Origin of the sequence: Novosphingopyxis sp. YJ-S2-01, from assembly GCF_016093175.1 — a bacterium.
Lineage (GTDB): Bacteria > Pseudomonadota > Alphaproteobacteria > Sphingomonadales > Sphingomonadaceae > Novosphingopyxis > Novosphingopyxis iocasae.
In genome coordinates, this window is record NZ_JAEDAI010000001.1 from 2863660 (window position 1) to 2918100 (window position 54441).

A 54441-nucleotide genomic window follows, 5' to 3' on the forward strand; every position below is an offset into this window, starting at 1 on the left:
TGCGGCTCCTCGCAATGACAGGGTGCGGAGGTTAGGCAGGCACCCCGAACAGATCGTGCTCGTCCGCCTCTTCGATTTCCACGTCGAGGATATCCCCCGGCTTCATCTCGCCCGAAACGTTGCGCAAATAGACATGTCCGTCGATTTCCGGCGCGTCGGCCTGGCTGCGGGCGGTGGCGCCGATATCGCCGTCTTCATCCGCCTCACCGACTTCGTCCACGATCACGGGCAGCGTGCGGCCGACCTTGGCCTGCAGCTTCGCGGCCGAGATCGCCGCGGTCTTTTCCATGATGCGGGCAAAGCGTTCTTCCTTCACCTCTTCCGGCACCGGATCGGGCAGCGCATTGGCTGCAGCGCCCTCCACCGGTTCGAAGCGGAACGCGCCGACGCGGTCCAGCTGCGCCTCGTCCAGCCAGTCGAGCAGATACTGGAAGTCTTCCTCCGTCTCGCCGGGGAAGCCGATCACGAAGCTGGAGCGGACCGCAATGTCCGGGCAAACCTCGCGCCAGGCCTTGAGGCGGCCGAGCACTTTTGCCTCGTTCGCGGGGCGCTTCATCCGCTTGAGCACGGACGGCGCGGCATGCTGGAACGGGATGTCGAGATAGGGCGTCAGATAACCCTCGGCCATCAGCGGGATGACTTGGTCGACATGGGGGTACGGGTAGACATAGTGCAGCCGCACCCATGGCGGCGCGCCGTCGATGGTGCGAAGCTGACCCAGTTCGCGCGCCAGATCGGTCATATGCGCGCGCACTTCGCGGCCCTTCCAGGCGCGGGGCTCGTGCCGGGTGTCGACGCCATAGGCCGACGTATCCTGGCTGATGACGAGCAGCTCCTTCGTGCCCGCCGCCACCAGCTTTTCCGCCTCGCGCAGCACCGCGTCGATTCGGCGGCTGGCTAGATCGCCGCGCAAGGACGGAATGATGCAGAAGCTGCAGCGGTGATTGCAGCCCTCCGAAATCTTCAGATAACTGTAGTGGCGCGGCGTCAGCTTGAGCCCGCCGATGGTGTCCAGGTTCGGGATCAGATCGACATACGCCCCGCGCGCAGGCGGCGCCGCTTCGTGCACCGCGCCGACCACATCCTCATATTGATGCGCCCCGGTGATGGCGAGCACGTCCGGAAAGCGCGCGCGAATAGCGTCGGCTTCATTGCCCATGCAGCCGGTCACGATCACGCGGCCATTGGCGTTCATCGCCTCGCCGATCGCCTCCAGACTTTCCTCCTTGGCGGAATCGAGGAAGCCGCAGGTGTTCACCAGCACCACGTCCGCGCCTTCATAGTCGGGCGCCATGTCGTAACCGTCTGCGCGCAGGCGCGTGAGGATGCGTTCGCTGTCCACCAGCGCCTTGGGACATCCCAGCGAGACCATGCCCACCTTGGGCGGCGTTTCGATTTTCGTTGCCATGATGCGGGCGCAGATAGGCGCGAACAGGTGAAATGTCACCGTTCTCCTGATAGAAGGTTCATCGCTTCTGCTTCCGCCGGAGCGATGCAGCTATCAAGGAACAGGGCCGCCGCCATGAACATTCTCATCATCCTGCTCGCCGCGCTGGCCGCGTTTCTGGTGGGCGGGCTGTGGTACGGGCCTGTCTTCGGCAAGGCGTGGATCCGGCTGATCGGCAAGGCGGCGGACGGTCTGCCGGCGGGAAACATGTTGAAGATCTACGGCCTCGCCTTCCTGTTTGCGCTGCTTCAGGCGACGATGCTCGCGCATATGTTCGATCGGCTGGGCGATCCACCCTTCCATATCGTAATGATGATTTCCTGCGGTCTGGCACTGGGCTTCGTGATCCCGGCGATCGGCACGAACTATCTGTTCCGGCGCGAACCGGGGAAGCTGTTCTTTATCGATGCCGGATACTGGCTCGCCTTCTACGCCGCGATGGGGCTTGTGTTCGCACTATTGGGGTGAAATCCTCGTCGACGGACCGCTAGCGGCGATCAGAGCGGCTCGTTTACATCCCCCTGGGACGCCTCGGCACGCTGCTTCTTTTGCTTCTCGACATGCTCGATCGACACCTTTTTAGCCGGATCAAAGAAGATCGAAAAGGCGATGCCGAAGGCCAGAGTTGCAGCTCCCATCCCGCTTTTCCGACTAGATTTGAAGCGCCGCAAGACCATCGGCATGGCAAACATGCACGCCACGAAAGCGATCAGCGCGATAAGCCAGTCCATGCCATCATGAGACAACAGTAATCACGGGATGTCAATTCTGCTGGACTTTGGTGTAATCAGGTCAGTGACTTTCGATAGCCCGTTAATGCGCTTTTATTTTTCTGCGCTTGTCCCGGTTCCGGCGACGATCTCCACAACCGTATCGCCCGCCTGCATGGACTGGGCTTCTTCCTGCCAGAAACCGAAAGGCTGTCCGTCCCGGTAGAGCCGCACGCCGACGCCGGTTTTCAGCGCCGTCATCGGCTGGCCATATTCCTCCGGCTGGATCGCGCGTTCGGCCAGCGCCACGCGGCCCGTTACGGAGGCGAGGTCCGAGATATAGTCGGCGATATGTTCGCCGTGGCAGCTTCCCGCCAACAGCAAACCGGCAAAGTTCACCGGGTTGATGACGTTGTTCGCGCCTGCCTGCCGCGCGAGCAGCTCGTTGTCCGATGCGCGCACGACCACGCTGATTGGCACGTCCGGTGCCAGATGGCGAACGGTCAGCACGATCAGGATCGAGGTATCGTCGCTGCCCGCCGATACAATGACCGAGGCCGCCGTGCTCACGCGCACGTCGGTCAATGTCTGGTCGCGCGTCGCGTCCGCGGAAAGGACGGTACAGCCCATGCTTTCCGCCGCGGCGGTTGCATCGGGACTCTTGTCGACCACCACGATCGACTTCGGATCCTGCCCGCGCTCCAGCAACTCCTTGGTCGCCTCCTGCCCGCTGACCCCGAAGCCCGCGACCACGATATGGCCGCTCAGATTACCCTGCAGAAGTTTCATACGCCATTTGTCCCAGGTACGCTTGAGCACGAAATTATAGGCCGTGCCGACGAAAATCAGCACCACGAAGACGCGGATCGGTGTCACGATCAATGCATCGAACAACCGCGCGCGCTCCGTGACGGGCGCGATATCGCCATAGCCGGTGGTGGTGATCGATATCATCGTGAAATAGACGACATCGAGGAAACTCACCTCGCCATCATAATTATCCTGAAGGCCGGTCCGGTCGAACCAGTGCACGGCCACGGCCAGTCCGATCAGGAAGAAAACGAACAGCACGCGCAGCATTGCATCCGCCCAGACGGGCAGAGAGCTCTTGCGCGTCAGCATCGCGGTGCGGCTGCGCTGGCGCGAACGGACGCTGCTTTCTCTTGATCCATCAACCATCAGCTGCTCGGCAACTTGCTGGCGGGATCGATGGGTTTGCGCTTCTGGCGGATCTCGAAATGCAATTGGGGCTCACTGACATAACCGGTCTGGCCAACGGTGCCGATCGGCTGGCCGGCGCCGACCTTTTCGCCGCGCACCACGTCCAGCCGGCCCAGATGACCGTAAGCGGTAATCCAGCCGCCGCCATGATCGATCAGCACAAGCCCGCCGAACACGCCGATTTCATCGCCTGAATAGGCCACCACACCGCTGCCTGCGGATAGCACCGGCGTACCCGCCTTGGCCGCGATATTGATGCCGTCATTGATGCGCCCATCCTTGTTCGAACCGAAGCTGGAGAGCAGCCGCCCGCGCACCGGCCAGGCAAAGCGTCCATTGAAAACGGCAGGCTGCGCGATCGCGGTGGCCACGGCCTGCTGCGGCTTGGCGACGGCGGCGGTAGCGCGCCGTCCTTCCGCCAGCGCAGGCTGGCTGCCGGTGACGATATCGTCGATCCCGATGCTGAAGGCAGCGGCGCGGCGCTCCAGAGCGCTGGCCTGATCGGAAGTAACAGCGGCGGGCGCTCCAGACGGGATGGGTGCGGCGGCGGTGCGGATAGGCTGCATCGCGGTAGCGCTGTCGGGCACCTGCAGCTTCTGCCCGATGCGCAAAATGTAAGGTTCCTCCAGCCCGTTCAGCGCAACCATATCCGCCCAGCGCACGCCATAGGCCTGCGCAATGGCAATGCCAGTCTCTCCAGCGGCAACGCTGTGATAGCGCCCGCCGGGAATGATGAGGCGCTGTCCCGGATAGATAGTGAACGGCGGCGGCAGATTGTTGGCGGCAGCAATCGCCTCCGATCCCGCGCCGGTGCGGTTGCCGATCCCGCGCAGCGTATCGCCCGCGCGCACGACATATTCGCCAGGCTTCACGGCGCTGTCCCGCTTCACCACCTGGCCGCCGTCCCATGTGGGACGCGGCGGGGCGACGAGCGCGCCGTCATTGGTTTCCAGAAGCGGACCGGGCTTGAAAGGGGTGGACGCCGGCGGTGCGGCAGCGCGGCGTGCGGGGGCCTGAACGGACGGAATGCAGGCGGACAGCATGGCAGCCGCCACTCCCGCGCCCATCGCTCCCCTTATCGCGCTCATTCCCCTCATCGACACAGCTTCTAGGCTTGATCGCGCCCTTTTGCCAATGGCCTAGAGACCCGAATAGGCGTCCGCGAGACGCCCGAGCGAGGCGTCGTGCGTCAGATCCAGCTGCAACGGCGTGATCGATACGAAACCATCGCCAATCGCCTCCAGATCGGTTTCCTTGCCTGGCGTATGCTCGACGCCCTGCAGGCCGAACCAGTAATAGTCATAGCCGCGCGGATCGGTGCCCTTGACGATGCTGGAGCGGCGATAATCGTGAAACCCCTGCCGGACGATGCGCACGCCCTGAACCGCATCGGCGGCGACCGGGGGGAAATTGACGTTGACCAATGTACGGCGCGCGAAGTCCATGTTCAGCAGCGGACGGATAACCTTGGCACCCCAGTTGCGCGCCGCGGCGAAGGGCACTTCATCGCCCATGCCTTCCTTGGAATAGACCTGGCTGAGCGCGATCGACCGGATACCGGCCAGCGCGCCCTCCACGGCGGCGGAGACGGTGCCTGAATAGGTAACGTCATCGCCAAGGTTGGCGCCGCGATTGACGCCCGACAGGATAAGGTCCGGGCGGCGATCCGCCCCCAGAACCTGGCTCAGCCCCATCATCACCGAGTCGGTGGGCGTACCGCTAACAGAGAAGCGCCGCTCACCATGTTTGCGCAGGCGCACCGGCCGCGTCAGCGTGAGCGAATGGCCCGCGCCGGACTGCTCCTCGGATGGGGCGACCACCCAGATGTCGTCCGAAAGCTCTGCCGCGATTTCCTCCAGCACCTTGAGGCCGGGGGCATGGATGCCGTCGTCATTGGTCAGAAGTATCCGCATGGACACGGCCTATGCCGCCCGGCGATTGGCCTGGCAAGGCAAGCTTCCGGCGCCGTTTTTGAAACCGCCCCGGCCCTGCGCCGTTGATACGGCAGAAGGAGAAACAAAAAATGCAAATACCCCATGATGCCGCCGTTCTGGTCTGCGACGGAGAAAAGCTGCTCTGGCTGCGTAACGAGGGCGATGCGGATTATCCCAACCTTGAGGTTGAGGGAAAGCGCAAGGAAGATAATCCGCCGGACCGCGAACTGACCGCCAATCGCCGTGGCCGCGTACAGGAAAGCGCCGGACATGGCCGCAGCGCCTATGAGGAAACGGACTTCCATCAGCTAGCCGAAGATCGCTTTGCCGCGGACGCTGCCGAAATGCTGAAGAGCCGGGCGCTCAAGAACGAATATGAGAAGCTGATCGTCGTCGCCCCGCCGCGCACTCTTGGAGAAATGCGCAAGCATTATCATGTCGAGGTGGAACAGCGCCTGATCGGCGAAGTGGACAAGGAATTGACCGGCCATCCGCTCGACGAGATCGAGAAGATCATCAAGGCGAGCTGAGTTCCAACCCGCTAGCTTGACTGCCGAACAAGAAAGGGCGGCCCTTCGAGGCCGCCCTTTTCATGTGCGTAACCGGTAGAAAAAGGATCAGGCGGCGCGCGCCTGTCCTCCCTTTTTCGCGAACTTGCGGCGAGCAAAGAGAGCCGCAGCGCCTGCGCCGAACAGAAGAACCATCGGCGGAGCGGGAACGTCGGTACCGCCCGTCGAACCACCGGTCGATCCACCCGTCGAGCTGGGATCGCCGGGGTCTTGCGGGTTACCGCTATTGTCACCCCAATCATCGGTGGAGCCGGACGAGGTGTTCTGCCCCTGGCCTTGACCCTGACCCTGACCTTGGCCCTGCCCTTGAGCCTGCCCCTGGCCCTGCTGCTGTCCTTGAGCCTGGCCTTGCTTCTGATCCTGGTCCTGATTTTGACCCTGATGCTGGCTTTGCTCGTTCTTGTTATTGTTCTCGTTTTCGTTGTTGTTGTAGTTGCCGTTTTTGTTTTCGTTATTGTTTTTGCTGCTATTATCGTTGTTGTTTTCGTTATTATTCTCGATCGAGCCTTCGTTCTTGTTGTCGATATCGATATTATTGCCGTTATCGACGTTATTCTCATTCTTGTTGCTGTTATCGACATCGACGTCGACCTTGGCACCGCCGGTCGAGCTGCTCGTCGAGCTGGTGCTGGAGAGCTCCACCTTCGTGCCGCCGGTGGAGCTGACGACGATACCGCCGCCACCACCGCCGCCGCCGCCAAAGAACCCGCCGAAGAAGCCTCCACCGCCGAAGCCGCCGCCGACGCCGCCCGATCCACCGACCGCAACGGGAATGCCGCCACCGCCGCCGATGAACTCGCCGCCGCCTTCAAACGCAGGGGGGAGCGGGGCGTAGGGGACCGGCACTGGCGGGAGCGGCTGCGCGCCCTGCGATGCGACCGTCACCACCGTGGGCGTGGCCGCACAGCTGGTGGTGGTCGTGGTCTTCGTCACCTTGGTGCGTTTTACCTTCCGCGCGGCGCCATGCTTAGAGATGGTGCGGCTGCGCTTCACCAGCTTGGTGGGATAGCTTTCCTTCGCCACCTGCTGCTCATGCTGCTCCTGCGCGGTTGCGGGGCTATCCGTGATCTGCATGGCTCCGCCGCCAATGATCGCACCCCCGCAGGTGCATGCACAAAGTTTCGCAAGGGCCATCCGTACCGACATGATATCTCTCTCTCGTTGCGCGGAGGGTAAGAGCGGTCGATCCACCCATTTCCGCCTCTCGATATGTCAGGCAAGCCAGAAGATTGGGTTAAGCTCAACGCGATTAACCGCAAATCCTAACGCTTTGCTGTCCCGAAACGAACAAATCGGGGGACGATCTGGTTTCTGTCCCGAACTGGCACTCGGTTGGGCTGAAATCTTCCATATCGCGCCCTGTGGCACGGCCCCGGCGTCGATAGCGTGGCGAATTGGCATCACCGCGCCTGTCGATCCCATTTTCGGCAATTCTCTATGCTTGTTTGCGCCCCACCCCCTGTCTATAGGCCCGGCGAAGAGGAACACCGGTGGTAGCTACCCCGGCCATTCGGGGGTCTGCTTCCGCGCGTCGGAGAGTCGAGATGGATCAAGCCTTTGATCGCGGTGAAGAAAATGGTGCGGCGCAGCCGCCGGCCATGGACGATGGCGAAAACGCCTATATCCCGTCGGACAGCGAAGAGTTCATGAACGAGCGCCAACTGCGCTATTTCGAAGAGCTTCTGCTGGACTGGAAACGCTCGATCCTGAACGAGGCGAGCGGCACACTCAACAATCTGCAGGAGGGCCCGATCCGCGAGGCGGACCAGAACGATCGCGCCTCCAGCGAGACCGACTGGGGCATCGAACTGCGCACCCGCGATCGCCAGCGCAAGCTGATCGGCAAGATCGACGCCGCGCTGCGCCGCATCAAGGACGGCGAATATGGCTATTGCGAAGTGACGGGCGATCCCATCTCGCTCGGCCGCCTGCGCGCCCGTCCCATCGCCACGATGACGGTGGAAGCGCAGGAGCGCCACGAACGCCGCGAAAAGATTTCTCGCGACGACTGAGCAAAGGTCGTGCCCTTGAGGACGTCTGCCGCAAAAATGTTGACGCCGGCGCGCGCGCGTTAACGCTTTGCTGAGGTTCACCGCGCTAATATCGCGTTCGTGAATTTACGACTGAGGCGAGCGAAGCGACGATGACCAAGCCGTTCCTGCCACCATATGAAAGCGAGACCGAGGGCCAGCTTCCGCGCGACAAGGATCGCGACAGCCTGTTTCTTCAGGCTGACGTGCGGATTCCCGGCAAGTGCAATGCCACCCGCGTGCGCATCCGCAATCTATCCGCCGGCGGCCTGATGGCCGAAGCACCGGTAGACGTGGAACGCGGTGATGTGGTGCATGTCGATCTGCGCAATGTGGGGGATGTTAGCGGCAAGGTTGCCTGGACGGCGGAGGGCCGATTCGGCGTCGCCTTCGACCATCCGATCGACCCAAAGCAGGTGCGCAAACCCGTAGGGTCCGCCGACACCCGCCCCAATTTCATCCGGAAGCTGGACATTATGGGCCGTCCGATCGGCCCTAAATCCTACTGACGAGCAAGCGGGCGCGGCTGCCCGCTCAGGTCTCAAGCCAATAGATATCGACCGGCACTTTCAGCTCTCCAAATAGCCGGCCGACCGGCACACTGGAAGACGCACCATCGGCGATCGCCTTTTCCAGCAATGCCTTTTCGTCGTCCCCTTCGATCGTGAAAAGCACGGTGCGCGATTCGCGGATCGCGGGGACCGTCAGCGTCACACGGTCCACCGCCGCATCCTCCGGCATCGGATCGGGGCGCACGCCCACGGCACGCCGCTCGCTCGGCCCGGCAACCGCCTCATCCATGTCCGGCCCCGGATAGATCGAGGCCGTGCTTCCGTTCGCCCCGACGCTGAGCCAGACGAGATCCGGCGGCCAATGCAGATCTTTCAGACGCGCATCCGCCGCACTGCCGGCCAGCTTGTAATCCTCCGCCTCACTGGTGATCGGCAGCACCCGCGCGCCCAGCGGCAGGAAAGTGCGCGCGATATTCGCGATGTTGGACCGCGGATCGTCCACCGGCACCAGCCGGTCGTCCGTCGGCACGATCGTCACATTCTTCCAGCGGATGTCGCGTTCGGCGAGTTTCTCGAACAGCGGCACCAGTGCGGCATGGCCCGGAAACGCGACCAGGGCCTGGCCGCGCGCCTCCAGCGCGCTTTCGATGATGAAGCCGATGTCACCGGCGACGGCATCGGCCAGTTCGTCCTTATCCTCGAACTCCCACCATTCGACTTCGGTCATCGCGATATCGCTTTCCTGTATTTCCATCGCACCGACATAGGCGCGCCGGGCGCTGCGATCAAACGGCGCGTTCGCCTTGCGCTCAATCGTCGAAGCTGAAGTCCGGCAGCGAGTTAAAGGCGTTCTTCAACGCATCGCCCCAGCCGGTCGAAACCTGCGCGAAATAAGGATCGTGCGGACCGAAGCGCTTCTTGTGGAGCACGCTTTTGCTCTGCGGGTCCACCACCATGAGATCGATTGGCGGATCGACGCCGGCATTGGCACGAATGGTCGAGTCGAACGAGACGAGAAGCAGCTTCACCGCCTCTTCAAAACTCATCTTGGGATCATAGGCGCGCACCAGGATCGGGCGGCCATATTTGGTTTCACCGGACTGGAAGAAGGGATTGTCCTGCCCCGCCTCGATGAAATTGCCTTCGGGATAGATGTAGAAAAGCGTGGGATCGCCATCGCCCACCTGCCCGCCGACAATCAGCGTGCCGTTGAAGGTGCCTGGCTTGCCGCCCGTTTCTTTCACCTGCTTGCGGATCACCTCGCGCAGGGTATCGCCGATGATGGTCGCGACCTGAAACATGGACGGCGCGCCCATGATCGTGGGCGTGCGATCGGCCGGAGCCTTCGAACGCTCATCGATCAGGCTGATGACGGCCTGCGTCGTGGCAAGATTGCCCGCGCTTAGCACCACGATCACCCGGTCACCGGGCACTTCCCAGCAGGTCAGTTTCTTCACGGTGGAAATATCGTCCACGCCCGCATTGGTACGGGTGTCGGACATGAAAACGAGGCCCCGGTCGAGTTTGAGGCCCACGCAATAGGTCATAAATTTCAAATCCCTAGGAAGGGCCGGACGTCGAACCCTGGCTTTGCTGTTGCTGCTGACCCTGCGTCTGAACCCTCAGGTCGACGTGTAGCTCTTCCTGCGCGGAGCCATAGCGCATCCCCGATATCGGAGCGGCCCCGCGATAGTCCAGCCCTGTTGCAACGCGGACATAGCGTTCATCCGGCGAGATGACATTGGAGATATCGAAACCGATCCAGCCGACGCCGTCCACATAGGCTTCCGCCCAAGCATGCGTGGCGTCTTGATCGATCACGTCATCGATCTTGAGATAGCCGGACACATAGCGTGCCGGATAGCCGAGTTCGCGCGCGGCGGCGATGAAGACATGCGCATGGTCCTGACACACCCCCTGCTTGTTCCGGATCGCATCCTCGGCGGATGTTTCGACATCGGATGTGCCGACCTGATAATCGACCCGGTCGCGGATCAGCGCAGACAGCGCATGCAGCCGGGAAATATCGGCATCGTCCGATTTCAGGTCTGCCAGAATGCCGCGAACGCCCTCGCCCACCTGGGTCAGCGATGTCTGGCGGCGGAACAGCCAGAGCGGCGCGTAACCACCATGACCGCCGATGATGCCATCGGTTTGCGGTGTCTCCACCTCGCCGCGACAAATGATCGAAAGTTCGGTCGCCCCCGGTTCGATCCGAATGAGGTCGACCGCGTTGTTGTGCTCGTCGTCAAAGGTCAGTTCCTTGGTGCCTCCGGACACCTCGATCGACCAATCGATGATACGCTGGCCGGCGCGGGCCTTCGGCGTGAGGCGGACCTGTTGCAGGCCGTAAGGGACACCGGCGTCATAGCCATAGGTGGTCCGGTGAAAGATGGTGAGACGCATAGGGGTCAATCCAGAAAACGATAATCTTGTTCGATCGCGGCGGCGACGCCGGCATTCTCATCCAGGAAGTTGCCGAGAAACTCGTGCAATCCTTCTTCAAAGACCGATTGAATCGTGCTGTTGTTCAGCTTTGCCGCGATCGTGCGGGCACGGATGCAGCTATCCATTTCCTCGCCATGCTCACCCGCGATGAAATCGGAACATTTGGCAATGGTGTCGTAACAAAAGGCGAGGCTACGGGGCAGTTGCCGGTTGAAGATCAGGAAATCCGTGATCGATCGAGCGCTCATGTCGCTGCCGACTGCCCAGCGATAGGCGCTGTGCGCAGAGCAGGAGCGCAGGATTGTCTCCCACTGAACATTGTCCATGCTGGAGCCCACGCCGATGCTGGACGGCAGCAACACGAAATATTTCACGTCGATAATGCGCGCGGTGCTGTCTGCCCGCTCGATGAAGGTACCGAGCCTGGCAAAGTGAAAGCCTTCATTGCGAAGCTGCGTCCCTAAGATCGCGCCGCGGACCAGCGCGCTGTAGCGGCGGATCATGTCGATCATGTCGGGCAGATCGCGATCGGCCACCGGCTCGGCCAGCGCGCGCTTCATCTCCATCCAGCATTCGTTGACCGATTCCCACACCTCGCGGGTCAGCGCGGTGCGCACCAGCCGGGCGTTGTCGCGCGCGGCCTTGACGACATTGAGCACGCTGGACGGATTGTCGCGGTCTCGCAGCAACCAGTCGATCACGTCGGACTGGTGGAATTCCTCGAACTTCGCGGCAAAAGCATCGCGGCTGGCAGCGGTAGTGAGAATGGAGGCCCACTCATCATTGGCGGAGGAATTGCGCGTCATCGCAATGCGCAGACCTGCTTCCAACAGCCGCGCATAGTTTTCGCTGCGCTCCATATATCGGGCCATCCAGTAGAGGCCCCCTGCGGTCTTTCCTAGCATCGCTTATTCCTCCAGCACCCAAGTGTCCTTGGTGCCGCCTCCCTGACTGGAATTGACCACCAACGATCCCTCGGTCATCGCCACGCGGGTCAGTCCGCCGGGCGTGATGTCGATGCCTGCCGGCGATACCAGCGCAAAGGGACGCAAATCGACATGGCGCGGGGCAAGTCCGCTGTCGGCGAAAATCGGAACTGTGGAGAGCGCCAGCGTGGGCTGTGCGATATAGCCGTTTGGCTTCGCCTCCAGCTTCTTCCGAAATTCCTCTACCTCATCCTTGGTGGCGGCGGGGCCGACCAGCATGCCGTAGCCGCCCGATCCGTGCACTTCCTTCACGACGAGTTCTGCAAGGTTATCGAGCACATATTGCAGGCTTTCCGGATCGGAACAGCGCCATGTCTCGACGTTCTTCAGGATTGGTGCCTCGCCCGTATAGAAGCGCACGATATCCGGCATATAACTGTAGATCGCCTTGTCGTCGGCGATACCGGTGCCCGGCGCATTGGCGATCGTGATGCCGCCCGACCGATAGACATCGAGGATGCCCGGCACGCCCAGAAGCGATTCCGGATTGAAGTTCAGCGGATCAAGGAAATCGTCGTCGATCCGGCGATAAAGGACGTCCACCGGCTCATATCCGCGCGTCGTGCGCATGGCGATCTTGCCGTTCGTAACCCGCAGATCATGGCCTTCGACCAGTTCCACGCCCATCTGATCGGCCAGAAAGCTGTGTTCGAAATAGGCGCTGTTGTGAATGCCGGGCGTCAACACCGCGACGGTCGGCTTGCCCTCGCAACGCGGCGGCGCGCAGGCTGCCAGCGATCGACGCAGCGCCTGTGGGTAGTCGGAGACGCGCTGAACCGGAATTTTCGCGAACAGCTCCGGAAACATCTGAAGCATGGATTCGCGGTTTTCCAGCATATAGCTGACGCCCGAGGGCGTTCGCGCATTGTCTTCAAGCACGAAGAAGTCGTCATCTCCGGTCCGTACGATGTCCGTGCCGACGATGTGCGTATAGATATCGCCCGGCGGCGAAACGCCGATCATCTTGGCGAGATAGGCCTCATTATTGGCAACCAATTGCCACGGCACCTTGCCGGCGCGCAGGATTTCCTGACGGTGATAGATGTCATGGAGGAAAGCGTTGAGGGCACGCACGCGCTGTTCGATCCCGCGTGAGAGCTTGCGCCATTCGCGGGCGGACAGAATGCGGGGAATGATATCAAATGGGATCAGCCGCTCTTCGGCTTCCTCGCGTCCGTAAACATTAAAGGTGATGCCCGTTCGCCGGAAGAAATTCTCGGCCTGTTCGGATTTCCGCAAAAGACGCTCTGCATCTTCGGAATCGAACCAGCGGCGATAGTCGCCATAGGGCTCACGCGTGGCGTCGCCATCTCCCAGCATTTCGTCGAACAGTGGCTTTCCCCTTTTTTGGGAGGCATTCGTTTCGCCTCCGTCTTGAAACTATACGCGCGAAGCGGCCTGTCAGTTCCGCCCCCGCGCTTGCCTTGCCGCTTGGGCCGTGGGAAAGCGCGCGGCATGAGCGACAAATTCGAACGGCACAAACAACCCTGGACGGCGGACGAACTGCAGACGCTGCACCGGCTGGCGGGCAAGGGCATGGGGCTGAAGGCGATTGCCAAGGCCATGAGCCGCAGCGAGGAATCGACCAAGGCGCGCGCCAAGCAGGACAAGATCAAAATCGCCAAGAAGCGCTGACGGGCGTGGAGTGTTTCGATGCCATTGTGCTGGGCGCGGGCGCGGCGGGACTGATGGCCGCCGCCGTGGCGGGCCAGCGGGGCAAGCGCGTGCTACTGATCGACCATGCAGACCGGCCGGGCAAAAAAATCCTGATTTCCGGCGGCGGCCGCTGCAATTTCACCAATTTGGGGACCGCGCCCGATCGCTATCTTTCGGCCAATCGCCACTTCGCCAAGTCCGCCCTCGCCCGTTACACCGCGCGCGATTTTTTGGATTTGGTCGAGGCCTATGGCATCGCCTGGCACGAGAAGACCTTGGGTCAGCTGTTCTGCGACGGATCGGCCAAGCAGATCGTCGACATGCTGCTGGAGGAATGCGCGAAAGGCGGCGTGGAACTGGCCCTGGGCGAGGGGCCGCAGGACGTTTCCCATGCCGACGGCGCCTTCTCGCTGCGGGTCGGTGACCGCAAATTGAGCGCACCCGCGCTGGTGATCGCCACCGGTGGACCATCGATTCCGAAAATGGGCGCGACCGGCTTTGCCTATGACCTCGCCCGCCGCTTCGGTCTCAAGATCGTGGAGCCGCGCCCGGCCCTGGTTCCGCTGACGCTGGGCGGAGAGGATGTGCTGTTCCGCGCGCTCTCCGGTGTCGCCGCGCCGGTAGAGGCACGCGCGAACAAAGCGGCGTTCAGGGAGGCGGCGCTGTTTACGCATCGCGGCCTGTCCGGCCCCGCGATCTTGCAGGTATCCAGCTACTGGCGGCCGGGCGATGCAGTCACGATCGATTTGCTGCCGGACCATTCACCGGACTGGCTGATCACGGCCAAGCGCGAAACGCCCCGCGCGACCGTCAAAGGCGTGCTTGGCGGCGCACTTCCCGCCCGGCTCGCCGAAACGCTAGCCGAACGGCTCGATCTGCCTGGAGAGCTGGCCAATCTGCCCGACCGCAAGTTGGAATCCGCCGCGCGGCAGCTGGCCGCCTGGACTTTCGTTCCCAATGGCAGCGAAGGCTTCGCCAAGGCGGAAGTGACCGCGGGGGGCATCGCCACCACGGGGCTTTCCTCCCAAACAATGGAGGCGAAATCGGTGCGCGGCCTTTATGCGATCGGCGAGGCCGTGGATGTGACCGGCTGGCTCGGCGGCTATAATTTCCAATGGGCCTGGGCCAGCGGCTGGGCGGCAGGTGTCGCGATCGGGGAGCGGTAAGGCCTAATTCAAAACCTTAAGTCCTGAGCCTGTCGAAGCACCGTCTGCGAAATCAAATCCGTAAGTCCTGAGCCCGTCGAAGGACGTCCATCACACAAGCGCCGCGCATAAACGAGATGCGCCCTTCGACAAGCTCAGGGCTACGGACCTTGGGGCTACCGGAATGCGCCGCAGACTTCCCCCGCCCGCCCCACTTTGCTAACCGCGCGGTCATGCTGAATCTCAACGCCATAACGGTCCGTCTCGGTGGGCGGCTGATCCTCGACGGTGCCAAAGCCGCGCTGCCTCCCGGATCGCGCGTCGGGCTCGTCGGACGTAACGGCGCGGGGAAAACCACGCTCGTTCGTGTTGTGGCCGGATCGCTGGAGCCGGACAGCGGCGGCGCGGAAATGCCTAAAGGCACGCGCCTCGGCTATATCGCGCAGGAAGCGCCAGGCGGGCAGACCACACCGTTCGAGGAAGTGCTGGCCGCGGATATCGAACGTGCCGCACTGATGGCGGAGAGCGAGGGCGAGCTCGACGCCGAACGCCTGGCCGAAGTCCATGAGCGGTTGATCGCCATCGATGCACATTCCGCGCCCTCGCGCGCCGCGCGCATTCTGGCCGGTCTAGGCTTCGACGAAGACGCGCAGCACCGCCCGCTCGACAGCTTTTCGGGCGGTTGGCGCATGCGCGTCGCGCTCGCCGCGCTTCTGTTTTCCGCGCCCGATGTACTGCTGCTCGACGAACCGTCCAACCATCTCGATCTGGAAGCGGTGCTATGGCTGGAGGACTTCCTCCTCTCCTATCCGGGTACGATCCTGCTGGTCAGCCATGAGCGCGACTTCCTGAACAATGTCGTCGACCATATCTTGCATCTGGAGCGCGGCGGCCTGACGCTGTACCCTGGCGGCTATGACGCGTTCGAGCGGCAGCGGGCCGAGCGGCAGGCGCAGCTGGCGTCGGCCAAGGCCAAGCAGGAAGCGCAGGCCGACCGGCTGAAGGACTATATCGCCCGCAACAGCGCGCGCGCTTCCACCGCCAAGCAGGCGCAGTCGCGCGCCAAGGCGCTGGCGCGGATGCAGCCGATTGCCGAGTTGGTCGACGATCCCTCGCTCAGCTTCGACTTCCCCGATCCGGGCGAACTCCGGCCACCGCTGATCACGCTCGATCAGGCCGCGGTCGGTTATAATGGCGAGCCGGTGTTGCAGCGATTGAACCTGCGGATGGATCCGGACGATCGCATCGCCCTGCTGGGCCGCAACGGCAACGGCAAGACCACGCTCGCCCGGCTGCTCGCTGCGCAGCTCGCCCCGCTGGATGGCGAGATGAACGCCAGCGGCAAGATGCGCGTCGGCTATTTCACGCAATATCAGGTGGAGGAGCTGGACCGCGACGAAACGCCGCTCACCCATATGACGCGGCTGATGAAGGGCGAGACGCCGTCCAAGGTGCGCGCGCAGCTCGGCCGCTTCGGCTTCGGTCCGGATAAGGCGACGACGCTGGTCGGGAAGTTGTCGGGCGGTGAGCGCGCACGGCTGGCGCTGGCGCTGATCACCCGCGACGCACCGCACCTCCTGATCCTCGACGAGCCGACCAACCATCTCGACGTCGATGCGCGCGAGGCGCTGATCCAGGCGCTTACCGCCTTTTCAGGCGCGGTGCTGATCGTCAGCCATGATCGGCACATGCTGGAGATGACCGCCGACCGGCTGGTGCTGGTCGATGACGGCACCGCGCGGGAATATGACGGCTCGATCGACGATTACATCGCCTTCGTGCTGGCCAAGGAGCCGGCCTCCGAGGGCAAGAAATCGTCCGAGCCCAAGCTCAGTAAGAAGGAAGCGCGCCAGGCCGCCGCACAACTGCGCGAGCAGAACAAGGGCCTGCGCGATGCGGCGAAGAAGGCGGAAGCGCAGCTCGCCAAGCTCACCGCCGAGCGCAGCGCGATCGACCGCGCCATGTTCGATCCTGCGAGCGCGGAGGGTAAGCTGGCAGACCTTACCATGACCGAACTGATGAAACTTCGGGCCGGCGTGGAGGAAAGGATTGAGGAGGCCGAAACCGTCTGGCTGGAGGCTAGCGAGAAGCTGGAGACCATCCTCGCCTGATCCGCATCTCATTGTCTTAAAGGAATTTTAGGTCTGCAAAGGCTAAGCCGTGCCAGTGGGATTCGCTCAGGCAGGGAGTCCATCATGATAACGGTCAGCACCGATCCGAGCCGCAAACTCGTCAAGGCGAGCATGCTCGGCTTCCTTTCGCTGTCCGATGTCGCCAGCTTCGCAGAGGACGAACGCCGATGTCGCCAGCTTCGCAGAGGACGAACGCGCCGCCGTGGAATCCATGGGTCTCAGGTCGGGCGAATTTTATCTATTGATCGACACACCGGAAGCGAAGATCCAGCCCCAGGAGGTCGTCGCGGCTCTTCAGCATCTGGTCCTGACCGCCACCTATAAGGCCAAGCGGATTGCGGTGGCCCGGCAAGGCTCGCTTACCAAGTTGCAGACCCGGCGCATCCTCAGCGTTCGCGGCCATGCCGCCGTCTTCGAGACGCTGGAGGAGGCGGAGCTGTGGCTGTTCAGCGAGTTCGAGAACGATGAAGGCTTGGTCTCACGCGCCGAGGCCCGCCGCGCCTGAACCACCTCCGTGCCCGGCCGCTTCAGTTCCAGTAAAGGCCGATCGATTTACCTGTTCATCTGATCGGGCGGCGTGCCTATGTCCGGGCTACGCCGCCTACAAGCGATTAGACGAACAGGAACTTCCATGCGCCTTGCTACCTCCGCCGCCCTTCTTCTCATGACCAGCGTCAGCGGCGCTGCTCTCGCGCAGGATGCGCCCGTCGCGGCCGCGACGGCGGCACCGGCCAGCTTCGCCGAAGATGTGTGGACTTATGCCGAGCCGGAGACGGCGCGCGTTTCGCACGTCGATCTCGATCTCGTCACCGATTTCGATAACAAGCGCCTGTACGGCACGGCAGTTCTTGATGTGGTGGCTGAGCCCGGCGCCAAAAGCGTGGTGCTGGACGACAACGGCCTTCAAATCCAATCGATCACCGATATGGACGGCAACGCCCTGCCCTACACCGTGGGCAAATCGGACGATCAGCTCGGCAGCCCGCTGACGGTTGAGCTGGACGGAAACGACAAGATCAAGATCACCTACGCCAGCGCACCGGGTGCGGACGCGCTGCAATGGTTGCCGAGGGAGGCGACCGCAGGAGGCCAGAAGCCCTATCTTTTCAGCCAAGGCCAGCCGATCAACAACCGCAGCTGGATCCCGACACAGGACAGCCCCGGCATCCGCCAGACCTGGGACGCGCGGATTACCGTACCCAAGGGCTTGGTCGCGGTGATGAGCGGCGACAAGCTGACCCCGGACGGCGTGCCCACCGCCGATGGCCGCGTGAGCTACCGGTTCAAAATGGACAATCCGGTGCCGCCCTATCTGATCGCGCTCGCGGTCGGTAATTTGGCGTTTCAGCAGCTCGGCCCCAACAGCGGCGTCTATAGCGAGCCCGAACTGATCGACGCCGCAGCCAGCGAGTTTCAGGACGTGGAGAAGATGATTTCCGCGGCGGAAGACCTCTACGGCCCCTATCGCTGGGGCCGGTACGACATGCTCGTCCTGCCGCCGAGCTTTCCCTATGGCGGGATGGAGAACCCGACGCTCACCTTCCTCACCCCCACCATCATTACCGGAGACCGCTCCAACACCGATGTCGTCGCGCATGAGCTGGCGCATAGCTGGTCGGGCAATCTCGTCACCAACGCCACCTGGTCGGACAGCTGGCTGAACGAAGGCTTCACCACCTATTTCGAAAACCGCATCATGGAAGCAGTGTACGGGCCGGAACGCGCCGCCATGTACGCCGATCTCGATTATGCGCAGATGCTCAAGGACATCGAGAATGCCGGCGGTATGGATGCACCCTCCACGCGCCTTCACGGCGAGCCGGGGGCTACGGCGGGTCAGCTCGACTACTTTAAGGGATCGACCTTCCTACGCACGATCGAGAAAGCGGTCGGGCGCGAGCGGTTCGACGAATATCTGCGCGGCTATTTTGACCGCCATGCCTTCCGGCCGCAGACGACCGCGGGCTTCTTGAGCGATCTGCGCGCGAACCTGATCAAGGGCGATACGCAGCTGGAAAACCAGCTCCAACTCGACCAGTGGGCCTATCAGCCGGGCCTGCCCGACAATGCCGTACATGTCCGCTCCAGCACGCTGGCCGAGGTTGACCGGGAACTCGCGGCGTTCAACGCCGGGGGCCCCGCTTCGGCGGTCGACACCGACGGCTGGAGCACGCAGCAATGGCTGCGCTTCCTGCGCGGCGTGCCGAAGCAGCAGACGGCAGCGCGGCTGAAGGAGATGGATAAAGGGCTGAACCTTTCGAACAGCACCAACCCCTATGTCCGTTCGGCGTGGTATGAGATTGCGATCCCGAACCGCTACGAACCCGCGGTGCCTTCGCTGAAGAATTATCTGAACAGCGTCGGGCGCATGCTGCTGATCCGGCCGCTCTATCAGGCGCTGGAAGCCCAGGGCGACTGGGGCCACGCCATTGCCGTCGATGCCTTTGCGCAAGCGAAGCCTGGCTATCACCCGATGGCGCAGGCGATGAGCGAGCAAATCCTGGCCGGTCCCTCACAATAAGCGAAGTATTCGAAAAAAGCGCAGGGCTGGAGCATCGGCGGGTATCGCCGGTGCTCCGAGCGCCTTTGTTCATGTAACCGGTATCTTAGCTGAATATTTCTTCACGGTTCAGCGGGAGGTCAGACGGGCCGGTCCAGAAGAAAAACAGGAGGGCGCTACAGGAGTTGCCCATTGCGGCGGAGCGGTCCGCTGCTGCGTCAGAGGAGAAACCCGATGCGCACCCTGTATTTTGGCGCCTTGATGGCCGCCACCATACTCACCCCCGCTGCGGCCGATGCCGCCCAGGCCAACATCCACGCGATCGACCGTTCCGGCATCGCCTCCACCGAAATTTCAGCCTCAGCGGTTGCGCAGCGGGAACGCGGAGAACGTCGCGGCGAGGCTCGGCAGGAGCGCCGCAGCGAACGCCGGGCAGACCGGCGTGCCGAGCGTCGGCAGGAGGCGCGCCGGGATCGCCGCCAGGATGCCCGCCAGTTTGAGCGGCGCGCCGAGCGACGCCGCGAAGCGCGTCGCGATCGACGGCAGGATGCTCGCCAGGACCAGCGCCGGGCAGAACGCCGCGCGGAGCGGCGCAGGGATTATCGCCGCGAACAGCGGCGCGAGGCCTATCGCGATTATCGCCAGGACAGGCGGGAAGCCTATCGTGACTATCGGCGCGATCGACGCGCGGACTATCGGCGAGACCGGTATAACAATGCCCGTTTCGCCTATAACGGACGCCAGTATAATCGCTGGAACAACAATTGGCGGAACGATCGCCGTTACGACTGGCGCCGCTATCGCCGTGCCAATCGCGGCCTGTTCACCTCGCGCTATTACGCGCCCTACCGGAACTATGGCTATCGCCGCCTCTCGGTCGGGGGGATCCTGGGATCGTTGTTCTACTCGAACCGCTACCGGATCAACGATCCCTACCGCTATCGCCTCCCCCCGGTGTACGGCCCCTATCGCTGGGTCCGCTATTTCGGCGATGCGGTACTCGTCGATGTCCGGAACGGCCGCACGGTCGACGTGATCTACGATTTCTTCTATTGAGATCGGCATCACCAGGAAGCCCGGTCCGCCAAGCGCGGCCGGGTTTTTTGCCTCTCAAGACGTCGCTGTGCGCTTCCACCGGATTGCCGGAGCCGCTAGACGCATCCCACATCACTTGACGGAATTTTCATGACCCTGTTCCTCGCCATGCTTCTGCAATCTGCGGCTCCTGTCTCCGTGCTGACCGATATGCAGCAGCGCGATATCGATTGCGTCGCAACCTTCGGGCTGATCGCTTTTCAGCAATCGCAGGATGCGCAAGGCGCGGATCGGCTGCGCGCTATGGCGGAGCCGGGCAAGGTTTATGCGGGTCTCGTCGGCTCGCGCGTCATGGAGGAAAGCGGCTTGCCGCGTGAAATCATTGCCGCGGCGATTGCGGAATCCGCGCGCTCGCAGGCCAATGCCGCTATCGCGGAGGGCGATGTCATGCGCTTCCTCACCACCCGCTACGAACGCTGCGAGCCACTGCTCGATGCCGAGATCGCAGCGGGCGCGGACGAACCGCTGCCAGAGCCGCAGCGCTGATCCGATGAGCCTGCGCCCCTTCCACCTCGCCTTTCCGGTCCATGATCTTGCCGCCGCGCGCGCCTTTTACGGAGAATTGATGGGCTGCCCCGAGGGGCGGAGTAGCGAGCAATGGGTCGATTTCGATTTCTACGGACATCAGATCGTCGCGCATCTGGGCGGCGAACAGCGAGTGGCCCACCACAATCCGGTGGACGGTCATGATGTGCCGGTGCCGCATTTCGGCCTGGTGCTGACCATGCCCGATTGGCAGGCGCTGGCAGAGCGCTTCCGAGCAGCCGGCACCGCCTTCATCATCGAGCCTACCATCCGCTTCAAGGGGCAGCCCGGCGAACAAGCTACGATGTTCCTGACCGATCCCAGCGGCAACGCGCTGGAGTTCAAGGCGTTCGCCGACGATAGTGCACTGTTCGCAAGCTGAACCGTTACGAAAGCGAAACCGGAAGCGCTTTCATTCATTCTCCCAGCATGGACCGCACCGCCATTTCCGGTGCTCGATGCATGGAGATTGAAGAATGAACCCGACCACCAAGAAAGCGATAATCGGCGGCGGCGCGGCCCTTGCGGCCGGCGCGATCGGCTATGGTCTCTACGCCCGCTCAGAAAAGCAGACCGAGAGCCCTGCATACCGCCCGGTGCGCACCGAGGGTGATTTCGAGCTGCGCCGCTATGCCCCCTATCTGGTGGCCGAAACGGTGGTGACGGGAACGCGCAAGCAGGCCGAGAAGGAAGGCTTCAAGATCCTGTCCGACTATTATTTCGCCAAGTCCCGCGACGGCGAAAAGCTGGACATGACGGTACCTGTCACCGCCTCGATCGAAGGCGATGCCGAACATGATTTCGACGATGAGGGCGGCCGTTGGGCCGTGCGCTTCGTCATCCCGCGCGGCAAGACCAAGGCCAGCCTGCCTGCCCCGCCGCTTTCCATCGCACTGCGCGAAATGCCTGAGAGGCTCGTCGCCACCGCGCTGGTCAGCGGCGCGCCGAGCGATGCCAAATGGCAGGAGACGATCCAACGGCTGGATGCGTGGGTCACCGAACGGCGCTGGAACGGTGTCGGCAATCATGAGCTTGCCAGCTATAACAGCCCGATGATCGTGCCGCCGATCCGCCGCGACGAGGTTTTCCGTACGATCGAAGAACCGCTCGGCTGATCGCATTGAACGGATCAAATGAAGGGGCGCGCGAACCGGGTTCGCGCGCCCTTTTCAATGCACGATATATTTGACCGCGATAAAGCCCAGCACCGCCAGCACGCCCAGCAGCGTGGTCGCGAGGGCAAAATGCTTGTCGATCCACAGCTTCATCGGCGGGCCGAAGAAGCGCAGCAGGCCCGCGACTAGAAAGAATCGTGCTGCACGCGAAATGAGTGCAGCAATCAACAGTATGTGTAATGGCATCGCGGTCGCACCGGCTGCGATGGTTATTACTTTAAAAGGCAATGGAGTGAAGCCAGCCCCCATAACCCAAATCCAACCTTGAGAGTTGAATTTGACACTGAAATCTGAGAATTCTTTGGACATTCCATAAAATTCCAAGATCGGCTGGCCGATCTTGTCGAACAGGAAAAAGCCGATCGCATAGCCCAGCAGCGAACCGAGCACCGATGCGATGGTGCAGACCAGCGCATACCACCAGCTGCGCTGCGGCTTGGCAAGGCACATCGGTGCCAGCAGCACGTCCGGCGGGATGGGGAAGAAGCTCGATTCGGCAAAGGAAATAGCGGCCAACCAGCGCGGCGCGGTGCGATGCCCGGCCTTATCCAGCGTCCATTCGTAGAGGCGTCTGAGCAACTCGCTCTCCTAAAAATACGAGCCGCACCCTGTCTTGCCAGCCACGCAGAAATCCGTCAGCCCTGAGCCTGTCGCAGGGCGTTTCTCCTTAGCCGAGAAACGTGCTTCGACAAGCTCAGCACTACGGTTGCCGATCAAAAATCAGCCGATCTCAATGCCCCGGCGCGCCCGTCACCTCTTCGCTGAGTTCGGCAGGCGTCTCGCGGCCATGGTCCTTGCCGGCGTTGCGCACGCCGCGGGCCAGCGCGAACACCACGCCCGACAGCGCCAGCAGCGCGATCATGTTCGGGATCACCATCGCCGCATTGGAAATATCACCCAGCCGCCAGATGAAATCGAGCGGGGCGGATGCGCCGATATAGATGAAGATGCACCACAGCACGCGCCAGATCATGTGCAGGCGGCGCTCGCCCCGCTCGTTGGAGCCAGGCAGCTGATCGTAGAGATAGGTGATCGCGCGCTCACCATAATAGCTCCATGTCAGGAGCGTGGTGAACACGAACAGGATCAGCGCAACCGATGCGATCAGCGTGCCGATCGGGATACCTGCGACGTCCAGCGGGAATGCCGCGGCGAAAGCGCCGGATGTCATCCCGAAACCTTCCAGATTGGAGGCTTGCCAGGCGTGCCTCACCGGCTCGCTCAGGCCGGTGACCGGATCGGTCGCCATGAACGGCCCCTCCACGGTCAGGATCACCAACGCCGTCATGGTGCAGATGACGATGGTATCGATGAACGTGCCCAGCATGGCGAAATTGCCCTGCGCTGCCGGATCGTTGGTCTGCGCCACGGCATGCGCGATCGGGGTGGAGCCTTGTCCTGCTTCGTTGGAAAACAGGCCACGGGCTACACCGGCACGTATCGCCAGCATCAACCCAGCGCCCACGAAACCGCCGCTTGCGGACTGCGCATTGAACGCGCCGCTGAAAATGCGGCCAAATGTTTCCGGAATGTCTGCGATGTTGAGCAGGATCGCGATGATCGCCATGATGATGTAAGCGCTCGCCATGAACGGCACGACCTTTTCGGCCACCGCGCCGATCGATTTGATGCCGCCGATGATGACCACGAAAACGGCGATCGCGGTGATGATACCGCCGATCCAGTCTTCCAGACCGGTCAGCTCGTTGATGGAATCCGCCACCGAATTGGCCTGGATGCCGTTGCCGGTCACCAGCGCGGAAAACAACGTGCCGATGCAGAACAGGATCGCGAGCCACTTCCATTTGGGGCCAAGGCCGTAGGTGATGTAGCTCATCGGTCCGCCGCGATATTCGCCGTCGGGCGTGCGTTCGCGAAAGCGCACCGCCAGCGCGCCTTCGGCAAAACCCAGCGCCATGCCGATCAACGCGGTGATCCACATCCAGAAGATCGCGCCGGGCCCGCCCAGCGCGATGGCCGTGGCGACACCGGCCAGATTGCCGGTGCCCACCTGGCCCGAGAGCGCGGTGGAAAGCGCCGCGAACGGGCTGATTTCACCAGCAGCGCCCTTGTCCGATTTCACGAAAAGCTTGCGGAAGGCGGGGATGAGGTTGCGGATCGGATAGCCGCGCAGACCGATCATGATCCACAGGCCGCCGCCCAGCAGGATGATCACCATCGGCGGGAAGGGAATTACCTCCGTGCCGTTCCAGGTGCCGCCCCAAATGAAGTCCGATACGTTGATGACCGGATCGGTCCAACGCTCGAACGCCGCGGCCATGCCGCCTCCGCTTGCCATGATATGCTTTCCCTCGGCGGCTATTGCCGCTCCCTTGCCCTCGTTCAGCCAGCAGGCTTAGCAAAGGAAGGCGCGATGGCAAGCCGCGGGGGCCCATTGCCAAGTCCTGGCGAATGGGCGCCGCAGAGTCGATCGGCCCTGAAAAAGAAAGGGCGAGCCGTCATCGGCCCGCCCTGAGATGATTATCTTTGACGCTAAGTTTAGGCGTCTGCGCCCTCCAGCACGGCGCTTGCGATCGCTGCACAGAAGTTGTCGAGATCATCCGGATTTCGGCTGGTGATAAGATTATCATCCACGACCACGCTTTCATCGACCACTTCCGCTCCGGCATTGGAGAGGTCCGTACGGATCGACTTGTAGCTGGTGGCCTTGCGCCCGTTGATGATCTCCGCTTCGATCAGCAGCCACGGTGCGTGGCAGATAGCCGCCACCGTTTTGCCCGAGCTATCGAATTCGCGGATCAGGTCGAGCACCGAGTCTTCGACGCGAAGAAGATCAGGGTTGATCTGCCCGCCCGGAAGCACCAGCGCGTCATAATCGTCGACTGAAACGTCGGCGACCAGCTTGTCGACTTCTACGCTATCGCCCCAGTCGTCCTCATCCCAGGCCTTGATCTCGCCCTCTGCAAGCGAAGCGATATGGACCGTCGCGCCTGCACCGGAGAGCTGATCGCGCGGCTCCAGAAGCTCGGATTGCTCGAACCCGTCGGTTGCAATGATGAGGATGTTGAGACCCGTAAGATCCTGTTCGATAGCCATGGGAGAAACTCCTTCCTTTGAAGCTGTTCGGAAGGATCAACAACGCTGGCGCGCCGGAGTTCCGCGAGGCTGCATGCTTATAGAGGTCACAACCGCACGCCATCTGCCGACAAGAAAAAAGGGCGCCCCTCACGGAGCACCCCTGTTTAATCGAGCCGGGACCTGGAGCGAGTCAGTTCGCTTTTCCGGCATCCACCTTTTCAACCCATTCGGGGAAAAAGCTTGGTGCGCGCTTGGACCAGCCGGTCGCCGTCGCTGCGGCTTCGGTGATCGACTGCAGCAATTTCTTGCGCTGTTCAGGCTGCAGCTGCGGGAGGGTCGCCGCGGCGCAGAAGGCACCGGGCAGCCAAGGCCGCGCGTCGGCACCGAGCAAGCGCTCATAGAGGAAACGATAGGAGGCGAAGCTTTCGATCCGCCCCTGCCCAAGATCGAACGCCGAGACCGTGATGAGCGGTGACATGAACGGCTCCGCCGCATCGATGTCGCTCGACGTAGGAATGAGGCCGCGCAGCGCTTCGAGCCGTTCATACAGGCGATATTGGGCGCGGATGCTGGCGACTTCGCCGACATCACGGCTCCAGCGCTTAACGGCGTCTTCACGCTCAAACGCCACGTCGAGCGAGCGCCGGATGTAGCGCTGCGTCGCGGCGGTGAAGCCTGCAAATTCCTTCATTTCTGCCAGGGTAACCATTCCCGGCGCTTCGCTGGTCTGATCGGTCATAATGTCAGGCTCCCAACCCGTGTTCGACAGAGGATCGTCATATCATGGACATGGTGAATGTTATCTTAAAGCGCAAATTGACGCATTGCAGTAAGGTTATTGCGCCGATGGCCTGGAATTGAAATTTCGCTGTGACATTCCCGCACGAAACGATGCGATGACGTAACGGTGCGCCGATGCAGACAAGCCGCCGCCAAGCCGCTAATCCCGCCGCCATGGCCCTCGCCCCGATGCCCCGCAGAACGATTTCCCTGCGCCTGGCGTTCCTGTCCATCGTCGGCTTCTGGGCGGTTTATGCCGTGGTCAACACCGCGCGTGCCGCCGTCATGGGCTTTCCGGCTCAGGACGAGCTGATCTGGCGTCGCATCGCCGTCACCCTCGTCGGCATCGGCCTGACATTCTGCTTCTGCCTGCTGCTGCGCCTGTTCGACGACCGGCCGTTCGGCCAGCGCATTACCGCAGCCTTCATCGGCGCCGCACCGACCGCGATCTTGATGAGCCTGTTCAATTACTGGCTGTTCAATGTCTACGATCCGGAGCGGATCTTTGCCGGCGCGCCCGATATCGGCATCCAGCAACCCCTCAGCATGGTCCAGACGCTCGCGGAGTTGGCGCTCAACCGCTATTTCTTCCTTGCCGCCTGGGGGATGTTGTTTCTGGCGCTGAGCTACGCCCGCGAGGTGCGCGCGGCGGAGCGACAGGCAGCGCGGCTCAGCCAGGCCGCGCACGAGGCCGAGCTGCGCGCGCTGCGTTATCAGGTGAACCCGCACTTCCTGTTCAACACGCTCAATTCACTGAGTTCCCTGGTGATGCGCGGCGATGCCGACCGCGCCGAAGCAATGATCATGAACCTTGCCACCTTCTACCGCACCAGCCTTACCAGCGATCCGCTGGCCGATGTCACACTGGCCGAAGAAGTGGAGGCGCAGTCGCTCTACCTCGCGATCGAGTCGGTGCGCTATCCCGAGCGCCTGCGCAGCCGGATCGAGGTGAGCGAGGCGGCTGCACGGGCCAAGGTTCCCGCACTGATTCTCCAGCCGCTTGTCGAAAACGCGATCAAGCACGGCGTGTCGCGGGCGCGCATGCCCGTCACGATCACGATCCGCGCACGGGTGGACGAAGCGACGCTGTTCATCAGCGTGACGGATGACGGCGCCGGAGGCTCCACGATGCGCGGCGAGCCGGGCGGCATCGGCCTCGTCAATGTTCGCGATCGACTGGAAGCGCGCTATGGAAGCCGCGCACGCTTCTCCGCTTCGCCGGATGCGGAAGGCGGGTTCGTCAACCGACTGGAGATACCGCTGGATGTCCGCTGATACGTTGAACACGCTGATCGTTGACGACGAGCCGCTTGCCGTGGAGCGGCTGGAACGATTGGTGGCAGGCATCGACAGGCTGGAACTTGCCGCCACCGCCAGCGATGGCGACGCAGCGCTTAAAGCCGTGCGCGCGGGCGGCATCGATCTGCTGCTCCTGGACATCGCGATGCCGGGCCGCGACGGGATCGCCGTGGCGCGCGCGCTTAGCGGTATGCGGTCCCCGCCCGCGATCATTTTCTGCACCGCATTCGATGGATTTGCGGTCGAGGCGTTCGAGCTGGGCGTGGCGGACTATGTGCTGAAGCCGGTGGCGCAGGACCGCCTTGAAAAGGCCGTCGCACGCGTTCTGGCAGCCCGAAGCGAAAAGAGGGCGGAACCGGTGGGCGCACAGGAATTCTGGGTGCCGCACCGATCCGAACTGATCCGCGTGGCCGCTGAAGACATCGACCGGATCGAGGCAGAGCGCGACTATATGCGGCTGCATCTGGGCGACCGCAGCTATCTACTGCACGAGACCATCGGCGCACTGGAAGAGCGGCTGGACGAAGCAAAATTCCTGCGCATTCACCGCAGCCACATCGTGCGGCGGGATTTTGTTACCGGCCTGCGCCATGAGGGCGGCGGCGTCTGGCATGCACAGCTTGCGGACGGCGAATCCCTGCGGATAGGCCGGAAATATCTGAACCAGGCGAAGGAAATAGCTGGGCGATGAGTGCCCAGCTCTCCGTTCAGATCAGCCCCGCCAACGGGCTCGACGGATCGGCATAGCGGCGCTGCGCCATGCGACCCGACAGATAGCTGTGCCGCCCGGCCTGGACCGCCAGCTTCATCGCCTCGGCCATGCGGATCGGGTCCTTCGCCTCGGCGATGGCGGTGTTCATCAGAACGCCGTCGCAGCCAAGTTCCATCGCGATTGCCGCGTCCGATGCCGTGCCGACGCCCGCATCGACCAGGACCGGCACATTCGCGCCCTCGACAATCAAGCGAATGGTCACGCGGTTCTGGATACCGAGGCCGGAGCCGATCGGCGCGCCCAGCGGCATGATCGCGACGGCGCCAGCCTCCTCCAGCTGCTTCGCTGCGATCGGATCATCGACGCAATAGACCATCGGCTTGAAGCCTTCGGCCACCAGCGTTTCCGTGGCCTTCAACGTCTCGCGCATGTCGGGATAGAGCGTCTTCGCCTCCCCCAGTACTTCCAGCTTCACGAGATCCCAGCCGCCCGCCTCGCGCGCCAGGCGCAGCGTGCGAACAGCTTCATCGGCGGTGAAGCAGCCCGCCGTGTTGGGCAGAAAGGTGTAGTCCTTCGGGCTGATATGATCGGTCAGCATAGGCTGAGTGGGGTCCGACACGTTCACGCGCCGCACCGCCACGGTGATGATTTCGGCGCCGCTCGCCTTCAACGCGGCGGCGTTCTGTTCGAAATCCTTATATTTCCCCGTGCCGACGATGAGACGCGAGGTGAAAGTCTGGCCGGCAACGGTCCAGATATCGGTAGGAGAATCGGTCATGCACCGGACTTAGGAGCGCGCGGGCGGTGAATAAACCCTCCCCGTGAACGACCGCTACGAAGTGTCCCGACGAACGCATCAACCGTCGGCATCACGTGGCGGCGCGCCCGATCAGCCTCCGCCGACGAAGTGGACAATCTCGAACACATCGCCCTCTTCCACCATCACTTGGTCCAGCGAGCCGCGCGGCACGATCGCGCGGTTGCGTTCCACCGCCAGCTTTTCCGGATGAAGCCCGAGCGCGCGCACCATGTCGGCGACGGTGCCGCTTTCCACGCGTTTCGCATCGCCGTTGATCGTGACGTTCAGCATAGCCCTGCTGTAGCGCGCGGGAGGCCAGGAAGTCGAGGGGCGCTCGACTTCGCCCGCACACGGAGTTTAAAGGGGGGGCAAGAGCACTCACGGCAAAAAAAGGGGGCAGACATGGCCGACCGGCAGACCATCTTCGTCCTCAACGGACCCAATCTCAACCTGCTCGGCATGCGTGAGCCCGATGTCTACGGTGCCGAAACGTTGGATGATATCGCGGGGCGACTGGAAGACCGCGCGGCTGACCTCGGCTTCGACATTGACCTGCGCCAATCCAACCATGAGGGTCATCTGATCGACTGGCTACACGAGGCAGCGGCGAGCCAGGCCAAGGCGGTGCTGCTGAATGCAGGCGCGTTCACACACACCTCGATCGCGCTTTACGATGCCATCCGCGCGATCGATGTGCCGGTGATCGAGGTTCATCTGTCCAACCCCCATGCGCGCGAAAGCTTTCGCCACCGCAGCTGGATTGCCCGCGCGGCCAAGGGAACCGTCAGTGGCTTCGGCGCGCTGTCCTACGAACTCGCGCTGGACGCGGCGGCCCGGCTCTGATTAAGCAGCCGCAACGTGAAATATCATAACAAGGGTTTGAAAGCCTATGTCCGACGAACATGAAAAACCCAGCGAGGGACCAATGAACATCGACGTATCGATGGTGCGCGAACTGGCCGAGATGCTCGGCGATACCGGCCTCAGCGATATCGAGGTGGAAGACGGCCCGCGCCGTATCCGCGTCTCGCGCAACATTCAGGCCGCAGCGGCACCGGTTGCCGCGCCCGCTCCGGCGACAGCAGCTGCGCCGAGCGCCGCACCAGCTCAAGCCGCCGCGCCGCAAACCGACAGCGCAGATGATGATGCCAACGCCATCCGTTCGCCCATGGTCGGCACTTGCTATCTCGCCAGCGAGCCGGGCGCCAAGCCGTTCATCAGCGAGGGGCAGAAGGTGGAAGCGGGCGATACGCTGGTGATCGTGGAGGCGATGAAGGTGATGAACCCGATCAGCGCACCGAGCGCCGGGACGGTGAAGAAGATCATGGTCTCCAACGGCCAGCCGGTCGAGTTCGATCAGCCGCTGGTGATTATCGAATAGAATCTCTCGTCCCGCACTCCGTTCGCCCTGAGCCTGTCGAAGGGTGGTACTGCTTCTGTTAGGGTGCGGGGAAGGCAGGGCTTCGACAAGCTCAGCCTGAACGGAAATTTTTTGGCAGCGTAGAACCGAGAAGGGTCAACGAAACCCATGCCCATCAATAAACTGCTGATCGCGAACCGCGGCGAGATTGCGCTGCGTATTCACCGCGCCGCCCACGAGATGGGCATCAAGACCATCGCCGTGCACAGCACTGCGGACGCCGACGCCATGCATGTGCGCCTGGCGGACGAGGCAATCTGCATCGGCCCGCCGCCGGCAACCGACAGTTATCTCAACATCCCCGCGATCATCAGCGCTGCCGAAATCAGCCAGGCGGACGCCATTCACCCCGGTTACGGCTTCCTGTCCGAGAATGCGAAGTTTGCCGAGATCGTAGAGAGCCACGGCATCATCTGGGTTGGCCCCAAGCCCGAGCATATCGAGACGATGGGCGACAAGGTCGCGGCCAAGAAGACCGCGGGCGCGCTGGGTCTGCCGCTGGTTCCCGGCTCTGCCGGTGCGATCGAGGATCTGGACGAGGCCAAGGCGCTGGCCGCGGACATCGGATATCCGGTGATCATCAAGGCGGCGTCCGGCGGCGGCGGCCGCGGCATGAAGGTGGTGAACGACGAGCAGGAGCTTGAAGCCCAGATGGGCCAGGCGCGCAGCGAGGCAAAGGCCGCGTTTGGCGATGCCACGGTCTACATGGAAAAATATCTCGCCGACCCGCGCCATATCGAATTTCAGGTCTTCGGCGACGGCAAGGGCAATGCGATCCACCTTGGGGAGCGCGACTGCTCGCTGCAGCGGCGCCATCAGAAGGTGTTGGAGGAAGCCCCCTCCCCCGTCATCACTGCCGAAGAGCGTGAGCGCATGGGTGCCACCGTGGTCAAGGCGATGGCCGACATGGGCTATCGCGGTGCCGGCACGATCGAGTTTCTTTACGAAAATGGCGAGTTCTTCTTCATCGAGATGAACACGCGCCTGCAGGTCGAACATCCGGTGACCGAGATGATCACCGGCATGGACCTCGTGCGCGAACAGATCCGCATCGCGTGCGGCGAGCCACTGTCCAAGACGCAGGACGAAATTCAATTCAACGGCCACGCCATCGAATGCCGGATCAATGCCGAGGACCCGGAAAACTTCACTCCGTCGCCGGGCAAGGTGACCGCCTACCACGCCCCCGGAGGCCTGTTCGTGCGCGTCGATAGCGGTCTTTATCAGGGCTATTCGGTGCCGCCTTATTATGACAGCATGATCGCCAAGCTGATCGTCTTCGGCCACAGCCGCGAAGGCTGTCTGATGCGCCTTAACCGCGCGCTCGAGGAGTTTGTGATCGAGGGAATGAAGACCACCATCCCGCTGCATCAGAAGCTGCTGACGGACGAGGAATTCCGCGCCGGCGACTACACGATCAAATGGCTGGAGAAGTGGCTCGCCGATCAGCGCGAGGCCAAGACGAACTGAGCCCTGCGATCGGTGGCGCTTCGCAACCGAAGGGGCGTTGCAAGCATTGAACTCGTGACGGCGGCGGCCACTGGATCGCCGCCCTTCCCATTTGTCACGAGGATACCTCCCATGCGTTACAACCGTCTCGGCTCAACCGGCCTTTTCGTTTCCGAACTGTGCCTTGGCACCATGACTTTTGGTGAAGCCGACGGCATGTGGGGCAAGATCGGATCGCTTGGGCAAAATGATGCGGACGAGCTGGTCAAAACCGCGTTCGACGCGGGCGTGAACTTCATCGATACCGCCAATGTCTATCATGGCGGCAAGTCGGAGGAGATTACGGGCACCGCGATCAAGAACCTTGGCATTCCGCGCGACGAAATTGTCGTCGCCACCAAGGGCTATGGCCAGATGGGCGAAGGCCCCAATGGCCGCGGCAATTCGCGCTACCATATCATCGACGCATGCAAGGCCAGCCTTGAGCGCCTTCAACTCGACCATATCGACCTGTATCAGATCCACGGCTTCGATCCCGCGACGCCGATCGGGGAGACGATGCATGCGCTCGACACGCTCGTTCAGCATGGTCATGTGCGCTATATCGGTGTCTCCAACTGGGCTGCCTGGCAGATCAGCAAGGCGCTTGGCATCAGCTACAATCGCGGTCTCGCCCGCTTCGAATCCCTCCAGGCCTATTATACGCTCGCCGGGCGCGATCTGGAGCGCGAACATGTGCCGATGATGGAAGACGAGGGCGTCGGCCTGCTCGTCTGGAGCCCGCTTGCCGGCGGTTATCTGACCGGCAAATATTCCGGCGATCAGGACGGAGATGGCGGACGCCGCGCGGATTTCGATTTCCCGCCGGTGGACAAAAGTCGCGGCGAGAAGGTGATCGAGGCGATGCGCCCGATCGCCGAAGCGCATGATGCGTCGATGGCACAGATCGCGCTGTCCTGGCTGCTGCACCAGAAAGCGGTAACAAGCGTGATCCTGGGTGCCAAAAAGCTGTCGCAGCTGGAAGACAATCTTGGCGCACCGGACGTCGCGCTCAGTGACGAGGAACTGGCCCAGCTCAATGAGGTCAGCAAGCTACCGGCCGAATATCCCGGATGGATGTTCGAGCGTCAGGGCGAATATCGCCGTGACCTGCTGAACCCCGCACCGCGCGGCAGCAAAGACAGCTGATCCGATAGAGCAAAAGGACGCCCGTCATGCCCCGCCCGATGAAGATCGATTTTGTTTCCGACATATCCTGCCCCTGGTGCATCATCGGGCTGCGGGGGATGGAAATCGCGCTCGATCGGATCGGCGGGGCAATCGAGGCGCAGATCATCTTTCATCCGTTCGAGCTTAACCCTGACATGCCGCCGGGCGGACAGGATATTGGCGAGCATATCGCGCAGAAATATGGAGCCAGCCCTCAGCAACGGAAGGCGAACGGTGCGATGATCCGCCAGCGCGCCGCCGATGTCGGTTTCACCATGGCGGACCGTTCGGACGGCCGCATCTACAACACCTTCGATGCGCACCGCTTACTCCACTGGGCCAAGTCCGAGGGCTGTCAGCTTGAACTCAAGCATCGCCTGTTCAGCGCCTATTTCACCGATGGCGAGGCGCCTGAAGATCATGATGTCCTGATTCGCTGCGCAGCCGATGCAGGCCTCGACCCAGAGAAGGCCCGCGCCATTCTCGAAAGCGATCGTTTTGCCGCAGAAGTAAGCACCGAAGAAGAGACCTGGCGACGCGGCGGCGTCAGCTCCGTGCCCACGATCGTGATCGATGACCGCTATGTCATCAACGGCGGACAGCCGCCGGAAGCCTTCGAACGCGCGCTACGGCGCATCGCGGAGGAAGAAGTAACCGCTTGATAACATCGACATAATGGAGACTGCAGCATCGCCCCAAGCTGATGGAGGGTGAATAGCCGCCCCCCCTTTTCCAGAGTGGCGATGCTTTTCAGACTATGTTGGCGATTTCTACGAAACGACCACACAGGGCCCGTCAAAAAAGTTTCTTCGGCTCCACATCCGGTTCGATATCTTTCCATGCCCTAACTGCCGTCCAAGGATATATTCAGGCGCTCACGCTATTATATCCCCATGAGTTTCGGGCACACTTCCCCGCGCGAGCGTGCGCCATCGATTGCTGCGGCGATTGCGATTCACCTCGCCCTGGGATATGCGCTGATCAGCGGGCTTGGCGCCAACGTGGTGAACCAGGCAACCGAAAGTTTGAAAACCTTTACCGTCCAGACTGATCCGGTACCCCCACCGGCCCCGCCTCCCCCGCCACCGCCTGAAGTCACGCCCAAGCCGGACGCCAAGGAAGAAGGTGCTGCCGCTCCGCCGAGCCTCAAGGCCAAGGCATCGCCGATCAAGGCGCCGGAACCGATCGTGCAGGTTCCGATCCCCGAACCCGTGATCGACACTGCCAAGCTGCCCGATCTCGGCGCTGCCAGCACCACCGGCAATGCGGATATCGAGGGGACCGGGACCGGAGCAGGAGGCATCGGCAACGGAACCGGCAGCGGGAACAACGGCACCGGTGCCGGATCGGGCGGTTATCCCCCTGTCCCGGCGCGGCTGGTTAGCGGTCGCATCACACCGAAGGATTATCCGCGATCGGCGGCAGACGCGAATGTCGAAGGAATCGTTGGCGCGAACGTTTATATCGGCGCGAACGGACGGGTGACGCGCTGCGTCGTCAAGATTTCGAGCGGAAACCAGGCGCTGGACGATACCACCTGCCGCTTGATCACGCAGCGCTTTCGCTATGAACCGGCGCGCGGCACGGACGGGCGTCCCGTCGCGGATATTGCCGGATGGGAACAGCGCTGGTGGCTGGGGCGCGACCGGGATCGGTGAGCGCGTTCCTCCGCTTGCCCCGTCCACCGCCTCCCCATATATCCGCACGCAACAATCTTACAGGCGAGGACAATCCGTGACCGTAGCGACCCCCGATTTCGATTTCGGCCTGACCGAAATGGCGAACCAGATCCGCGAAACCGTCCGCCGCTTCGCCGACGAACAGATCGAACCGATCGCCGCCAAGGTGGACCGCGAGGACTGGTTCCCGAAGGAAGAACTCTGGCAGCAGATGGGCGAGCTCGGCCTGCACGGTATTACTGTGAGCGAAGACGACGGCGGCCTGGGGCTCGGCTATCTGGAACATGTCATCGCGGTGGAGGAAATCAGCCGCGCCAGTGCCTCGATCGGCCTCAGCTACGGCGCGCATTCCAACCTGTGCATCAACCAGATCGCGCGCTGGGCGAATGCGGAGCAGAAGGCGAAATATCTGCCCGGCCTGATCAGCGGCGAACATGTCGGCAGCCTCGCCATGAGCGAAAGCAATGCGGGCTCCGACGTCGTCTCGATGAAGTTGCGCGCGGACGGCGTGCAGGGCGGCTATCTGCTGAACGGCACGAAGTTCTGGATCACCAACGCACCCTATGCGGATGTGCTGGTGGTCTATGCCAAGACCGATCCGGACAAGGGCTCGCGCGGCATCACCGCCTTTCTGATCGAAAAGGACATGCCCGGCTTCTCGATCGGCCAGAAGATCGAAAAGGTCGGCATGCGCGGCTCGCCCACCGCCGAGCTGGTGTTCGACGACTGCCATGTTCCGGAAGAGAATGTGATGGGCCCCGTCGGCGGCGGCGTGGGCGTGCTGATGAGCGGGCTGGATTATGAGCGCGTCGTGCTCTCCGGCTTGCAGCTCGGCGTGATGCAGGCCTGCCTCGACACCGTAATCCCCTATGTTCGCGAGCGCGAGCAGTTCGGCAAACCGATCGGCAGCTTCCAGTTGATGCAGGCGAAAATCGCGGACATGTACGTCGCGCTGCAATCCGCCCGGGCCTACACCTATGCCGTCGCGCGGGCGTGCGATAACGACAAGACCACGCGCTTCGACGCTGCCGGCGCGATCCTGCTTGCCAGCGAAAACGCGTTCAAGGTCGCGGCGGAAAGCGTTCAGGCGCTGGGCGGTGCGGGTTACACCACCGATTGGCCGGTCGAGCGATATATGCGCGATGCCAAACTGCTCGATATCGGCGCGGGCACCAATGAAATCCGCCGCATGCTGATCGGGCGAGAGCTGGTGGGCGCTGGCTGAGCGCTCACTTCCCCCCGAACAGGAACAGCACCGCGCCCACCATGCAGAGCGCCGCGCCCGCGTGGCGCCAATGGAGCGGCTCGCCCAGATAGAGCACCATGAAGCCGCCGAAGACGGTGAGCGCGATAACCTCCTGCACGATCTTCAGCTGCGCGGGCGTCCACCCGCTCGCGAAGCCGATGCGGTTGGCGGGCACGGCGAAACAATATTCGACCAATGCGATGCTCCAGCTGATCAGGATCACTGCCAGGATCGGTTTGTTCATTCCGCCTTTCAGGTGCCAGTACCAGGCGACGGTCATGAACAGGTTGGATATGATCAGGAGCGCGATGGTGGGCATGGCGGCATGACTCCGGGGACGGGGCGGAAAACCTCGTTTTAGCTGATTGCACGGCGATGCCTATCGCCCAAGCTCGCCCCCTCACCTTACGTAAACGTAAAATCACCTCTGGACAGCGCGTTCCAGGATGCGCAGACCCGGTGCAAACGAACGAGGAACCTGAACCATGACCATCGATTTTTCCGGAAAGACCGCCATCGTTACCGGTGCGGGCGGCGGCCTGGGGCGTGAATATGCGCTCGAGCTCGGCCGGCGGGGCGCTAATGTCGTTGTAAACGATCTCGGCGGATCGCGTGATGGCACCGGCACCTCTGACGCTGCAGAAAAGGTGGTCGCGGAGATCGTCGAGGCGGGCGGCAGCGCCATGGCCAATGGCGGCTCGGTCACTGAATATGACCAGATGGTTCAGATGGTCGAAGCGGCCAAGGAGAAATGGGGCCGCGTCGACATCGTGATCAACAATGCCGGCATCCTGCGCGACAAGAGCTTCGCCAAGATGGAGCCCGAGGATTTCGATCTCGTGGTGAAGGTCCACCTCATCGGCTCCGCCAACGTCACCAAGGCGGTGTGGGAGACGATGCGCGAGCAAGGCTATGGCCGCATCCTGATGACGGCGAGCTCGACCGGGCTGTTCGGCAATTTCGGACAGGCCAATTACGGCGCCGCCAAGCTGGGCCTCGCAGGGCTGACCAAGACGCTCTACCTCGAAGGCGCGAAATACGACATCAAGGTGAACACGCTGGCGCCGGTCGCGGGCACGCGCATGACCGAGGATATCTTCCCCGAGCAGGCATTCGAGGCGTTCGATCCCGTGAATGTGGTGCCCGCCGCGCTCTTCCTCGTCAGCGACGACGCACCCACCAACATGATCATCGGCGCGGGCGCGGGCGTCTATCAGGCGAGCTATGTCACGCTGACGCCCGGCGTCGCACTGCCGCCAGAAAAACGCACCGTAGAGGGCGTGGCCGAAGCATTCGACAAGATCATCGACCGCAAAGGCGAGACGGTACCGCAGAACGGTGCCGAGCAGTCGATGGCGATCATGAAGGCCTTGCAGGCGCTCGGCTCCTGACGATCGGTTGAAGCCGTGCTGTATTGACACAGTAATACGGCAAGCCTAGCTTCCGCCTGAACAGTGGGAGAATTGGGCTATGTATAGTGAGACCGACCTGCAATCCGCCGTGTCGGCGGGTGCGATCAGCCCGGAGGCTGCTGACGCGCTGCGCGCGCATGTCAGCATCGTCCGGCAATCACCGATGGTGGACGAAGAGCAGTTCCGGCTGATCACCGGCTTCAACGATATCTTCGTCGCCATCGCGATCGTCATCATGCTGGTGGCGGTCGGCGGCATCGGGCAGGCGATCACACCGATAATGGACGGCCCGCCGCCCTTTGCCGGACTGTTCGTAGCAGGCGCCGCGTGGGGACTCGCCGAGTTCTTCACCCGTCGCCGCCGCATGGCGCTGCCCAGCATCATTTTGCTTATCGCGTTCCTCGGCGGCCTGTTCGAAGCCCTCTTGGGTTTCGGCTTTCTAAGCAATGTTTTCGATGGCGGAGACGGCGGCTTGAATGATACTGCCGCAGCACTCTGGGTGGCAGGTAGCGCGGTGCTGACGGCCTTCGGTGCCTGGCTCCACTGGCGTCGTTTCAAGGTGCCCATCACCGTTGCAGGCGGGGCGGCTGCAGTTGCCGCGACGATCGTCGCCCTAATCGCTTCGGCCATCGGTCCGGAAAATGCGAACATTCCGGACATCATGCTGGCCATCGTGTTCGTCCTCGGCCTCGGCGTTTTCGCTTTTGCCATGTGGTGGGACATGTCGGACCGCGCGCGTGAAACGCGGCGTAGCGATGTGGCGTTCTGGCTGCACCTTCTGGCCGCGCCGATGATCGCTCATCCGCTCTTTTCGCTCACCGGCGTCACCGACGGGCAATTGGCTGGCGTGCCGGGCGCGCTCGGAGTAATCGGCGTCTACCTGGCCTTCGCGGTCGTCGCGCTCGCAGTCGATCGGCGCGCGCTTCTCGTCTCGGCACTGGCTTATGTGCTCTATGCCGTGACGCAGCTGTTTCAGGAATTCGGCGTGGTTGAACTTAACATTGCGCTGACTGCCTTCGTAATCGGCTCTGCGCTGCTGACGCTTTCAGCCTTCTGGACGCCGATCCGCAACGCAGTGGTCAACCGATTGCCCGGAACGCTGCAAGCGCGCCTACCCCTCTCGCATCTAGCGATGGCCTGAGGCGCACCGACAAGACTGGTCGGCGGCTCTCAGCCACCGACCAGCTTCATCAGTTTTCGTTCTACGGGCGCCAGGACGGGCTTCAACTCATGCCCGCGTTTCAGGATTGCGCCGCCCTCACCCACCAGCGCCCACATGCCCTGCCGATTGCGCAGGGCCGGGCGCTTCTCGATACGATATTCGGGTCGCTCGGCAGACCGGCGAAAACAACTGAAGACCGCCGCTTCCTTGCCGAGATCGATCGCATAATCCTTCCAGTTTCCGGCCGCGACCATCCGACCATATAGATCCAGAATGCGGGTCAATTCCTCACGGTCGAAACCGACCTGCGCTGCGCCTGCTGCACCGGGGAAGGGTACGATATTGCTCATCAGGCGCGGTCGCGGCGCTCCGGCTCGCCGCCATCGTCGCTTTTCTCGCCAAGCCGCGCTTCAAGCGCATCGATCTTCGCCTGCATCGCCTCCAGCTTCTGTGTCAGCGGATCGGTTATTTGCGAACAGGGCGTGCCATATGGGACAAAGTCACGCGCGTAATTTTCTGCCGCCACCAGCGTGGAGCGCGCCTTTTGCCCCACCATCGTCGCGCCTTCGGGCACATCGCCAGTCACAACGGCATTAGCGCCAACGCGCGCGCGTTTGCCCACGGTGATCGGCCCCAGGATCTGCGCACCGGAGCCGATGATGCAATCATCCTCGATCGTTGGATGCCGCTTGCCGGGTTCGCCATTGGCGGGGTTGGTCCCGCCCAGCGTTACACATTGGTAGATGGTAACATTATCGCCGATCTCCGCGGTTTCGCCGATCACCGTGAATCCGTGATCGAGGAAAAAATGACGGCCGATCTTTGCCCCCGGATGGATGTCGATGCCCGTCAGCATACGCGAAAAATGATTCACCAGCCGGGCGAGGAAATAAATCTCTCCAATGAACAACCAGTGCGCAACGCGGTGGAATCCAAGCGCCCATAGCCCCGGATAAAGCAGGATTTCCCAGCGCGAGCGTGGCGCGGGATCGCGGGCCTTGATCGAATCGAGATAGGCGATGAGGTCCCGAAACATAGGGGGGCGCTCCTTCACGGTTGAGCGGCGAAGATAGGAAAGCAGGCCCGCGATGAGAAGGGAAGATCAAGGGATGGTAGGAGGAATGCCATGCGAAACGCCGTAAACGCTGGACTAATCGGAATTTTACTATATTTATCGCAATAAATATCGACGGAGTGACTTTGTGAACAGCTATCTGCCCACCTTGAAGCAGCTGCAATATCTGGTTGCGTTGAAGGAGCATGGCCATTTCGGCCGCGCGGCCGAGAGCTGTTTCGTCACGCAGTCCACCCTCTCCGCCGGCCTGCGTGAACTAGAATCGCTGCTTGGCGTGACGCTGGTCGAGCGGACGCGCCGCGTGGTGCGCTTCACCCCGCTGGGCGATTCGATGGTCGAGAAATCTCATCGCATCCTGCGCGGGGCGGAGGAGCTGACGGAGCTCGCCCGCTCGGCCGGCAAACCGCTGACCGGCGATCTGCGGATGAGCGTGATACCCACGATCGCGCCCTTTCTTCTCCCGCGTCTCCTCCCGGATCTTCGTCGCAGCTATCCCGAACTGAAACTCTATTTGCGTGAGGAAACCAGCGCTGATGCGTGCGAGGCGCTGCACCATGGGCAGGTGGACTGCGTGCTGCTGGCCTTGCCCTTCCCCTGCGGAGACAGCGACCAGGAACTGTTGTTCGAGGACCGGCTGTTCGTCGCTTTCCCGAAAGACGATCCGCGCGAATTGCCCGCGAACGTCCCGCCGGAGTTCATCGACGAAACGCGGCTTTTGCTGCTGGTCGACGGCCACTGCCTGAAGGACCATGCGTTGGCCGCCTGCAACCGGCCGGAGCTGCGCGCTTCGGCAACGATGCTGGGCACATCGCTGCATACGCTGGTGCAGATGGTCGACAATGGGCTTGGTCTCACGCTGCTGCCTGAGATGGCATTGAAGGCAGGCCTGCTGGAAGGCACCGAGGTGCAGGGCCGTCCGCTGGAAGCGGACCGTGCCTCGCGCAGCATCGCGCTGGTCTGGCGTAAGGCGAGCCCGCGCGAAGAGGAGTTCCGCATGCTCGCCCAGGAACTGCGTTCGCTCTATGCCGAGGAGCTGGGCGCCGACGCGCGCTGAAGCGCCGCACACGCGCGGTCGCCCCCCTCCATATCGCTTGGGTTCATCGACGCTTTGCGATAGCGCTTGCCTGTCTTTCTGGCGCCCCGCAAAAGGGCGCAAACCGAATGCGGGAGTATCGAGCACCATGAAGTCCGCCATAATTTTATCAGGCCTGGCCACCATCCTTGCCGCGCCGCTGGCCGCGCAAAACGTCGCGCCGCTGCCTCCGCAAGGTCAGGCAACGCCGACTCCGACGCCGACCGCGCAGCCCGATCAGACGACGCAGCCCCCGCTGCCCGGACAGGCAGCGCCCAAGCCCTACCCCGCGACGACGACCCAGAGCGGTCAGCAAAACGCACAGCTGCCTTATGAGCAGACCGATACGACCACGCAGCCTGCCTATCAGCAGCCGGCAACCAGCTACGCAGCCCCCGCCGCGCCGCAGGCCAAGGCCGCCGATTTTGTCACGGTCGTGGACGTGATCAGCCAGTCGCCTACCAATACGCGTCTTGCGCAATTGCTGCGCCAGGGCGGGCTGGTCGATGCACTGGAAGCCACCGGCCCGTTCACGATCTTCGCGCCCAATGACGCGGCCTTCATGGCAATGGACCAGGCAACGCTCAATGATCTGCTGAAGCCCGAGAACAAGGCCGCTCTCGATCGGCTGCTGCAATATCATGTGATCAAGGGCTATCTCGCGTCGTCGGAACTGGTGAAGCAGCTCAAGAAAAATGGCGGCAAGGGCAGCCTGCCCACATTGCAGGGGCAAACGCTGGTTGCCGCGCTTTCGCCCGAGGGCAAGGTCACGCTGACCGACCCCGAAGGCCATGTCGCGACGATCACCAATTACGATCAGGGCGCTTTCAATGGCCTGATCCACACCACCGACATGGTGATGGTGCCCAAGGCACCCGAAGATGCGAACGGCAAAAAGAAGAAGCGCCGCCGCTAAACCCGATCAGGCGACCGGGCGTGTAAATCAGGCCTGGTCGCTATCCTCCGGCACGGGCTGGCCTGCAGGGCCACGCTTCGTGACATCGCGGTCCAGCGTGTCGCTTGGTCGCCTGGCGTCGCCTTCTGCCTGATGTTCGGTCGATGTGTTCGGCCGGTCCTGCGTCTTCGTAGGGCGCATGTCCTCGTCTTTTCTCTCTGTCATCGCGAAATTCCTTTCCGCGTCATCAACGGCGGCGGGGGACGGTGGTTGCGCGCCCATCCTGTTGGCACGCCGAGCCGAGGGCTTCCGGCATGAAAAAAGGGCCGGAGGATCGCTCCTCCGGCCCCGATAGTATCCGGCCAGGCCGGACGACTGGATCGGCGGACTTAGAAGTCCATGCCGCCCATGCCGCCCATTCCACCCATGCCGCCCGGCATGCCGCCGCCGCTGCTCTTGTCTTCCGGAAGCTCGGCCACCGTTGCTTCGGTGGTGATGAGCAGACCGGCGACCGAACCGGCGTCCTGCAGCGCGGTGCGCACGACCTTGGTCGGGTCGATCACGCCGGCCTCAACCAGGTTCTCATATTCGTCGCTGAATGCGTTGAAGCCGTAATCGGTGTTGTCCTGATCGAGCAGCTTGCCCGACACGACGGCACCGTCGAAACCGGCGTTCTGAGCGATCTGACGCACCGGAGCGGTCAGCGCCTTGCGCACGATGTCGATACCGCGAGTCTGATCGGCATTGTGGCCTTCCAGACCTTCCAGGGCGCGGGTGGCGTAAAGAAGCGCCGTGCCGCCACCGGGAACGATGCCCTCTTCGATAGCAGCCTTGGTGGCGTGACGCGCGTCTTCCACGCGGTCCTTCTTTTCCTTCACCTCGACCTCGGTGGCACCGCCGACCTTGATCACGGCAACACCGCCTGACAGCTTGGCGCGACGCTCTTCGAGCTTCTCGCGGTCATAGTCGGAGGTGGTGTTCTCGATCTGCGCGTTGATCGCGTCGACGCGGTCCTTGATCGCCTGCTGGTCGCCAGCGCCATCGACGATGGTCGTGTTGTCCTTGTCGATGGTGACGCGCTTGGCTTCGCCCAGCATGTTCAGCGAGACGTTCTCCAGCTTGATGCCAAGATCTTCGCTGACCATTTCGCCGTTGGTCAGGATCGCGATGTCCTGCAGCATGGCCTTGCGGCGATCGCCGAAGCCCGGAGCCTTCACGGCAGCAACCTTGAGGCCGCCGCGCAGCTTGTTGACCACGAGGGTGGCCAGCGCTTCGCCTTCGATATCCTCGGCAATGATCAGGAGCGGACGGCCCGCCTGTACCACGGCTTCCAGGATCGGGAGCATGGACTGGAGGTTCGACAGCTTCTTTTCGAAGATGAGGATGTACGGATTGTCGAGCTCGACCGTCATCTTCTCACTGTTCGTGATGAAGTAGGGCGAGAGGTAACCGCGGTCGAACTGCATGCCTTCGACGACGTCGATCTCGAACTCGAGGCCCTTGGCTTCTTCGACGGTGATCGGCGCATTGTGGCCGACCTTATCCATCGCTTCGGCCAGCTTCTCGCCGATTTCCTTATCGCCATTGGCAGAGATCGTGCCGACCTGGGCGATTTCCTTGGAGCCCGAAATGGTCTTCGAACGGCTCTTCAGGTCTTCAACCACCTTGGCGACGGCGATGTCGATGCCGCGCTTCAGGTCCATCGGATTCATGCCGGCGGAAACCGACTTCATGCCTTCGCGCACAATCGCCTGAGCGAGCACGGTGGCGGTGGTGGTGCCGTCGCCTGCCGCGTCATTGGTCTTGCTGGCGACTTCGCGCAGCATCTGCGCGCCCATGTTCTCGAACTTGTCCTTCAGTTCGATTTCCTTGGCGACGGAAACGCCGTCCTTGGTGATGCGCGGAGCGCCGAAGCTCTTGTCGAGCACGACGTTACGGCCCTTGGGGCCGAGCGTGACCTTCACCGCGTCGGCGAGGATGTCCACGCCCTTCATGATGCGCTCACGCGCGTCGCGGCCGAATTTTACGTCCTTGGATGCCATGTGATGTTATCCTTTCTGGAATTTGGAGAAGTAAGAAAAGCGCCTGTCGCTCAGCCGATGATGCCGAGGATGTCGCTTTCCTTCATGATGATCAGCTCTTCGCCGTCGACCTTCACTTCGGTACCGGACCATTTGCCGAACAGGATGCGGTCACCCGACTTCACGTCGAGCGGGGTCACGGTGCCATCATCGGCCTTCGCGCCGGTGCCGACGGCGACGACTTCGCCTTCCTGCGGCTTTTCCTGAACGCTATCGGGGATGATGATCCCGCCGGCGGTCTTCTGTTCGGCTTCGACGCGGCGTACGAGCACGCGGTCGTGGAGCGGACGAAAGTTCATATGATTGTCCCTTTCCTTCTGTATCTGGCAAAAGCGGCTTCCGCCCGGTGCCGGATCGGCACCCGAGCGGGAGAATGGGTGTCTGTTAGCACTCTCAAAGGGTGAGTGCTAACGCGGATCGCATATGGACCGCTTGCGCGACAGATCAAGGGGGTTCGGCGGTATTTTCGTGCGCGGCGGCGCAAATTTTTATGCTAGCCGCGGGCGGGCAATCCTGCCGCCCGCAGCGCGGCATGGGCCTCGCCGATCGTCGCTTCGCCGAAGTGGAAAATCGAGGCGGCAAGCACCGCGCTGGCGCGGCCCTTGGTTACGCCTTCCACCAGATGATCGAGCGAGCCGACGCCGCCGCTGGCGATCACCGGCACCGACACCGCATCGGCCATCGCCCGCGTGAGCGCAAGATCGAAGCCCTCGCGTGTGCCGTCACGGTCCATTGAAGTAATGAGCAGTTCGCCCGCGCCAAGGTCCACCAATCGCCGCGCATGGTCCAGCGCGTCGATGCCGGTCGGTTTGCGTCCGCCATGCGTGAAGATTTCCCAGCCGCTACCGTCCTCGCGCCTCCGGGCGTCGATCGATGCGACCACGCACTGGCTTCCGAAGCGCGCGGCGATGTCGCTGACCACTTCGGGGCGCGAGACTGCAGCGCTGTTCACCGCCACCTTGTCCGCACCCGCCATCAGGAGCGCGCGCGCATCGTCCGCGGTGCGGATCCCACCGCCGACGGTGACCGGCATGAAGCACACCTCCGCGGTGCGCCGCACCACATCGACGATGGTATCGCGTCCCTCGTGGCTTGCGCCAATGTCCAGGAAGCACAGTTCGTCCGCGCCTGCCGCGTCATACGCGCGCGCCTGCTCGACCGGATCGCCTGCATCGACCAGATCGACGAAGTTCACGCCTTTCACCACGCGGCCGTCCGCCACGTCGAGACAGGGGATCACGCGAACGCGAACGGTCACTTGTTCCCCTCGCCAAAAAAACCGTAGCCCTGAGCTTGTCGAAGGGCGCCTCTCATTTGCGCACAGCGCATGATCGATAGACGTCCTTCGACAAGCTCAGCACTTACGAATTCCTGGATGGCACAATCTCTCTTCACGCGCCGTTCCCGATCGCGATCGCGGTCGCCAGATCCAGCGTGCCGTCGTAGATCGCGCGGCCCGTGATGACGCCTTCTATGCCCTGATCGGCTTGCAGCGCCAGCATGCGGATGTCCGCAATGCCCTTCACTCCGCCACTGGCGATCACCGGAATATCGACCGAGCGCGCCAGATCGACCGTCGCCTCGATATTGCAGCCTTTGAGCAGACCGTCGCGCCCAACATCGGTGAACAGCAGCGCAGCGACGCCCGCATCTTCAAAACGGCGCGCGAGATCGACGACGGTAATGTCGCTCTTCTCGGCCCAGCCATCGGTGGCCACCATGCCGTCGCGCGCATCAACGGCAACGACGATGCCGCCCTCCCAGTCTCGCGCGGCGGCTTTCACGAAATCGGGGTCCTTCAGCGCCGCGGTGCCGATGACGAGCCGTGCCACACCGCGTTCGAACCAGCCATCGACCGACGCCCGGTTGCGGATGCCGCCGCCAAGCTGGACGTGACCCGGAAACGCTTCGACGATCCGCTCCACCGCCTCCGCATTGCGCGCCTCGCCGGCAAACGCACCGTCGAGATCCACGACGTGCAGATGCTGCGCGCCCGCCTCGGCAAACAGCAGCGCCTGCGCGGCGGGATCGTCGGCATATACGGTGGCGCGGTCCATATCGCCCTCGGCAAGGCGCACCACTTCGCCGCCCTTCAGATCGATGGCCGGGAAGACGATCATGACGTGATGCCTTCGCGCTGATGCGCAGAAAAACCGTTCACGGCGCCCATGTCAAAAACCTTTCCAGCATCGCGATGCCATAGCCCTGGCTCTTTTCCGGATGAAATTGCACGCCGAGCATATTGTCCCGGCCCACCGCCGCGACAACCGGGCCGCCATGATCGGTGACGGCGATCACATCCTCGGTCCGGGTCGGTTCGAACGCGTAGCTGTGCAGGAAATAGGCCTCGCCGTCCTTCACCACATCATGCCTCCGATCGGTTGAGACGGCGTTCCAGCCCATATGCGGCACGCGCACCTCGCGCACGGCGGGATCGAGTGCGGTCACCGACCCAGCGATCCAGCCGAGGCCGTGATGCTTGCCATGTTCGTGACCAGTGCCTGCCATCATCTGCATACCGACGCAGATGCCGAGGAACGGCACGCCGTCCTTTCGCACGCGGGCGTTCAGCGCTTCCACCATGCCATCGATCGCGAACAGCGCGGCGCGGCAGGCGGCAAAGGCGCCGACACCGGGCAGCACGATGCGGTCCGCGCGCGCGACCAGCTCCGGATCGGCGGTGATCGTCGCCTCCGCCCCCGCCGCCTTCAAGGCATTGTGGACGGAATAGAGATTGCCCGCGCCGAAATCGATCAGCGCTATTGTTTCAGCCACCAAAGGCCTCCAGCCCGGTGCCGAGAAAGCGCGGGTTCCATTCGATGATCTCGCTGGTTGCGACGCCATTGGTCATGAAGGGATCGCTGGACAACAGGCGTTCGGCTTCCGCGCGATCCTTCGCTCTGACGAAGATCACCCCGCCATCGCGCGGTTCCTTCGGCCCCCAAGCAAGGAAATGGCCCGCCTTGTGCCCTGCCTGCAACCATTCGAGATGCGGCTTCAGTAGATCGTCGATCTGTTCGATCGGCACGGTGTAGCTCAGCGATGCTATAAAGATATTAGCCACCCAGCTGCCCCTTGGTGCTCGGCACCGCGCCACCCTTGCGCGGATCGATCTCCACTGCCTGGCGCATGGCGCGCGCGAAGCCCTTGAAGATGCTTTCGCAGATATGGTGGTTGTTCTTGCCGTACAGCAGCTCGATGTGGAGCGTGATGCCGGCAGCATCGGCGACCGAGTGAAACCAGTGCTCGATCAGTTCGGTATCGAGCTCGCCCAGCTTTTCCTGCGTGAACCCGGCTTTCCAGGCGAGCCAGCTGCGGCCCGATATGTCGAGCGCCACGCGGCTCAACGTCTCGTCCATCGGAGAATGGCATTCGCCATAACGCTGGATGCCTGCCTTGTCGCCCAGCGCATTGAGGATCGCCTGGCCCAGCGCGATCGCACTATCTTCGGTCGTGTGATGCTGGTCGACATGCAGATCACCGTCCACCTTCAGTTCCAGATCGATCAGCGAATGGCGCGAAAACTGCTCGATCATGTGATCGAGAAAGCCGATGCCGGTAGAGACATCATATTGCCCTGTCCCGTCCAGATTCAAATGGACGCGGATCGCGGTTTCCTTGGTCGAGCGTTCGATGGTTCCGGTGCGCATGGGGGCTGTATAGGTGTCCTTTGCGCCAATGGAAGCCCGCGCACGTCTTAACCGTCTTGATTCAAGGACGCATCCGGTCCACGAGTCCGCGCCATGAGCGAGGATATGCCCGACAGCCTGATTCCCTATGACGAAATCGTGCAGGAGGCCCTGCGCGCAGTGGTCGGCCGGGTGCTGAGCGAAGTGGAAGCCGGCGGCCTGCCCGGCGAGCATCATTTCTACATCACCTTCAAGACGCATGCGAAGGGCGTCTCCATCCCTTCTCATCTGGTCGAGCGTTTTCCCGACGAGATGACGATCGTGCTGCAGCACAAATATTGGGATCTGAAGGTGGAAGACGGCCATTTCGAAGTCGGCCTCAGCTTTAATCAGATCCCCAGCCATCTGGTCGTGCCTTTCTCCGCAATCACCGCGTTCGTCGACCCCGCGGTCGACTTCGCGCTGCAATTCCAGGTGGATGGCGAACTTGCCGCGATGGACCATGACGACGCCGCCGAAAATGACGGCCCGACGGTCGAGCGCGAAGACGGCAGCAACGTCGTCAATGTGGACTTCGGCAGAAAGAAATAATCCCGACCTTTCGCACGGCTGCTCTTCGGCACCGCCGGAGCGCAGTCTCTGACGTAACCCGATAAAGCCCCGGCTTTTCGCCCGGGGAACGAAAGAGACCATCATGACCGACACCCGCACCGAAACCGATTCGATCGGCCCGATCGACGTTCCCGCAGATGCCTATTGGGGCGCGCAGACGCAGCGCAGCTTGCAGAACTTCCCGTTCGCGGAGCGCGAGCAGATGCCGATCCGCCTGGTCCATGCGCAGGCGATCGTGAAGCAGGCGGCCGCGCGGGTAAACCGCAAGCACGGGCTGGACGACAAAACCGCCGATGCGATCGAGGAAGCGGCGACCGCCATCACATCCGGCGAGCATGACGATCAGTTCCCGCTCACCATCTGGCAGACGGGTTCGGGCACGCAGACCAACATGAATGTGAACGAGGTGATCGCCGGCATCGCCAATGAGAAGCTGGCGGGCACGCGCGGCGGCAAGGAGCCGGTGCACCCCAATGATCACGTCAACAAGTCGCAAAGCTCCAACGACAGCTTCCCCACCGCGCTGCACATCGCCGCCGTTCTGGCGACCCGCGAACAGCTGCTGCCCGCGATGGACGTGCTCATCACCTCACTGAAGCAGAAGGTCGATGCGTGGGACGACATCGTGAAGATCGGCCGCACGCACACGCAGGACGCCACCCCTCTGACGCTGGGCCAGGAGTTTTCCGGCTATGTCGGTCAGCTGATCGCGGCGCGCACGCGGATTGAGCGCGTAGCGGAATCGAACCTGACGCAGCTCGCCATCGGCGGCACCGCGGTCGGCACCGGCCTCAACGCGCCGCAGGGTTGGGCCGAGGACATGTGCGCCGCGATTTCGGACATCACGGGTGAGACCTTCACGCCCGCACCCAACAAGTTCACCGAACTCGCCGCCAAGGACGCGCTAGTGTTCTTCCACGGCGCGCTGAACGCGCTTGCCGCGGGCCTCAACAAGATCGCCAACGATATCCGCTATCTCGGCTCCGGCCCGCGCTCGGGCCTTGGCGAACTTAACCTGCCCGCCAACGAGCCGGGCAGCTCGATCATGCCGGGCAAGGTGAACCCCACTCAGTGCGAGATGCTGACGATGGTCGCCGCGCAGGTGATCGGCAACCAACAGGCCGTCACCGTGGGCGGCATGCAGGGGCAGTTCGAACTCAACGTGTTCATGCCGCTGATCGGCTCCAACGTCCTGCGCTCGATCGACCTGCTCTCGGTCGGCATGGACAGCTTCGCCACGCGCCTGGTCGATGGCATCGAGGCGAACGAGGAGCGGATCAAGGATCTGGTCGATCGCTCGCTGATGCTGGTCACCGCGCTCGCGCCCGTCATCGGCTATGACAACGCCGCCAAGATCGCCAAGCATGCTCACGCGAACGGCCAGACGCTGAAAGAAGCGGGTCTGGAACTTGGCCTCGTCGATGAGAAGACCTTCGACGAACATGTGAAGCCGGAGAATATGGTCGGCCGCTGAGCGACGCTTCCTTTCATCGGCTGTGACGGCAGCCGAAACTGGTTGAAAATGATTGATCCCGGGCCTGCGCTCCGCCGCGCAAGCCCGGGGTTTTTACGTGACCTATAGTCGTCAAACCAGACGCGCGATCATCGCCCCGGAACTCCCCGCCGCCCATCCCGTTCATATTCCAACCGAAACGAGGTTCGTCAGAACAGGGAGACGCGTGCGATATGGGCAAAGCCACCGATCAATTTCAGGGACCGGTCCAGTCGCTCTTGGAGCAACTGTCATCGATGGCCGATGGCTTTTTCAAGCTGCTCCCGCTCCTCGCCATTGCCCTAATCGTTGTTTTCATCACCTGGATGGTGGCGAAAGGCGCCCGCAAGATCGCGGACCGGGTCACCGCCAAGACTGAAATTCGTCCGTCGCTGAAGGCGCTGGTCGATACCCTGGTGACCATCTTCGTCTGGGTGGTGGGTCTGATGATCGCGGCGACCATCATTCTGCCCGGCCTGACGCCCGCCAGCCTGCTCGCAGGCCTCGGTATCGGCGCGGTGGCGATCGGCTTTGCGTTTCAGGATATTTTTGAGAATTTCCTCGCCGGCGTCCTGATCATGATCCGCAAAAAAATGCGTATCGGCGATGTGATTAGCTGCGAAGGAATTGAAGGCCGCGTGGAGCACATCACGCTGCGCGAAACCCATGTCCGCCGCCTGTCGAATGAGGTCACGATCGTGCCCAATTCGATGCTCTTCAAAAATCCGGTGCAAATCCTGACGGACGATGCCGAACGGCGTCACGAGGTGGTCGTCGGCGTCAGCTACGACACCGATCTGGAAGAAGCGCGTGAGGTGATCCTGAAAGCCGTGGAAGATGCCGAAGGCGTCAACACCGAAAAGCGGATCGACATCTTCGCCTTCGAATTTGGCGACAGCAGCATCAATTTCCGCGTGCGCTGGTGGGCCGGTTCCAAGCCGCTCGCCATGCACCAGACCCGTGACACGGTCGTCCGTTCGGTCAAGCGCGCGCTCGACAATGCGGGCATCGAAATCCCGTTCCCTTACATCACCCACACCTTCAAGGAGCCGGTGCCGCTCGCCCGCAACGCGGACAACGACGCCGAAGCTCCTTCAACCGGAGACTGAAAATGGCTTTTCTCAAATCGCTCGCAGGGACACTGATCGGCAGGAAAGTCGGCGAGAAAACCGCGGGCCGCGGCCTGCTTGGCGCGGGTGTCGGCTTTCTCGTCACCAAAGTTGCGACCCGTTCCCTGCCCGGCGCGGCATTGGTGGGGGGCGGTTACCTCGCCAAGAAGCTGTACGATAAGCGAAAGGCGGATCGGCGCGCCCAAGCGGCTAATTCCACCGGGCTCAGCGATGAGGACACCGACATGGCGATGGCCCGTGCCGAGGGCGAGACCGAAATCGTCGACGGCGAATATAGCGACAGCGCCGTGGACGATCCGCGCGACGCCCAGCAACTAGATCCCATTCCCCCGCGCCCCGTCACCAGCTGACCTGCCCACACCCCGCATGCCCTTGACGGCGTGCGGGGTGCGCGGCCATGAACCCGCATGGCCGACCGAATTCCCCTCCAGCGCTACGGCGTGCTCTTTGTTCTGTCCTCCCCTTCGGGCGCGGGCAAATCGACCATCGCGCGCATGCTGATGAAATCCGATCCGCAGATCGCGCTGTCCGTGTCCGCAACCACCCGTAAACCGCGTCCGAACGAGAAGAACGGCGTCGATTACCACTTCGTAAGCGACGAAGAGTTCGATCAGCTGGTGTCCGACGATGCGTTTCTGGAATGGGCGCATGTGTTCGACCATCGCTACGGCACGCTCAAGGCTTCGGTGGAAAAGCTGCTCGAGGACGGTAAAGACGTGCTCTTCGATATCGACTGGCAGGGCGCGCAGCAGCTTCACCAGCGCGCGGGCAGCCAAGTGGCGCAGGTCTTCATTCTGCCGCCCTCTATCGAAGAGCTGCGCAGCCGCCTGAAAAAACGCGCCAGCGACAGCGACGAAGTGATCGCGGGACGCATGGCCCGTGCGCGCGCCGAAATCAGCCACTGGGACGGCTATGACTATGTCGTGGTGAACGACGATGTGGAGCGCTGCTTCACCGACGTGCAGACGATACTGCGCGCCGAACGCATGCGCCGCCGCCGCCAGACCGGCCTGATCGAATTCGCCCGCGAATTGATGACGGACTGAACGAAAAAGGGCCCCGCATCGCTGCGAGGCCCCTTCTGTTTTCCAATCCAGTGAGCCGGATCAGCCGCCGATCAGCGGCTGCACCACCGGGGCAAGCGAGGGATCGAGCGTGCCGGCCGTATTCAGCGCAGTCGCAATCGACTTAACCTTCGCGTACCATTCCGGATCGGCGGTGACGTTGTTCATGCCGATCGCGGCGGTCAGATAGGCATTGCCCAGCTGGCCGTTCGCCGGATTGGCATCATAACCCGCCTTTGCAACTTCCGCGGCTTCCTTGAAGTACGGTCCGGCAGCCGGCTTGTCGCCGCCCTGCAGGATGATGTTGCCGGTGTTGTTGAGCGCACCGATCAGCGCCAAACGCGCGTTCACATCGTTCGGGTTCATCTCGAAGATCGCGCGGCGGGCAGGCACGGCCTCTTCAAGAAGCGCACCGACATTGGACATGTCACCGGTCTGCGCCTTGCTGACGGCGACGGTGGTGAGCGCATCGGCAAGGAAGCCCTGGCTCTGCGCATCGCCCGATGCGGCCATCTTGCGGATGGTGTCGAGATGCGGCTGCAACGCGGCCACGGCACCGGCGAAATCGCCTGAAGCCTGTGCTGCCTGCGCCTTGGTGAAACCTTCGATCGCGGCATTGCGCATTTCAACCGGCACGCCGGCATCGTCCACTGCAACGGCGGCATCAGCCTCAGCCGTCACGCCGGCCTGCGCAGCGCCGTCACCGGACATCAGTTCAGCATCGGTACCAGCCTGAACGTCGGCACCTGCTTCAGCGGACATATCGCCATGGTCCATCTGGCCATGGTCCATCTTGCTGTGATCCATCTGTTCGGCCTGGTCCTGCGCCAGCGCGGGCGCAGCAATCGCGGACGATGCGAGCAGGGCTGCGGCAAGGATACGGGTCTTGGTAATGGGTCTTCTCCTCTGGTGGTTATCTGGCCACACGGCTTCGCAATCGCAAAAGCACGCGGGATGGGGTGATTTTTCGGCTCGGCCAAAGGGCCGCTTTCCTGTTCTGGTATAGCCGCAGGGAGATGAACCGCGCTTTTACGGCCGTGTCAACCTTGGGTCAGGGCCAATTCGCGGAAGCGCCAAGCGGAGGCGAAGTCAGCCCCGCGCGCTTCGCGGGCCTGAACCGCCAAGGCGTCTGCCCCCCAAAGCTGCTCCTGCCAAAGCTCATCCAGCACGGAGGCTTGCCATGCCTCGTCCGGCGTAATCGCGCCTTCGTCCACTGCCAGCATCAGCACCAGCGAACCGCTAATGGGTATGGTGCGCGCGAGACTGGCCAGCGCCCAATCGTCCCGCGCTGCCAGCGCTGCGGCCAGCCGTTCGAGCGTTTGCGGCGGCTGCGGCTGATGCATCACGCCGCTAGCCAGATGGAAATCGATGTCGAAACGCTGGCGCGCCCAGGCGAGCACGGGATCCCAGCGCGCAGCCTGATGCTGCACCAGCTCCTCCGGATCGGCCGCGCGGTAATAGAGCAAATCCGTATCGCCATAGCCGGAAAGTTCGCGCTCGAAATCCGCCCTGCCCGGTCCGATCCGGTCGATCGCCGCATTGGCGAGACCGGTGAGCGGCATGGCGGCCGGGTCGATCATCTCGGCTTGCGCACGCCATTCCTCTGCCACCGCCTCGGCCAGTGCATCGGTGGGTAGGAGCAAGGCTTTGCGCGCCGGCGTGTTGACGGGCCTCCCGTCCAGCAGGATTGCTCGGCCTACGCCCCGAACCTCTACCGCGACATCCTTGTAAAACCGCTTCGTCATCGATCCTGCGCGCTCATTCGCCCGGCGTACGCCATTGCGCGGATAAAAAGCGTGGCACGAACACGAAATCGGCAAAGCCCAGCACAATCAAAGCGATCCCGATCGGCCGCGGCGCGGGGATCAGCTCCAGGAAGATGAACAGCCCCACGATCACGGTGACCGCCCCCAGCAGGCGGGCGATCGATATGATGAAGAAGCGGGCCTTGGCGGGATCGTCGCTCATATCATGCTCTCCAAGATCGTCGGGATGTCCTGTGGGCGATCGGCCACCGCCTGCGCGCCGGCGCGCAGCAGCTCCGCCGGATCGTGATAGCCCCAGGCAACGCCCAGCGCATGCGCGGCGGCAGAACGCGCCATGACCATATCGAAACTGGTGTCGCCGATCACAATGGTTGTCTCCGGCGCCGCCCCGGCTTCCGCCATAGCCGCCTCGACCATCGCCGGATGCGGCTTGGACGGGTGGCCGTCCGCCGTCTGAAGGGTCACGAACAGCGCGCTCATTCCGTGAGTGTGCAGCAGACCATCAAGCCCGCGTTTCGATTTGCCGGTGGCAACGCCCAGCAACCAGCCCGCTTCGTCCAGCTGCGTCAGCACGCCCGCGATCCCGTCGAACAGTGGCTCCTCCAGCAAGCCGTTCTGCCGCATGGTGCGGAAGCGATCCTTATACCGCTCGACCAGCCCCATATGCAGCGCCTCGTCGCCCTCTGGCACAAGCACGCGCATCGCCTCGAACAGGCTGAGGCCGACGATCCGGCGAATATCGCCGCGCGCCGGAGCCCTGCGCCCTACGTCCTCGAACGCGCCTTCCATCGATGCGCAGATCGCGGCCTGGCTATCGGCCAACGTGCCGTCGCAATCGAACAGGGCAAGGCGGTTGGCGATGGCGCGCTCCCCTTACTTACGCGCGTTGCGGGAGCTGCCGCGCTGACGGCGCTCCCCGCGCCGTTCCTTGCGGATCTGCTTGGCGTGCTGGCGCGCCTTCTGCTTCTTAATCTCGGGCGGCGTCTCAGGCGGACCATCGTCGAACGGCAAATCGCCGAGCGCCTGATCGAAGCCCAGCTGCTCCATGCTCTCGGCAAAGTGCTCCGGCAGCTCGGCGGTGACGTCGATCTTGCTGCCCTGCGGCCCGCCGATCTTCAGCCGCCGCGCATGCAGGTGCATCTTGCGGCTGATCGAGCCGGTCAAGAATGCTTCCTTGCTGCCATATTTCCCGTCACCCACAATGGGATGGCCGATCGCAGCCATGTGGACGCGCAGCTGGTGGGTACGGCCGGTATAGGGCTGCAGCTCCACCCAGGCGGCGCGGTTGCCGGCGCGTTCGATCACGCGGTAGCGCGTCTTGGAGGGTTGGCCGT

At 62.7% G+C, this 54441-nt stretch carries 64 protein-coding genes (1 of these 64 only partly in view); 31 read left to right on the forward strand and 33 right to left on the reverse strand.

Annotated elements, in window-relative coordinates; translation table 11 throughout:
- Positions 1–31: 31 nt before the first annotated feature.
- Positions 32–1408 (reverse strand): 30S ribosomal protein S12 methylthiotransferase RimO, encoded by a 1377-nt coding sequence (rimO, locus tag I6A82_RS14015; protein ID WP_198095648.1) that lies wholly within the window; start codon positions 1406–1408, stop codon positions 32–34.
- A gap of 114 nt (positions 1409–1522) precedes the next feature.
- On the opposite strand from rimO, the gene I6A82_RS14020 reads away from it, so the two are divergent.
- Entirely contained in the window at positions 1523–1915 is a 393-nt protein-coding gene (locus tag I6A82_RS14020) for a DUF1761 domain-containing protein (protein ID WP_232343461.1), read from the forward strand.
- Positions 1916–1944: 29 nt separating this feature from the next.
- On the opposite strand, the gene I6A82_RS14025 is transcribed toward I6A82_RS14020, so the two are convergent.
- From I6A82_RS14025 to surE, 4 genes are all read right to left on the reverse strand, one after another.
- A complete protein-coding gene (locus I6A82_RS14025; RefSeq protein ID WP_198095365.1) occupies positions 1945–2178 on the reverse strand; it encodes a hypothetical protein in 234 nt (77 codons plus the stop codon).
- Positions 2179–2271: 93 nt separating this feature from the next.
- A complete protein-coding gene (locus I6A82_RS14030; protein ID WP_198095366.1) occupies positions 2272–3336 on the reverse strand; it encodes a potassium channel family protein in 1065 nt (354 codons plus the stop codon).
- The gene (locus I6A82_RS14035) at positions 3336–4445 is read right to left on the reverse strand and encodes a LysM peptidoglycan-binding domain-containing M23 family metallopeptidase (RefSeq protein WP_232343462.1); all 1110 of its coding nucleotides are present in this window, start codon (positions 4443–4445) and stop codon (positions 3336–3338) included. Before I6A82_RS14035 ends, I6A82_RS14030 begins: the two co-directional genes overlap by 1 nt.
- A 72-nt stretch (positions 4446–4517) precedes the next feature.
- Positions 4518–5291, reverse strand: coding sequence for a 5'/3'-nucleotidase SurE (gene surE / locus I6A82_RS14040; protein ID WP_187334395.1), 774 nt, complete (start codon positions 5289–5291; stop codon positions 4518–4520).
- Positions 5292–5401: 110 nt separating this feature from the next.
- On the opposite strand from surE, the gene I6A82_RS14045 reads away from it, so the two are divergent.
- Positions 5402–5842, forward strand: coding sequence for a host attachment family protein (locus I6A82_RS14045; protein WP_187334396.1), 441 nt, complete (start codon positions 5402–5404; stop codon positions 5840–5842).
- Positions 5843–5929: 87 nt separating this feature from the next.
- On the opposite strand, the gene I6A82_RS14050 is transcribed toward I6A82_RS14045, so the two are convergent.
- Entirely contained in the window at positions 5930–6955 is a 1026-nt protein-coding gene (locus I6A82_RS14050) for a hypothetical protein (RefSeq protein ID WP_232343463.1), read from the reverse strand.
- Between the two features lie 524 nt (positions 6956–7479).
- Between I6A82_RS14050 and dksA the strand changes: the two genes are divergently transcribed.
- Entirely contained in the window at positions 7480–7893 is a 414-nt protein-coding gene (gene dksA / locus I6A82_RS14055; protein ID WP_198095650.1) for an RNA polymerase-binding protein DksA, read from the forward strand.
- Positions 7894–8024: 131 nt separating this feature from the next.
- Positions 8025–8420 (forward strand): PilZ domain-containing protein, encoded by a 396-nt coding sequence (locus I6A82_RS14060; RefSeq protein ID WP_198095368.1) that lies wholly within the window; start codon positions 8025–8027, stop codon positions 8418–8420.
- Between the two features lie 25 nt (positions 8421–8445).
- On the opposite strand, the gene I6A82_RS14065 is transcribed toward I6A82_RS14060, so the two are convergent.
- The 5 genes from I6A82_RS14065 to I6A82_RS14085 form a co-directional block, all read right to left on the reverse strand.
- Complete coding sequence (locus I6A82_RS14065) at positions 8446–9150, reverse strand: 6-phosphogluconolactonase (protein WP_198095651.1); 705 nt, start codon at positions 9148–9150, stop codon at positions 8446–8448.
- An 82-nt stretch (positions 9151–9232) separates the two neighbouring features.
- The gene (locus I6A82_RS14070) at positions 9233–9970 is read right to left on the reverse strand and encodes a peptidase (protein ID WP_187334400.1); all 738 of its coding nucleotides are present in this window, start codon (positions 9968–9970) and stop codon (positions 9233–9235) included.
- A 13-nt stretch (positions 9971–9983) separates the two neighbouring features.
- Entirely contained in the window at positions 9984–10829 is an 846-nt protein-coding gene (locus I6A82_RS14075; RefSeq protein ID WP_198095369.1) for a transglutaminase family protein, read from the reverse strand.
- Between the two features lie 5 nt (positions 10830–10834).
- Positions 10835–11776 (reverse strand): alpha-E domain-containing protein, encoded by a 942-nt coding sequence (locus I6A82_RS14080; protein WP_187334402.1) that lies wholly within the window; start codon positions 11774–11776, stop codon positions 10835–10837.
- A 3-nt stretch (positions 11777–11779) separates the two neighbouring features.
- Positions 11780–13177, reverse strand: coding sequence for a circularly permuted type 2 ATP-grasp protein (locus tag I6A82_RS14085; RefSeq protein WP_198095370.1), 1398 nt, complete (start codon positions 13175–13177; stop codon positions 11780–11782).
- A 135-nt stretch (positions 13178–13312) separates the two neighbouring features.
- Here I6A82_RS14085 and I6A82_RS14090 point away from each other — a divergent pair, with 135 nt between their 5' ends.
- From I6A82_RS14090 to I6A82_RS14130, 9 genes are all read left to right on the forward strand, one after another.
- Positions 13313–13492, forward strand: coding sequence for a hypothetical protein (locus I6A82_RS14090; protein WP_187337055.1), 180 nt, complete (start codon positions 13313–13315; stop codon positions 13490–13492).
- Positions 13489–14679, forward strand: coding sequence for an NAD(P)/FAD-dependent oxidoreductase (locus tag I6A82_RS14095; protein ID WP_198095652.1), 1191 nt, complete (start codon positions 13489–13491; stop codon positions 14677–14679). Before I6A82_RS14090 ends, I6A82_RS14095 begins: the two co-directional genes overlap by 4 nt.
- Before the next feature lie 212 nt (positions 14680–14891).
- Positions 14892–16769: an ABC-F family ATP-binding cassette domain-containing protein gene (locus tag I6A82_RS14100; RefSeq protein ID WP_198095371.1), complete on the forward strand. Its 1878-nt coding sequence runs from the start codon at positions 14892–14894 to the stop codon at positions 16767–16769.
- A gap of 157 nt (positions 16770–16926) precedes the next feature.
- Complete coding sequence (locus I6A82_RS14105; RefSeq protein ID WP_198095372.1) at positions 16927–17295, forward strand: hypothetical protein; 369 nt, start codon at positions 16927–16929, stop codon at positions 17293–17295.
- Positions 17296–17421: 126 nt separating this feature from the next.
- Entirely contained in the window at positions 17422–19311 is a 1890-nt protein-coding gene (locus I6A82_RS14110; protein WP_198095373.1) for a M1 family metallopeptidase, read from the forward strand.
- A gap of 213 nt (positions 19312–19524) precedes the next feature.
- Entirely contained in the window at positions 19525–20346 is an 822-nt protein-coding gene (locus I6A82_RS14115; protein WP_198095374.1) for an RcnB family protein, read from the forward strand.
- Between the two features lie 129 nt (positions 20347–20475).
- Complete coding sequence (locus I6A82_RS14120) at positions 20476–20871, forward strand: hypothetical protein (RefSeq protein ID WP_198095375.1); 396 nt, start codon at positions 20476–20478, stop codon at positions 20869–20871.
- A 4-nt stretch (positions 20872–20875) separates the two neighbouring features.
- Entirely contained in the window at positions 20876–21292 is a 417-nt protein-coding gene (locus tag I6A82_RS14125) for a VOC family protein (protein WP_198095376.1), read from the forward strand.
- Between the two features lie 94 nt (positions 21293–21386).
- On the forward strand, positions 21387–22025 hold the full coding sequence (locus tag I6A82_RS14130; RefSeq protein ID WP_198095377.1) for an SOUL family heme-binding protein: 639 nt from the start codon (positions 21387–21389) through the stop codon (positions 22023–22025).
- Between the two features lie 54 nt (positions 22026–22079).
- Here the strand turns inward: I6A82_RS14130 and I6A82_RS14135 are convergent, their stop codons facing one another.
- The 4 genes from I6A82_RS14135 to I6A82_RS14150 form a co-directional block, all read right to left on the reverse strand.
- Positions 22080–22664 carry a YqaA family protein gene (locus tag I6A82_RS14135; protein WP_198095378.1) on the reverse strand — a complete coding sequence of 195 codons (585 nt, stop codon included), beginning with the start codon at positions 22662–22664 and terminating at the stop codon, positions 22080–22082.
- A gap of 151 nt (positions 22665–22815) precedes the next feature.
- Positions 22816–24384, reverse strand: a complete 1569-nt coding sequence (locus I6A82_RS14140; RefSeq protein ID WP_232343464.1) for an alanine/glycine:cation symporter family protein — start codon at positions 24382–24384, stop codon at positions 22816–22818.
- 200 nt (positions 24385–24584) lie between these two features.
- Positions 24585–25142 (reverse strand): type 1 glutamine amidotransferase domain-containing protein, encoded by a 558-nt coding sequence (locus I6A82_RS14145; protein ID WP_187334412.1) that lies wholly within the window; start codon positions 25140–25142, stop codon positions 24585–24587.
- Between the two features lie 172 nt (positions 25143–25314).
- A complete protein-coding gene (locus tag I6A82_RS14150; protein WP_187334413.1) occupies positions 25315–25863 on the reverse strand; it encodes a hypothetical protein in 549 nt (182 codons plus the stop codon).
- A gap of 230 nt (positions 25864–26093) precedes the next feature.
- On the opposite strand from I6A82_RS14150, the gene I6A82_RS14155 reads away from it, so the two are divergent.
- Both I6A82_RS14155 and I6A82_RS14160 read left to right on the forward strand, forming a co-directional pair.
- The gene (locus tag I6A82_RS14155; RefSeq protein WP_232343465.1) at positions 26094–27179 is read left to right on the forward strand and encodes a sensor histidine kinase; all 1086 of its coding nucleotides are present in this window, start codon (positions 26094–26096) and stop codon (positions 27177–27179) included.
- The gene (locus tag I6A82_RS14160; protein ID WP_198095380.1) at positions 27169–27894 is read left to right on the forward strand and encodes a LytR/AlgR family response regulator transcription factor; all 726 of its coding nucleotides are present in this window, start codon (positions 27169–27171) and stop codon (positions 27892–27894) included. Before I6A82_RS14155 ends, I6A82_RS14160 begins: the two co-directional genes overlap by 11 nt.
- Before the next feature lie 16 nt (positions 27895–27910).
- Here the strand turns inward: I6A82_RS14160 and I6A82_RS14165 are convergent, their stop codons facing one another.
- On the reverse strand, positions 27911–28693 hold the full coding sequence (locus tag I6A82_RS14165) for a bifunctional sulfur carrier protein/thiazole synthase protein (protein WP_198095381.1): 783 nt from the start codon (positions 28691–28693) through the stop codon (positions 27911–27913).
- Positions 28694–28804: 111 nt separating this feature from the next.
- Positions 28805–29005 carry a sulfur carrier protein ThiS gene (gene thiS / locus I6A82_RS14170; protein ID WP_198095382.1) on the reverse strand — a complete coding sequence of 67 codons (201 nt, stop codon included), beginning with the start codon at positions 29003–29005 and terminating at the stop codon, positions 28805–28807.
- Positions 29006–29116: 111 nt separating this feature from the next.
- Between thiS and aroQ the strand changes: the two genes are divergently transcribed.
- From aroQ to I6A82_RS14205, 7 genes are all read left to right on the forward strand, one after another.
- Positions 29117–29557, forward strand: a complete 441-nt coding sequence (aroQ, locus tag I6A82_RS14175) for a type II 3-dehydroquinate dehydratase (protein WP_198095383.1) — start codon at positions 29117–29119, stop codon at positions 29555–29557.
- Positions 29558–29603: 46 nt separating this feature from the next.
- A complete protein-coding gene (gene accB, locus I6A82_RS14180) occupies positions 29604–30095 on the forward strand; it encodes an acetyl-CoA carboxylase biotin carboxyl carrier protein (RefSeq protein WP_187334419.1) in 492 nt (163 codons plus the stop codon).
- A gap of 147 nt (positions 30096–30242) precedes the next feature.
- Positions 30243–31604, forward strand: a complete 1362-nt coding sequence (gene accC, locus I6A82_RS14185) for an acetyl-CoA carboxylase biotin carboxylase subunit (RefSeq protein ID WP_198095384.1) — start codon at positions 30243–30245, stop codon at positions 31602–31604.
- 111 nt (positions 31605–31715) lie between these two features.
- The gene (locus tag I6A82_RS14190) at positions 31716–32771 is read left to right on the forward strand and encodes an aldo/keto reductase (RefSeq protein WP_198095385.1); all 1056 of its coding nucleotides are present in this window, start codon (positions 31716–31718) and stop codon (positions 32769–32771) included.
- A gap of 26 nt (positions 32772–32797) precedes the next feature.
- Positions 32798–33454 carry a DsbA family oxidoreductase gene (locus tag I6A82_RS14195; RefSeq protein ID WP_198095386.1) on the forward strand — a complete coding sequence of 219 codons (657 nt, stop codon included), beginning with the start codon at positions 32798–32800 and terminating at the stop codon, positions 33452–33454.
- Between the two features lie 231 nt (positions 33455–33685).
- The gene (locus I6A82_RS14200; RefSeq protein ID WP_198095387.1) at positions 33686–34450 is read left to right on the forward strand and encodes an energy transducer TonB; all 765 of its coding nucleotides are present in this window, start codon (positions 33686–33688) and stop codon (positions 34448–34450) included.
- Positions 34451–34568: 118 nt separating this feature from the next.
- On the forward strand, positions 34569–35696 hold the full coding sequence (locus I6A82_RS14205; RefSeq protein WP_198095653.1) for an acyl-CoA dehydrogenase family protein: 1128 nt from the start codon (positions 34569–34571) through the stop codon (positions 35694–35696).
- A 4-nt stretch (positions 35697–35700) separates the two neighbouring features.
- On the opposite strand, the gene I6A82_RS14210 is transcribed toward I6A82_RS14205, so the two are convergent.
- On the reverse strand, positions 35701–36036 hold the full coding sequence (locus I6A82_RS14210; protein WP_198095388.1) for a DMT family protein: 336 nt from the start codon (positions 36034–36036) through the stop codon (positions 35701–35703).
- 166 nt (positions 36037–36202) lie between these two features.
- On the opposite strand from I6A82_RS14210, the gene I6A82_RS14215 reads away from it, so the two are divergent.
- Entirely contained in the window at positions 36203–37108 is a 906-nt protein-coding gene (locus tag I6A82_RS14215; RefSeq protein WP_187334426.1) for an SDR family NAD(P)-dependent oxidoreductase, read from the forward strand.
- A gap of 79 nt (positions 37109–37187) precedes the next feature.
- Complete coding sequence (locus I6A82_RS14220; RefSeq protein WP_198095389.1) at positions 37188–38270, forward strand: hypothetical protein; 1083 nt, start codon at positions 37188–37190, stop codon at positions 38268–38270.
- Positions 38271–38299: 29 nt separating this feature from the next.
- Here I6A82_RS14220 and I6A82_RS14225 read toward each other — a convergent pair whose 3' ends face one another.
- Both I6A82_RS14225 and epsC read right to left on the reverse strand, forming a co-directional pair.
- Positions 38300–38641, reverse strand: coding sequence for a DUF2794 domain-containing protein (locus I6A82_RS14225; protein WP_187334428.1), 342 nt, complete (start codon positions 38639–38641; stop codon positions 38300–38302).
- On the reverse strand, positions 38641–39327 hold the full coding sequence (epsC, locus tag I6A82_RS14230) for a serine O-acetyltransferase EpsC (RefSeq protein ID WP_187334429.1): 687 nt from the start codon (positions 39325–39327) through the stop codon (positions 38641–38643). Before epsC ends, I6A82_RS14225 begins: the two co-directional genes overlap by 1 nt.
- Before the next feature lie 166 nt (positions 39328–39493).
- On the opposite strand from epsC, the gene I6A82_RS14235 reads away from it, so the two are divergent.
- A complete protein-coding gene (locus I6A82_RS14235; protein ID WP_187334430.1) occupies positions 39494–40420 on the forward strand; it encodes a hydrogen peroxide-inducible genes activator in 927 nt (308 codons plus the stop codon).
- Between the two features lie 127 nt (positions 40421–40547).
- Entirely contained in the window at positions 40548–41354 is an 807-nt protein-coding gene (locus I6A82_RS14240; protein ID WP_198095390.1) for a fasciclin domain-containing protein, read from the forward strand.
- A gap of 27 nt (positions 41355–41381) precedes the next feature.
- Here I6A82_RS14240 and I6A82_RS14245 read toward each other — a convergent pair whose 3' ends face one another.
- The 8 genes from I6A82_RS14245 to hisB all read right to left on the reverse strand — a co-directional run bounded on the left by I6A82_RS14245 (position 41382) and on the right by hisB (position 47064).
- Complete coding sequence (locus I6A82_RS14245; protein WP_198095391.1) at positions 41382–41558, reverse strand: hypothetical protein; 177 nt, start codon at positions 41556–41558, stop codon at positions 41382–41384.
- Positions 41559–41722: 164 nt separating this feature from the next.
- Entirely contained in the window at positions 41723–43375 is a 1653-nt protein-coding gene (gene groL, locus I6A82_RS14250) for a chaperonin GroEL (RefSeq protein ID WP_187334433.1), read from the reverse strand.
- A gap of 50 nt (positions 43376–43425) precedes the next feature.
- The gene (gene groES, locus I6A82_RS14255) at positions 43426–43713 is read right to left on the reverse strand and encodes a co-chaperone GroES (protein ID WP_187334434.1); all 288 of its coding nucleotides are present in this window, start codon (positions 43711–43713) and stop codon (positions 43426–43428) included.
- Positions 43714–43907: 194 nt separating this feature from the next.
- Complete coding sequence (gene hisF, locus I6A82_RS14260) at positions 43908–44672, reverse strand: imidazole glycerol phosphate synthase subunit HisF (RefSeq protein ID WP_198095392.1); 765 nt, start codon at positions 44670–44672, stop codon at positions 43908–43910.
- A gap of 133 nt (positions 44673–44805) precedes the next feature.
- Positions 44806–45534, reverse strand: coding sequence for a 1-(5-phosphoribosyl)-5-[(5-phosphoribosylamino)methylideneamino]imidazole-4-carboxamide isomerase (hisA, locus tag I6A82_RS14265; protein WP_198095393.1), 729 nt, complete (start codon positions 45532–45534; stop codon positions 44806–44808).
- Positions 45535–45571: 37 nt separating this feature from the next.
- The gene (gene hisH / locus I6A82_RS14270) at positions 45572–46189 is read right to left on the reverse strand and encodes an imidazole glycerol phosphate synthase subunit HisH (protein ID WP_332310978.1); all 618 of its coding nucleotides are present in this window, start codon (positions 46187–46189) and stop codon (positions 45572–45574) included.
- Complete coding sequence (locus I6A82_RS14275; RefSeq protein ID WP_332310979.1) at positions 46182–46478, reverse strand: YciI family protein; 297 nt, start codon at positions 46476–46478, stop codon at positions 46182–46184. The genes hisH and I6A82_RS14275 overlap by 8 nt, the downstream gene beginning before the upstream one ends.
- Entirely contained in the window at positions 46471–47064 is a 594-nt protein-coding gene (gene hisB, locus I6A82_RS14280) for an imidazoleglycerol-phosphate dehydratase HisB (RefSeq protein ID WP_198095395.1), read from the reverse strand. The genes I6A82_RS14275 and hisB overlap by 8 nt, the downstream gene beginning before the upstream one ends.
- A 93-nt stretch (positions 47065–47157) precedes the next feature.
- Here hisB and I6A82_RS14285 point away from each other — a divergent pair, with 93 nt between their 5' ends.
- From I6A82_RS14285 to gmk, 5 genes are all read left to right on the forward strand, one after another.
- Positions 47158–47634 carry an SspB family protein gene (locus I6A82_RS14285; protein WP_187334439.1) on the forward strand — a complete coding sequence of 159 codons (477 nt, stop codon included), beginning with the start codon at positions 47158–47160 and terminating at the stop codon, positions 47632–47634.
- A 103-nt stretch (positions 47635–47737) separates the two neighbouring features.
- The gene (fumC, locus tag I6A82_RS14290; RefSeq protein ID WP_198095396.1) at positions 47738–49129 is read left to right on the forward strand and encodes a class II fumarate hydratase; all 1392 of its coding nucleotides are present in this window, start codon (positions 47738–47740) and stop codon (positions 49127–49129) included.
- A 212-nt stretch (positions 49130–49341) separates the two neighbouring features.
- Positions 49342–50256, forward strand: a complete 915-nt coding sequence (locus I6A82_RS14295) for a mechanosensitive ion channel family protein (protein ID WP_198095397.1) — start codon at positions 49342–49344, stop codon at positions 50254–50256.
- A gap of 2 nt (positions 50257–50258) precedes the next feature.
- Positions 50259–50627 carry a hypothetical protein gene (locus I6A82_RS14300; RefSeq protein WP_198095398.1) on the forward strand — a complete coding sequence of 123 codons (369 nt, stop codon included), beginning with the start codon at positions 50259–50261 and terminating at the stop codon, positions 50625–50627.
- Between the two features lie 57 nt (positions 50628–50684).
- Positions 50685–51323, forward strand: coding sequence for a guanylate kinase (gene gmk / locus I6A82_RS14305; protein WP_198095399.1), 639 nt, complete (start codon positions 50685–50687; stop codon positions 51321–51323).
- 60 nt (positions 51324–51383) lie between these two features.
- On the opposite strand, the gene I6A82_RS14310 is transcribed toward gmk, so the two are convergent.
- The 5 genes from I6A82_RS14310 to I6A82_RS14330 all read right to left on the reverse strand — a co-directional run.
- Positions 51384–52268 (reverse strand): hypothetical protein, encoded by an 885-nt coding sequence (locus tag I6A82_RS14310; protein ID WP_198095400.1) that lies wholly within the window; start codon positions 52266–52268, stop codon positions 51384–51386.
- A 113-nt stretch (positions 52269–52381) separates the two neighbouring features.
- Positions 52382–53086: an ATP12 family chaperone protein gene (locus I6A82_RS14315; protein ID WP_198095401.1), complete on the reverse strand. Its 705-nt coding sequence runs from the start codon at positions 53084–53086 to the stop codon at positions 52382–52384.
- A gap of 13 nt (positions 53087–53099) precedes the next feature.
- Positions 53100–53309, reverse strand: coding sequence for a hypothetical protein (locus I6A82_RS14320; protein ID WP_198095402.1), 210 nt, complete (start codon positions 53307–53309; stop codon positions 53100–53102).
- A complete protein-coding gene (locus tag I6A82_RS14325) occupies positions 53306–53968 on the reverse strand; it encodes an HAD-IA family hydrolase (protein WP_198095655.1) in 663 nt (220 codons plus the stop codon). The genes I6A82_RS14320 and I6A82_RS14325 overlap by 4 nt, the downstream gene beginning before the upstream one ends.
- A gap of 12 nt (positions 53969–53980) precedes the next feature.
- Positions 53981–54441: the 3' portion of an RluA family pseudouridine synthase gene (locus I6A82_RS14330; protein WP_198095403.1), read on the reverse strand. It continues 649 nt past the right edge of the window; the window shows 461 of its 1110 coding nt (coding positions 650–1110); its start codon lies beyond the right edge, outside the window; it ends in the stop codon at positions 53981–53983.

Coding starts and splice junctions, on each gene's coding strand:
- rimO (WP_198095648.1), bottom strand. CDS start 1,408: ATGGCAACGAAAATCGAAACGCCGCCCAAGGTGGGCATGGTCTCGCTG.
- I6A82_RS14020 (WP_232343461.1), top strand. CDS start 1,523: ATGAACATTCTCATCATCCTGCTCGCCGCGCTGGCCGCGTTTCTGGTG.
- I6A82_RS14025 (WP_198095365.1), bottom strand. CDS start 2,178: ATGGACTGGCTTATCGCGCTGATCGCTTTCGTGGCGTGCATGTTTGCC.
- I6A82_RS14030 (WP_198095366.1), bottom strand. CDS start 3,336: ATGGTTGATGGATCAAGAGAAAGCAGCGTCCGTTCGCGCCAGCGCAGC.
- I6A82_RS14035 (WP_232343462.1), bottom strand. CDS start 4,445: ATGGGCGCGGGAGTGGCGGCTGCCATGCTGTCCGCCTGCATTCCGTCC.
- surE (WP_187334395.1), bottom strand. CDS start 5,291: ATGCGGATACTTCTGACCAATGACGACGGCATCCATGCCCCCGGCCTC.
- I6A82_RS14045 (WP_187334396.1), top strand. CDS start 5,402: ATGCAAATACCCCATGATGCCGCCGTTCTGGTCTGCGACGGAGAAAAG.
- I6A82_RS14050 (WP_232343463.1), bottom strand. CDS start 6,955: ATGCAGATCACGGATAGCCCCGCAACCGCGCAGGAGCAGCATGAGCAG.
- dksA (WP_198095650.1), top strand. CDS start 7,480: ATGGACGATGGCGAAAACGCCTATATCCCGTCGGACAGCGAAGAGTTC.
- I6A82_RS14060 (WP_198095368.1), top strand. CDS start 8,025: ATGACCAAGCCGTTCCTGCCACCATATGAAAGCGAGACCGAGGGCCAG.
- I6A82_RS14065 (WP_198095651.1), bottom strand. CDS start 9,150: ATGACCGAAGTCGAATGGTGGGAGTTCGAGGATAAGGACGAACTGGCC.
- I6A82_RS14070 (WP_187334400.1), bottom strand. CDS start 9,970: ATGACCTATTGCGTGGGCCTCAAACTCGACCGGGGCCTCGTTTTCATG.
- I6A82_RS14075 (WP_198095369.1), bottom strand. CDS start 10,829: ATGCGTCTCACCATCTTTCACCGGACCACCTATGGCTATGACGCCGGT.
- I6A82_RS14080 (WP_187334402.1), bottom strand. CDS start 11,776: ATGCTAGGAAAGACCGCAGGGGGCCTCTACTGGATGGCCCGATATATG.
- I6A82_RS14085 (WP_198095370.1), bottom strand. CDS start 13,177: ATGCTGGGAGATGGCGACGCCACGCGTGAGCCCTATGGCGACTATCGC.
- I6A82_RS14090 (WP_187337055.1), top strand. CDS start 13,313: ATGAGCGACAAATTCGAACGGCACAAACAACCCTGGACGGCGGACGAA.
- I6A82_RS14100 (WP_198095371.1), top strand. CDS start 14,892: ATGCTGAATCTCAACGCCATAACGGTCCGTCTCGGTGGGCGGCTGATC.
- I6A82_RS14105 (WP_198095372.1), top strand. CDS start 16,927: ATGTCGCCAGCTTCGCAGAGGACGAACGCCGATGTCGCCAGCTTCGCA.
- I6A82_RS14110 (WP_198095373.1), top strand. CDS start 17,422: ATGCGCCTTGCTACCTCCGCCGCCCTTCTTCTCATGACCAGCGTCAGC.
- I6A82_RS14115 (WP_198095374.1), top strand. CDS start 19,525: ATGCGCACCCTGTATTTTGGCGCCTTGATGGCCGCCACCATACTCACC.
- I6A82_RS14120 (WP_198095375.1), top strand. CDS start 20,476: ATGACCCTGTTCCTCGCCATGCTTCTGCAATCTGCGGCTCCTGTCTCC.
- I6A82_RS14125 (WP_198095376.1), top strand. CDS start 20,876: ATGAGCCTGCGCCCCTTCCACCTCGCCTTTCCGGTCCATGATCTTGCC.
- I6A82_RS14130 (WP_198095377.1), top strand. CDS start 21,387: ATGAACCCGACCACCAAGAAAGCGATAATCGGCGGCGGCGCGGCCCTT.
- I6A82_RS14140 (WP_232343464.1), bottom strand. CDS start 24,384: ATGGCAAGCGGAGGCGGCATGGCCGCGGCGTTCGAGCGTTGGACCGAT.
- I6A82_RS14145 (WP_187334412.1), bottom strand. CDS start 25,142: ATGGCTATCGAACAGGATCTTACGGGTCTCAACATCCTCATCATTGCA.
- I6A82_RS14150 (WP_187334413.1), bottom strand. CDS start 25,863: ATGACCGATCAGACCAGCGAAGCGCCGGGAATGGTTACCCTGGCAGAA.
- I6A82_RS14155 (WP_232343465.1), top strand. CDS start 26,094: ATGCCCCGCAGAACGATTTCCCTGCGCCTGGCGTTCCTGTCCATCGTC.
- I6A82_RS14160 (WP_198095380.1), top strand. CDS start 27,169: ATGTCCGCTGATACGTTGAACACGCTGATCGTTGACGACGAGCCGCTT.
- I6A82_RS14165 (WP_198095381.1), bottom strand. CDS start 28,693: ATGACCGATTCTCCTACCGATATCTGGACCGTTGCCGGCCAGACTTTC.
- thiS (WP_198095382.1), bottom strand. CDS start 29,005: ATGCTGAACGTCACGATCAACGGCGATGCGAAACGCGTGGAAAGCGGC.
- aroQ (WP_198095383.1), top strand. CDS start 29,117: ATGGCCGACCGGCAGACCATCTTCGTCCTCAACGGACCCAATCTCAAC.
- accB (WP_187334419.1), top strand. CDS start 29,604: ATGTCCGACGAACATGAAAAACCCAGCGAGGGACCAATGAACATCGAC.
- accC (WP_198095384.1), top strand. CDS start 30,243: ATGCCCATCAATAAACTGCTGATCGCGAACCGCGGCGAGATTGCGCTG.
- I6A82_RS14190 (WP_198095385.1), top strand. CDS start 31,716: ATGCGTTACAACCGTCTCGGCTCAACCGGCCTTTTCGTTTCCGAACTG.
- I6A82_RS14195 (WP_198095386.1), top strand. CDS start 32,798: ATGCCCCGCCCGATGAAGATCGATTTTGTTTCCGACATATCCTGCCCC.
- I6A82_RS14200 (WP_198095387.1), top strand. CDS start 33,686: ATGAGTTTCGGGCACACTTCCCCGCGCGAGCGTGCGCCATCGATTGCT.
- I6A82_RS14205 (WP_198095653.1), top strand. CDS start 34,569: ATGGCGAACCAGATCCGCGAAACCGTCCGCCGCTTCGCCGACGAACAG.
- I6A82_RS14210 (WP_198095388.1), bottom strand. CDS start 36,036: ATGCCCACCATCGCGCTCCTGATCATATCCAACCTGTTCATGACCGTC.
- I6A82_RS14215 (WP_187334426.1), top strand. CDS start 36,203: ATGACCATCGATTTTTCCGGAAAGACCGCCATCGTTACCGGTGCGGGC.
- I6A82_RS14220 (WP_198095389.1), top strand. CDS start 37,188: ATGTATAGTGAGACCGACCTGCAATCCGCCGTGTCGGCGGGTGCGATC.
- I6A82_RS14225 (WP_187334428.1), bottom strand. CDS start 38,641: ATGAGCAATATCGTACCCTTCCCCGGTGCAGCAGGCGCAGCGCAGGTC.
- epsC (WP_187334429.1), bottom strand. CDS start 39,327: ATGTTTCGGGACCTCATCGCCTATCTCGATTCGATCAAGGCCCGCGAT.
- I6A82_RS14240 (WP_198095390.1), top strand. CDS start 40,548: ATGAAGTCCGCCATAATTTTATCAGGCCTGGCCACCATCCTTGCCGCG.
- I6A82_RS14245 (WP_198095391.1), bottom strand. CDS start 41,558: ATGACAGAGAGAAAAGACGAGGACATGCGCCCTACGAAGACGCAGGAC.
- groL (WP_187334433.1), bottom strand. CDS start 43,375: ATGGCATCCAAGGACGTAAAATTCGGCCGCGACGCGCGTGAGCGCATC.
- groES (WP_187334434.1), bottom strand. CDS start 43,713: ATGAACTTTCGTCCGCTCCACGACCGCGTGCTCGTACGCCGCGTCGAA.
- hisA (WP_198095393.1), bottom strand. CDS start 45,534: ATGATCGTCTTCCCGGCCATCGATCTGAAGGGCGGCGAAGTGGTGCGC.
- hisB (WP_198095395.1), bottom strand. CDS start 47,064: ATGCGCACCGGAACCATCGAACGCTCGACCAAGGAAACCGCGATCCGC.
- I6A82_RS14285 (WP_187334439.1), top strand. CDS start 47,158: ATGAGCGAGGATATGCCCGACAGCCTGATTCCCTATGACGAAATCGTG.
- fumC (WP_198095396.1), top strand. CDS start 47,738: ATGACCGACACCCGCACCGAAACCGATTCGATCGGCCCGATCGACGTT.
- I6A82_RS14295 (WP_198095397.1), top strand. CDS start 49,342: ATGGGCAAAGCCACCGATCAATTTCAGGGACCGGTCCAGTCGCTCTTG.
- I6A82_RS14300 (WP_198095398.1), top strand. CDS start 50,259: ATGGCTTTTCTCAAATCGCTCGCAGGGACACTGATCGGCAGGAAAGTC.
- gmk (WP_198095399.1), top strand. CDS start 50,685: ATGGCCGACCGAATTCCCCTCCAGCGCTACGGCGTGCTCTTTGTTCTG.
- I6A82_RS14315 (WP_198095401.1), bottom strand. CDS start 53,086: ATGACGAAGCGGTTTTACAAGGATGTCGCGGTAGAGGTTCGGGGCGTA.
- I6A82_RS14320 (WP_198095402.1), bottom strand. CDS start 53,309: ATGAGCGACGATCCCGCCAAGGCCCGCTTCTTCATCATATCGATCGCC.